Source organism: Paracoccus sediminilitoris (assembly GCF_003259195.1).
GTDB lineage: Bacteria > Pseudomonadota > Alphaproteobacteria > Rhodobacterales > Rhodobacteraceae > Paracoccus > Paracoccus sediminilitoris.
Genome location: NZ_QJPK01000006.1, coordinates 114,338 through 169,873 on the forward strand (window position 1 = coordinate 114,338; position 55,536 = coordinate 169,873).

General features: G+C 65.8%; 57 protein-coding genes, 1 tRNA gene, 1 pseudogene and 1 riboswitch (2 of these 60 only partly in view). Of the genes and pseudogenes, 30 read left to right on the forward strand and 29 right to left on the reverse strand.

Features of this window, described 5'->3' with window-relative positions; all coding sequences use genetic code 11:
* On the reverse strand, positions 1–445 hold the beginning of the coding sequence (locus tag DKT70_RS08320; RefSeq protein WP_111558699.1) for an NCS2 family permease. Its footprint begins 857 nt before the window's first position; the window shows 445 of its 1,302 coding nt (coding positions 1–445); its start codon is at positions 443–445; its stop codon lies beyond the left edge, outside the window.
* Between the two features lie 220 nt (positions 446–665).
* Here DKT70_RS08320 and puuE point away from each other — a divergent pair, with 220 nt between their 5' ends.
* Together puuE and DKT70_RS08330 are read left to right on the forward strand one after the other, a co-directional pair.
* Positions 666–2,072 (forward strand): allantoinase PuuE, encoded by a 1,407-nt coding sequence (puuE, locus tag DKT70_RS08325; protein WP_111558814.1) that lies wholly within the window; start codon positions 666–668, stop codon positions 2,070–2,072.
* Positions 2,069–2,962: a bifunctional allantoicase/(S)-ureidoglycine aminohydrolase gene (locus DKT70_RS08330; RefSeq protein WP_111558700.1), complete on the forward strand. Its 894-nt coding sequence runs from the start codon at positions 2,069–2,071 to the stop codon at positions 2,960–2,962. Before puuE ends, DKT70_RS08330 begins: the two co-directional genes overlap by 4 nt.
* 57 nt (positions 2,963–3,019) lie before the next feature.
* Here DKT70_RS08330 and DKT70_RS08335 read toward each other — a convergent pair whose 3' ends face one another.
* The 3 genes from DKT70_RS08335 to DKT70_RS08345 all read right to left on the reverse strand — a co-directional run bounded on the left by DKT70_RS08335 (position 3,020) and on the right by DKT70_RS08345 (position 5,391).
* On the reverse strand, positions 3,020–3,928 hold the full coding sequence (locus tag DKT70_RS08335; protein WP_233490486.1) for a DMT family transporter: 909 nt from the start codon (positions 3,926–3,928) through the stop codon (positions 3,020–3,022).
* 47 nt (positions 3,929–3,975) lie between these two features.
* Positions 3,976–4,569, reverse strand: coding sequence for a LysE/ArgO family amino acid transporter (locus tag DKT70_RS08340; protein ID WP_111558816.1), 594 nt, complete (start codon positions 4,567–4,569; stop codon positions 3,976–3,978).
* A gap of 78 nt (positions 4,570–4,647) precedes the next feature.
* Positions 4,648–5,391, reverse strand: a complete 744-nt coding sequence (locus tag DKT70_RS08345; protein ID WP_111558701.1) for a YebC/PmpR family DNA-binding transcriptional regulator — start codon at positions 5,389–5,391, stop codon at positions 4,648–4,650.
* Positions 5,392–5,529: 138 nt separating this feature from the next.
* On the opposite strand from DKT70_RS08345, the gene DKT70_RS08350 reads away from it, so the two are divergent.
* The gene (locus tag DKT70_RS08350; RefSeq protein WP_111558817.1) at positions 5,530–7,308 is read left to right on the forward strand and encodes an SLC13 family permease; all 1,779 of its coding nucleotides are present in this window, start codon (positions 5,530–5,532) and stop codon (positions 7,306–7,308) included.
* Between the two features lie 69 nt (positions 7,309–7,377).
* On the opposite strand, the gene DKT70_RS08355 is transcribed toward DKT70_RS08350, so the two are convergent.
* The 6 genes from DKT70_RS08355 to DKT70_RS08380 all read right to left on the reverse strand — a co-directional run bounded on the left by DKT70_RS08355 (position 7,378) and on the right by DKT70_RS08380 (position 12,675).
* The gene (locus tag DKT70_RS08355; protein WP_111558702.1) at positions 7,378–7,605 is read right to left on the reverse strand and encodes a DUF1127 domain-containing protein; all 228 of its coding nucleotides are present in this window, start codon (positions 7,603–7,605) and stop codon (positions 7,378–7,380) included.
* Between the two features lie 125 nt (positions 7,606–7,730).
* A complete protein-coding gene (locus DKT70_RS08360) occupies positions 7,731–9,509 on the reverse strand; it encodes an SLC13 family permease (RefSeq protein ID WP_111558703.1) in 1,779 nt (592 codons plus the stop codon).
* A 135-nt stretch (positions 9,510–9,644) separates the two neighbouring features.
* Entirely contained in the window at positions 9,645–10,460 is an 816-nt protein-coding gene (locus DKT70_RS08365; RefSeq protein ID WP_111558704.1) for a TIGR00282 family metallophosphoesterase, read from the reverse strand.
* Positions 10,461–10,567: 107 nt separating this feature from the next.
* Entirely contained in the window at positions 10,568–10,774 is a 207-nt protein-coding gene (locus DKT70_RS08370; RefSeq protein WP_072297281.1) for a cold-shock protein, read from the reverse strand.
* Between the two features lie 166 nt (positions 10,775–10,940).
* A tRNA-Thr gene (locus DKT70_RS08375) sits at positions 10,941–11,015 on the reverse strand.
* A gap of 25 nt (positions 11,016–11,040) precedes the next feature.
* The gene (locus DKT70_RS08380) at positions 11,041–12,675 is read right to left on the reverse strand and encodes an ABC transporter permease (RefSeq protein WP_233490502.1); all 1,635 of its coding nucleotides are present in this window, start codon (positions 12,673–12,675) and stop codon (positions 11,041–11,043) included.
* 179 nt (positions 12,676–12,854) lie between these two features.
* On the opposite strand from DKT70_RS08380, the gene DKT70_RS08385 reads away from it, so the two are divergent.
* Positions 12,855–13,730, forward strand: a complete 876-nt coding sequence (locus tag DKT70_RS08385) for an RlmE family RNA methyltransferase (RefSeq protein WP_111558706.1) — start codon at positions 12,855–12,857, stop codon at positions 13,728–13,730.
* A gap of 39 nt (positions 13,731–13,769) precedes the next feature.
* Here the strand turns inward: DKT70_RS08385 and DKT70_RS08390 are convergent, their stop codons facing one another.
* A complete protein-coding gene (locus tag DKT70_RS08390) occupies positions 13,770–14,021 on the reverse strand; it encodes a DUF2312 domain-containing protein (protein ID WP_072297284.1) in 252 nt (83 codons plus the stop codon).
* Between the two features lie 108 nt (positions 14,022–14,129).
* Between DKT70_RS08390 and DKT70_RS08395 the strand changes: the two genes are divergently transcribed.
* The 3 genes from DKT70_RS08395 to DKT70_RS08405 all read left to right on the forward strand — a co-directional run bounded on the left by DKT70_RS08395 (position 14,130) and on the right by DKT70_RS08405 (position 16,419).
* Complete coding sequence (locus tag DKT70_RS08395; RefSeq protein WP_111558707.1) at positions 14,130–14,357, forward strand: hypothetical protein; 228 nt, start codon at positions 14,130–14,132, stop codon at positions 14,355–14,357.
* 17 nt (positions 14,358–14,374) lie between these two features.
* Complete coding sequence (gene dtd / locus DKT70_RS08400) at positions 14,375–14,824, forward strand: D-aminoacyl-tRNA deacylase (RefSeq protein WP_111558708.1); 450 nt, start codon at positions 14,375–14,377, stop codon at positions 14,822–14,824.
* Between the two features lie 230 nt (positions 14,825–15,054).
* Positions 15,055–16,419: a DEAD/DEAH box helicase gene (locus tag DKT70_RS08405; protein WP_111558709.1), complete on the forward strand. Its 1,365-nt coding sequence runs from the start codon at positions 15,055–15,057 to the stop codon at positions 16,417–16,419.
* 78 nt (positions 16,420–16,497) lie between these two features.
* On the opposite strand, the gene DKT70_RS08410 is transcribed toward DKT70_RS08405, so the two are convergent.
* Positions 16,498–17,694: a multidrug effflux MFS transporter gene (locus DKT70_RS08410; RefSeq protein ID WP_111558710.1), complete on the reverse strand. Its 1,197-nt coding sequence runs from the start codon at positions 17,692–17,694 to the stop codon at positions 16,498–16,500.
* Between the two features lie 130 nt (positions 17,695–17,824).
* Here DKT70_RS08410 and DKT70_RS08415 point away from each other — a divergent pair, with 130 nt between their 5' ends.
* From DKT70_RS08415 to DKT70_RS08445, 7 genes are all read left to right on the forward strand, one after another.
* Positions 17,825–18,397 (forward strand): thymidine kinase, encoded by a 573-nt coding sequence (locus tag DKT70_RS08415; RefSeq protein ID WP_111558711.1) that lies wholly within the window; start codon positions 17,825–17,827, stop codon positions 18,395–18,397.
* A gap of 105 nt (positions 18,398–18,502) precedes the next feature.
* On the forward strand, positions 18,503–19,648 hold the full coding sequence (locus DKT70_RS08420) for a D-alanyl-D-alanine carboxypeptidase family protein (protein WP_111558712.1): 1,146 nt from the start codon (positions 18,503–18,505) through the stop codon (positions 19,646–19,648).
* A complete protein-coding gene (gene tmk, locus DKT70_RS08425; RefSeq protein ID WP_111558713.1) occupies positions 19,648–20,244 on the forward strand; it encodes a dTMP kinase in 597 nt (198 codons plus the stop codon). The genes DKT70_RS08420 and tmk overlap by 1 nt, the downstream gene beginning before the upstream one ends.
* Positions 20,241–21,353, forward strand: coding sequence for a DNA polymerase III subunit delta' (locus tag DKT70_RS08430; RefSeq protein ID WP_111558714.1), 1,113 nt, complete (start codon positions 20,241–20,243; stop codon positions 21,351–21,353). Before tmk ends, DKT70_RS08430 begins: the two co-directional genes overlap by 4 nt.
* A gap of 3 nt (positions 21,354–21,356) precedes the next feature.
* A complete protein-coding gene (locus tag DKT70_RS08435) occupies positions 21,357–22,154 on the forward strand; it encodes a TatD family hydrolase (protein ID WP_111558715.1) in 798 nt (265 codons plus the stop codon).
* Positions 22,151–22,981, forward strand: coding sequence for an MBL fold metallo-hydrolase (locus tag DKT70_RS08440; protein WP_111558716.1), 831 nt, complete (start codon positions 22,151–22,153; stop codon positions 22,979–22,981). Before DKT70_RS08435 ends, DKT70_RS08440 begins: the two co-directional genes overlap by 4 nt.
* Complete coding sequence (locus tag DKT70_RS08445) at positions 22,978–23,922, forward strand: AEC family transporter (RefSeq protein ID WP_111558717.1); 945 nt, start codon at positions 22,978–22,980, stop codon at positions 23,920–23,922. Before DKT70_RS08440 ends, DKT70_RS08445 begins: the two co-directional genes overlap by 4 nt.
* 15 nt (positions 23,923–23,937) lie before the next feature.
* On the opposite strand, the gene DKT70_RS08450 is transcribed toward DKT70_RS08445, so the two are convergent.
* From DKT70_RS08450 to DKT70_RS08470, 5 genes are all read right to left on the reverse strand, one after another.
* Positions 23,938–24,891 carry an ABC transporter permease gene (locus tag DKT70_RS08450; RefSeq protein WP_111558718.1) on the reverse strand — a complete coding sequence of 318 codons (954 nt, stop codon included), beginning with the start codon at positions 24,889–24,891 and terminating at the stop codon, positions 23,938–23,940.
* 5 nt (positions 24,892–24,896) lie between these two features.
* Positions 24,897–26,198, reverse strand: coding sequence for an ABC transporter permease (locus DKT70_RS08455; RefSeq protein WP_111558719.1), 1,302 nt, complete (start codon positions 26,196–26,198; stop codon positions 24,897–24,899).
* A gap of 54 nt (positions 26,199–26,252) precedes the next feature.
* Positions 26,253–27,329, reverse strand: a complete 1,077-nt coding sequence (locus tag DKT70_RS08460; protein WP_233490487.1) for an ABC transporter substrate-binding protein — start codon at positions 27,327–27,329, stop codon at positions 26,253–26,255.
* Between the two features lie 113 nt (positions 27,330–27,442).
* Positions 27,443–28,546 (reverse strand): ABC transporter ATP-binding protein, encoded by a 1,104-nt coding sequence (locus tag DKT70_RS08465; protein ID WP_111558721.1) that lies wholly within the window; start codon positions 28,544–28,546, stop codon positions 27,443–27,445.
* 222 nt (positions 28,547–28,768) lie between these two features.
* A complete protein-coding gene (locus DKT70_RS08470) occupies positions 28,769–30,700 on the reverse strand; it encodes a DEAD/DEAH box helicase (protein WP_111558722.1) in 1,932 nt (643 codons plus the stop codon).
* Positions 30,701–30,928: 228 nt separating this feature from the next.
* Between DKT70_RS08470 and chrA the strand changes: the two genes are divergently transcribed.
* From chrA to DKT70_RS08505, 7 genes are all read left to right on the forward strand, one after another.
* Positions 30,929–32,221 carry a chromate efflux transporter gene (gene chrA, locus DKT70_RS08475; RefSeq protein WP_111558818.1) on the forward strand — a complete coding sequence of 431 codons (1,293 nt, stop codon included), beginning with the start codon at positions 30,929–30,931 and terminating at the stop codon, positions 32,219–32,221.
* A 40-nt stretch (positions 32,222–32,261) separates the two neighbouring features.
* Positions 32,262–32,364, forward strand: a riboswitch (TPP riboswitch).
* A 65-nt stretch (positions 32,365–32,429) separates the two neighbouring features.
* On the forward strand, positions 32,430–33,236 hold the full coding sequence (gene thiD, locus DKT70_RS08480; RefSeq protein ID WP_111558723.1) for a bifunctional hydroxymethylpyrimidine kinase/phosphomethylpyrimidine kinase: 807 nt from the start codon (positions 32,430–32,432) through the stop codon (positions 33,234–33,236).
* Complete coding sequence (locus tag DKT70_RS08485; protein WP_111558724.1) at positions 33,229–34,200, forward strand: FAD-dependent oxidoreductase; 972 nt, start codon at positions 33,229–33,231, stop codon at positions 34,198–34,200. The genes thiD and DKT70_RS08485 overlap by 8 nt, the downstream gene beginning before the upstream one ends.
* Complete coding sequence (gene thiS / locus DKT70_RS08490; RefSeq protein WP_111558725.1) at positions 34,190–34,387, forward strand: sulfur carrier protein ThiS; 198 nt, start codon at positions 34,190–34,192, stop codon at positions 34,385–34,387. The genes DKT70_RS08485 and thiS overlap by 11 nt, the downstream gene beginning before the upstream one ends.
* A 3-nt stretch (positions 34,388–34,390) precedes the next feature.
* A complete protein-coding gene (locus DKT70_RS08495) occupies positions 34,391–35,152 on the forward strand; it encodes a thiazole synthase (RefSeq protein WP_111558726.1) in 762 nt (253 codons plus the stop codon).
* On the forward strand, positions 35,149–35,739 hold the full coding sequence (locus DKT70_RS08500) for a thiamine phosphate synthase (protein WP_111558727.1): 591 nt from the start codon (positions 35,149–35,151) through the stop codon (positions 35,737–35,739). The genes DKT70_RS08495 and DKT70_RS08500 overlap by 4 nt, the downstream gene beginning before the upstream one ends.
* On the forward strand, positions 35,724–36,692 hold the full coding sequence (locus DKT70_RS08505; protein ID WP_233490488.1) for a HesA/MoeB/ThiF family protein: 969 nt from the start codon (positions 35,724–35,726) through the stop codon (positions 36,690–36,692). Before DKT70_RS08500 ends, DKT70_RS08505 begins: the two co-directional genes overlap by 16 nt.
* Positions 36,693–36,728: 36 nt before the next feature.
* On the opposite strand, the gene DKT70_RS08510 is transcribed toward DKT70_RS08505, so the two are convergent.
* The 7 genes from DKT70_RS08510 to DKT70_RS08540 all read right to left on the reverse strand — a co-directional run bounded on the left by DKT70_RS08510 (position 36,729) and on the right by DKT70_RS08540 (position 45,965).
* Positions 36,729–37,502 (reverse strand): MetQ/NlpA family ABC transporter substrate-binding protein, encoded by a 774-nt coding sequence (locus DKT70_RS08510; protein ID WP_111558729.1) that lies wholly within the window; start codon positions 37,500–37,502, stop codon positions 36,729–36,731.
* A gap of 31 nt (positions 37,503–37,533) precedes the next feature.
* Positions 37,534–38,208 carry a methionine ABC transporter permease gene (locus tag DKT70_RS08515; RefSeq protein ID WP_072297307.1) on the reverse strand — a complete coding sequence of 225 codons (675 nt, stop codon included), beginning with the start codon at positions 38,206–38,208 and terminating at the stop codon, positions 37,534–37,536.
* Positions 38,198–39,259 carry a methionine ABC transporter ATP-binding protein gene (locus DKT70_RS08520; protein WP_111558730.1) on the reverse strand — a complete coding sequence of 354 codons (1,062 nt, stop codon included), beginning with the start codon at positions 39,257–39,259 and terminating at the stop codon, positions 38,198–38,200. The genes DKT70_RS08515 and DKT70_RS08520 overlap by 11 nt, the downstream gene beginning before the upstream one ends.
* Positions 39,260–39,459: 200 nt before the next feature.
* Positions 39,460–41,289: a response regulator gene (locus tag DKT70_RS08525; RefSeq protein ID WP_111558731.1), complete on the reverse strand. Its 1,830-nt coding sequence runs from the start codon at positions 41,287–41,289 to the stop codon at positions 39,460–39,462.
* Entirely contained in the window at positions 41,279–42,142 is an 864-nt protein-coding gene (locus DKT70_RS08530; RefSeq protein WP_111558732.1) for a CheR family methyltransferase, read from the reverse strand. Before DKT70_RS08530 ends, DKT70_RS08525 begins: the two co-directional genes overlap by 11 nt.
* Positions 42,139–45,210, reverse strand: a complete 3,072-nt coding sequence (locus DKT70_RS08535; RefSeq protein WP_233490489.1) for a response regulator — start codon at positions 45,208–45,210, stop codon at positions 42,139–42,141. Before DKT70_RS08535 ends, DKT70_RS08530 begins: the two co-directional genes overlap by 4 nt.
* A 203-nt stretch (positions 45,211–45,413) precedes the next feature.
* The gene (locus DKT70_RS08540; RefSeq protein WP_111558733.1) at positions 45,414–45,965 is read right to left on the reverse strand and encodes a cytochrome b; all 552 of its coding nucleotides are present in this window, start codon (positions 45,963–45,965) and stop codon (positions 45,414–45,416) included.
* Between the two features lie 118 nt (positions 45,966–46,083).
* Between DKT70_RS08540 and DKT70_RS08545 the strand changes: the two genes are divergently transcribed.
* Genes DKT70_RS08545 through DKT70_RS08570 form a run of 6 tightly spaced genes read left to right on the forward strand, consistent with a single transcriptional unit; the run spans position 46,084 to position 51,451 of the window.
* On the forward strand, positions 46,084–46,791 hold the full coding sequence (locus DKT70_RS08545) for a CDP-alcohol phosphatidyltransferase family protein (protein WP_233490490.1): 708 nt from the start codon (positions 46,084–46,086) through the stop codon (positions 46,789–46,791).
* Positions 46,788–48,329: a sulfatase-like hydrolase/transferase gene (locus DKT70_RS08550; protein WP_233490491.1), complete on the forward strand. Its 1,542-nt coding sequence runs from the start codon at positions 46,788–46,790 to the stop codon at positions 48,327–48,329. Before DKT70_RS08545 ends, DKT70_RS08550 begins: the two co-directional genes overlap by 4 nt.
* Entirely contained in the window at positions 48,326–49,249 is a 924-nt protein-coding gene (locus DKT70_RS08555) for a lysylphosphatidylglycerol synthase transmembrane domain-containing protein (RefSeq protein ID WP_111558734.1), read from the forward strand. Before DKT70_RS08550 ends, DKT70_RS08555 begins: the two co-directional genes overlap by 4 nt.
* On the forward strand, positions 49,246–50,304 hold the full coding sequence (locus DKT70_RS08560; RefSeq protein WP_111558735.1) for a glycosyltransferase family 4 protein: 1,059 nt from the start codon (positions 49,246–49,248) through the stop codon (positions 50,302–50,304). The genes DKT70_RS08555 and DKT70_RS08560 overlap by 4 nt, the downstream gene beginning before the upstream one ends.
* A 56-nt stretch (positions 50,305–50,360) precedes the next feature.
* The gene (locus DKT70_RS08565; RefSeq protein WP_111558736.1) at positions 50,361–50,774 is read left to right on the forward strand and encodes a VOC family protein; all 414 of its coding nucleotides are present in this window, start codon (positions 50,361–50,363) and stop codon (positions 50,772–50,774) included.
* Positions 50,771–51,451, forward strand: coding sequence for a fumarylacetoacetate hydrolase family protein (locus DKT70_RS08570; RefSeq protein WP_111558737.1), 681 nt, complete (start codon positions 50,771–50,773; stop codon positions 51,449–51,451). The genes DKT70_RS08565 and DKT70_RS08570 overlap by 4 nt, the downstream gene beginning before the upstream one ends.
* On the opposite strand, the pseudogene DKT70_RS08575 reads toward DKT70_RS08570, so the two are convergent.
* A pseudogene (locus tag DKT70_RS08575) lies at positions 51,451–51,654 on the reverse strand (phosphate ABC transporter ATP-binding protein); the annotation flags it as partial. The gene DKT70_RS08570 and the pseudogene DKT70_RS08575 overlap by 1 nt on opposite strands.
* On the opposite strand from DKT70_RS08575, the gene DKT70_RS18010 reads away from it, so the two are divergent.
* Positions 51,631–51,912 (forward strand): hypothetical protein, encoded by a 282-nt coding sequence (locus DKT70_RS18010; protein WP_158529978.1) that lies wholly within the window; start codon positions 51,631–51,633, stop codon positions 51,910–51,912. The pseudogene DKT70_RS08575 and the gene DKT70_RS18010 overlap by 24 nt on opposite strands.
* A gap of 119 nt (positions 51,913–52,031) precedes the next feature.
* Here the strand turns inward: DKT70_RS18010 and thyX are convergent, their stop codons facing one another.
* Positions 52,032–52,937 carry an FAD-dependent thymidylate synthase gene (thyX, locus tag DKT70_RS08585; RefSeq protein ID WP_072297318.1) on the reverse strand — a complete coding sequence of 302 codons (906 nt, stop codon included), beginning with the start codon at positions 52,935–52,937 and terminating at the stop codon, positions 52,032–52,034.
* A 128-nt stretch (positions 52,938–53,065) separates the two neighbouring features.
* On the opposite strand from thyX, the gene DKT70_RS08590 reads away from it, so the two are divergent.
* The gene (locus DKT70_RS08590) at positions 53,066–53,494 is read left to right on the forward strand and encodes a VOC family protein (protein ID WP_111558738.1); all 429 of its coding nucleotides are present in this window, start codon (positions 53,066–53,068) and stop codon (positions 53,492–53,494) included.
* Positions 53,495–53,533: 39 nt separating this feature from the next.
* On the opposite strand, the gene DKT70_RS08595 is transcribed toward DKT70_RS08590, so the two are convergent.
* The 3 genes from DKT70_RS08595 to DKT70_RS08605 all read right to left on the reverse strand — a co-directional run bounded on the left by DKT70_RS08595 (position 53,534) and on the right by DKT70_RS08605 (position 54,895).
* Entirely contained in the window at positions 53,534–53,998 is a 465-nt protein-coding gene (locus DKT70_RS08595; RefSeq protein ID WP_111558822.1) for a MarR family winged helix-turn-helix transcriptional regulator, read from the reverse strand.
* 167 nt (positions 53,999–54,165) lie between these two features.
* The gene (locus DKT70_RS08600; RefSeq protein WP_233490492.1) at positions 54,166–54,477 is read right to left on the reverse strand and encodes an FAD assembly factor SdhE; all 312 of its coding nucleotides are present in this window, start codon (positions 54,475–54,477) and stop codon (positions 54,166–54,168) included.
* Positions 54,470–54,895, reverse strand: a complete 426-nt coding sequence (locus DKT70_RS08605; RefSeq protein ID WP_233490493.1) for a helix-turn-helix domain-containing protein — start codon at positions 54,893–54,895, stop codon at positions 54,470–54,472. Before DKT70_RS08605 ends, DKT70_RS08600 begins: the two co-directional genes overlap by 8 nt.
* A gap of 1 nt (position 54,896) precedes the next feature.
* Between DKT70_RS08605 and DKT70_RS08610 the strand changes: the two genes are divergently transcribed.
* Positions 54,897–55,536, forward strand: partial view of a pyridoxal phosphate-dependent aminotransferase gene (locus DKT70_RS08610; protein WP_111558739.1) — the 5' portion only. 569 nt of this gene lie beyond the right edge of the window; 640 of the gene's 1,209 nt are visible here — the first part of the coding sequence; its start codon is at positions 54,897–54,899; its stop codon lies beyond the right edge, outside the window.

Below are 55,536 nucleotides of genomic sequence, written 5' to 3' on the forward strand. Positions count from 1 at the left end.
ATTTCATCGCGATGATCGCCAGGAACAGCCCGATCCCTGCGGCGATGGCGCTGCGCATGGATGCCGGGATGCCCGCGATCAGCCAGCTGCGGATGCCGGTGATGGTCAGGAACAGGAAGATGATCCCGCTGATGAAGACCGCGCCCAGCGCCTGCTGCCAAGAAAAGCCCATGGCGCCCACGACGGTGAAGGCGAAGAACGCGTTCAGCCCCATGCCGGGCGCCATGCCGATGGGCCAGTTCGCCCACAGCCCCATGACCAGCGACCCGACAGCCGCCGCAAGGCAGGTCGCCACGAAGACGGCGTCGCGGTCCATGCCGGTCGTGGACAGGATGTCGGGATTGACGAAGATGATATAGGCCATGGTCAGGAATGTGGTGATCCCTGCGATCACCTCGGTCCTGACGGTGCTGCCCTTGTGCGACAGCTTGAAAAAGCGTTCCATGTTTCCCCCTGGCGCGGCTCTGACGGCCGCCATTGGGGCGCAGCTTGGTGGCTGCGTCAGGCGGTCGCAATTGTCCCATGCCCGTAAGTCTTTCAACGCGATTTTGAAAGACCCCGGCGATCTTTGCCTTTTCCTTGATACAGAATTCTGCATCCGGCGCTTGTTCCCGCGCGCGCAACGGGCTTTGGTGACGCTGCGACACCAAAGCCCGGAGGACTACATGCGCTACAGCCGCGATCTGTCAGGATATGGCGAAACCACGCCGGACCCCCAATGGCCCGGCGGCGCGAGGATCGCCGTCCAGTTCGTCGTCAATTACGAAGAGGGCGGCGAGAACAGCATCGAACACGGCGATGCCGCATCCGAGGCCTTCCTGTCGGAAATCATCGGCGCACAGCCCTGGCCCGGCAAGCGGCATTGGAACATGGAATCCATCTATGATTACGGCGCGCGTTCGGGCTTCTGGCGTTTGCACCGGCTGCTGAAGGACATTCCCGTCACCGTCTATGGCGTCGCCACCGCGCTGGAACGCAGCCCCGAACAGGTCGCCGCCATGAAATCCGCCGGATGGGAGATCGCGACCCACGGGTTGAAGTGGATCGACTATCGCGACATCCCACCCGAGGTCGAGGCCGATCACATCGCCCGCGCGATCGAGTTGCATCGCCAGGTGACCGGCGAACGGCCCTATGGTTTCTACCAGGGGCGGACGTCGATGAACACGGTGGCGCTTGGCTGTCAGGAAGGCGGTTTCGCCTATCTGGCCGACACCATCGCAGACGATCTGCCCTATTGGCATGTCCATGACGGCAAGCCGCAGCTGATGGTGCCCTATACGATGGACGCCAACGACATGCGCTTTTCCAGCGGCCAAGGCTTCGGCACGGGCCAAGAATTCTTCGACTATCTGCGTGACAGCTTCGACATGCTTTACGCCGAAGGCGAAGCCGGTGCGCCCAAGATGATGTCCATCGGCCTGCATTGCCGTCTTGCCGGTCGTCCGGGCCGCGCCAAGGCCATCCAGCAGTTCCTGGACCACTGCCGCGCGCATGACGGCGTCTGGTTCGCCAGCCGCCTGGACATCGCCCGTCACTGGGCGGAAATGCATCCCTGGCAGCCCCGCATCCGCCCATCCGAAATGTCCCGCGACGATTTCGTGGTCCGTTTCGGTGGCATCTACGAACATTCGCCCTTCATCGCCGAACGGGTCTGGGATTCGGAAATGGGGGCGGTCCACGACACGCCCACTGGCCTTTCCGGCCGCATGGCGCAGTTCTTTCGCGCCGCCAGCGACGCCGAACGCCTTGGCGTGCTGACCGCCCACCCCGACCTGGCTGGCAAGCTGGCGCAGGCCAAACGTCTGACTGCCGACAGCAGCGCAGAACAGGCCAGCGCGGGTCTGGATGCCCTGACCGATGCCGAACGCACCCAGTTCACCCGGCTGAACGACGCCTATTTCGCCAAGCACGGCTTCCCCTTCATCATCGCGGTGCGCGACCATGACAAGGCGGGCATCCTGTCGGCCATGCAGACCCGCGTCCAGAACGACACCCGGACCGAACGCGCAACCGCCGAGGCCCAGGTCATTCGCATCGCAGAACTTCGCCTGAAAGAGGCCTTGAAATGACCGACCACCCCCCCAAGGGCGCACCGACCGGCGATGTCGCCCAACTGCCCCCCGAACCCGCGCAGCGCATTCCCTATGCCGGTCCCGTCGCGGGCCTGCCGCCCCAGACCGGGATGACGACCGATACGGCCATCTTCACCGATGCCTATGCCGTCATCCCCCGCACCGTCATGCGCGACATCGTCACCAGCTATCTGCCCGGCTGGCGTGGCATGCGCATGTGGATGCTGGCCCGCCCCCTGACGGGTTTCGCGGAAACCTTCAGCCAGTATATCGTCGAACTGGCCGAAGATGGCGGCAGCGACACCCCCGATGACGACCCGCAGGTCCAGCACGCGATCTTCGTCACCGGCGGCGATCTGCAGATCACCATCGACGGCACCGACCATCCGCTGACGCCGGGCGCCTTCGCCTATGTCCCGCCCGGAACGCCATGGAAGATCTGGAACTGCACCGCCGGTCCGGCAGGCTTCCACTGGTGGCGCAAGCGTTGGCAGCCCGCCGCGGGCGTGTCCAAACCCGATCCGATCGTGGTCCAGGAACAGGATCTGGCGCCCTCGATGATGCCCGACACCGACGGCGCATGGGGCACGACGCGCTTCATGGACCCCGCCGATCTGCGCCACGACATGCATATCACGGTCGTGACCTTCAAACCGGGCGGATCGATCCCCTTCGCCGAAACCCATGTCATGGAACACGGGCTCTATGTGCTTGAAGGCAAGGCCGTCTATCGCCTGAACCGGGACTGGGTCGAGGTCGGCCCCGGCGACTACATGTGGCTGCGCGCCTTCTGCCCCCAAGCCTGCTATGCGGGTGGGCCTGGGCCGTTCCGCTATCTGCTTTACAAGGACGTCAACCGTCACGCACCGCTCTGGGGTCATCGCTGACGCCCACAGCAGGGGGTCCGGGGGGCGCGCAGCACCCCCGGACGTCGCGGGACGCAATCAGACCTTGGTGGCGCCCACCACCGGCGTCTTCATCCGCGCCCGCAGACGGGCCTCGCGCCAGGTGATATAGCTGATCGCCCCGATCATCAGCCCGCCGCCCAAAATCACCCATGCGTCCAGCGGTTCGGCAAAGACTAGAACCCCGATCAGGCTGGCCCAAACCAGCTGCAAAAAGGTCACAGGCTGCGTGACCGTCAGGGGTGCGGCCGCAAAGGCCCGCGTCATCGTGTAATGCCCCGCCGTCGCAAACAGCGCGACCAGACCCAGCCAGCCCACCTGCCCCCAGGTCGGCGGCACCCATTGCGCCCAAGCCAGCGGGGCCAGACCGACGGCGACCGTCACCGACATCATGGCCACCACCACCGACGCAGGCACCCGTTCCGACAGCCGCTTTGCCACCAGATAGGAAGACCCGAATGCCACCGAGGCCATGACCTGCGACATGTGCCCCGCATCCAGCTCCCTCAGTCCCGGACGCAGCACGATCAGCGCCCCCAGCAACGCCACTCCGATGGCGGCGATGCGACGGGCGGCCAGTTTCTCGCCCATGAACAATGCCGCGCCGATGGTGACGATGATGGGGTTCAGAAAGCCGATGGCCGTCACCTCGGCGATGGTGATGCGCGACATGGCAAAGAACCACGCCACCACCGCCACGACATGCAGCCCCCCGCGCAGCGCGAACATGCCCCAGACCGGGGCCGGAAAACCACGTCTCAGCGCGGGCCAGACGATGGGGATCAGAAAGACCACGCCGATCACAAAGCGGATGAAGGCCGCCTGCGCCGCAGGCAGCGCACCGTCCAGCCCGCGCACGATGGTGTTGACCGCGACGAAGCACAGTCCCGTGACCAGCATCCAGCCGATCCCGACCAAGTCCCGCGATGTGGTGTTCGATGATTGCATGATCTGCACCTGCCGCCTTTCCCGCGACAAGGCAAGTCCGTTCGGTGTCAGTCCAGCGCCAGCCGCATCGCGATGGCCCACATGACACAGCCGATGCCGAATTCCAGCCAACGCCAGGCGGCGGGTCTTCGAAACAGCGGCTCCAGCAGGCGCGCGCCATAGCCCAGGGAAAAGAAGAACAGGAACGATCCGGTCACCGCCCCCGCCCCGAAAACCCCGGGCATCGGCCACTGCGCCGAGATCGCCCCCAGCAGAACGACCGTGTCCAGCCAGACATGCGGGTTCAGCCATGTCAGCGCGGCAATGGTCGCCAAGGCGGCGCCCAGGCTCTGGGCCTGGCCTTCGGGGCGCAGCGCTTCGCCCCCGCGCCAAGCGGCCCGGAAGGCGCGCAGCCCATAGATCGCCAGAAAGGCCACCCCGCCCCAGCGCATCGCTTCAAACAACCAGGGCCAGCGCAGTCCGGCGCGGGCCATGCCCGCAACCCCCAGGATGATCAGCACCGCGTCCGAAATCGCGCAAAACAGGCAGATGGCGAAGACATGACGGCGCAGGATGCCCTGTTTCAGCACGAAAGCGTTCTGCGCCCCGATCGCCAGGATCAGCGACAGCCCGGTCCCCAGACCCGCCAGATATGACAGCATCGGCCCTCCATCGAAAAAATCGCCGGGCAACAGCCCTGCTGCCCGACGACCCGTTGCCCTGCAGGAATGCGTCCGGCCTTAAAGGCTGGCCGCGACATCCTCGGACAGGTCGAAATTGCCGATGACGTTCTGCACGTCGTCGTCATCTTCCAGCGTGTCGATCAGCTTCATCAGCTTCTGGGCGGTTTCCACGTCGGTGATCTCGGTCGGGGCCTGCGGCTTCCAGATCAGCTTGGCGGTCTCGGATTCGCCCAAGGATGCCTCCAGCGCGGTGGCGACCTCGTTCAGCGCGGTGTCGGCGCAATAGATCCAGTGGCCTTCATCGTCGCTTTGCACGTCATCCGCACCGGCTTCGATGGCGGCCATCATGACCGTATCGGCGTCGCCCGCACTGGCGGGATAGACGATCTCACCCACGCGGTCGAACATGAACGCGACCGAACCCGTCTGACCCATGTCGCCGCCCGACTTGGTAAAATAGCTGCGGACATTGGATGCGGTGCGGTTGCGGTTGTCGGTCATCGCCTCGACCAGCAGGGCGATGCCGTTCGGGCCGTAACCTTCGTAACGGATCTCGTCGTAATTGTCGCCCTCACCGGCCTGCGACTTCTTGATGGCGCGGTCGATCACGTCCTTGGGGACCGATTTCGACTTGGCTTCCTTGACGGCCATGCGCAGGCGGGGGTTCTTGTCGGGATCAGGGTCGCCCATCTTGGCGGCCACGGTGATTTCCTTGGCCAGCTTCGAAAACAGTTTCGAACGCTGAGCGTCCTGCCGGCCCTTGCGATGCTGGATGTTGGCCCACTTTGAATGACCTGCCATGTCGGGTCGCCCTTCACAATTCAATTGAAAACCTTGCGCGCTTTTAGTCCACCAGACGGGTGCATCGCAAGGCGAACCGGAATGGGTCTGCCTGCGTTCGGTGCGACGGCCGGGATGACGGCCCAGACGAGGATATCCATGACCCCCCAACAGATCCTGCTTTTCGCCCTTCTGGGCCTGATGATTGCGCTGATGCTCTGGGGGCGGTGGCGATACGACCTCGTGGCCTTCGGGGGCCTGATGGCGGCCGTCCTGACGGGGATCGTTCCGTCCGAGGACGCGTTCTCGGGGTTCGGCAACCCGACCACCCTGATCGTGGCGCTGGTGCTGATCGCGACGGCCGGTCTGAACCGGTCGGGGGCGGTCGCGCGCATGGCCCGGCTGATCGCCTCGCGCCAACGGGGGACCACAACCCATGTGCTGGTCTTCGGCACGGTGGGGGGACTGCTTTCCGGGTTCATGAACAATATCGCGGCGCTGGCCATGCTGATGCCCGTCGATCTGCAGGCCGCGCGCAAGGCCAACCGGCAGGCGGGCCTGACGCTGATGCCGCTGGCCTTCGCAACGATCCTCGGCGGCATGCTGACGCTGATCGGCACGCCCCCCAACCTGATCGTGTCGGGATTTCGGGCCGATGTGCTGGGAGAGCCCTACCGGATGTTCGATTTCCTTCCCGTGGGGGGTGCGGTCGCCGTGGCGGGGATCGCCTTCATCGGTCTTGTGGGCTGGCGCCTGATCCCCGGCGCACGCGAAGATGCGCCCAGTGAAGGCGACGGACCCCAGCGCCGCTATGTCTCGTCGCTGGTGGTGACCGAAGCCGGCCTCGCCGCCGCCCGCCTGATCGCCGATGCGCGCGCCGAAGCCGCCAAGGCCAATGTCCGCATCATCGGTTTGCGCCGCCACGGCCAGGACATCGCGGGCAACCTGGATGACGTGACGATCGAGGATGGTGACGTCATCGTCCTGCGCGCCGACCCGCAGGCCTTGGACGAATTCAGATCGACCAACGATCTCTCGTTCCCCGATGGCCGGATGGAGCCCCGCGCCCGCAAGGACGCCGAAGGCCAGCAGCTGATCGAATGCCTGGTGCCGCGTGCCTCGGGAATTGCGGGCCGGTCGGTGCAATCCTTCGGGCTGACGAACCGCCATGACAGCGTCCTGATCGGGATGCGCCGTCAGGGGCTGGCGCAGCGCCGCGACCTGTCGCGCCAGACGTTGCAATCGGGGGACATGCTGCTGTTGCTGGTTCCCGAAAGCCGCATCGAGGACATGCTGGCCGCCACCGGCCTGCTGCGCATCGATGGCGGCAGCCTGTCGGTCCAGCGCGAACGCCACATGCGTTCGGCGGTCGGACTGTTCGCGCTGGCGGTGTTGGCCGCATCCCTTGGCGTGACGACGATGCCGATCGCGCTTGGCTGTGTCATCATCGCCTATGTGCTGTTCGGGGTGCTGTCGGTGCATGAGCTTTACGACCATGTCGATTGGCCGATCATCGTGCTGTTGGGCAGCATGATCCCCCTGGGGCTGGCTCTGGACCAGACGGGCGGCTCGGCGCTGATCGCGCGGGGACTGGCCAGCCTGACGCAAGGCTATCCGGCCTGGATTGCGCTGGTGCTGCTAATGGCGGCCACGATGATGCTGTCGGATGTCCTGAACAACAACGCCACGACCATCATCGCGGCCCCGGTCAGCATCCGTCTGGCCGAACAGCTGGGCGTTCAGCCGGACGCCTTCCTGATGGGGGTAGCGGTCGCGGCCTCCTGCGCCTTCCTGACGCCGATCGGACACCAGAACAACACGCTGATCCTGGGACCGGGCAATTACCGCTTTGGCGATTACTGGCGGATGGGACTGCCGTTGGAGATCATCGTCATGGCCGTGTCCGTGCCGCTGCTGCTGATCGTCTGGCCGCTGTGACATGTCCCTTGAAACGCGAAACGCGGCCCAAGGGGCCGCGCATGGCGTCTGCGGTCGGACCGCAAAAGGTTAGAGCGCGGCTGCGCCACCCAGGATGCGGCGGATTTCGCCTTCGCGGGTCAGACCCTTGGCGGCAAGTTCCGCGTCGCTGTGCTGGCTCAGGCGGTTCAGCGCGCGCATCTGCGGGCTTGCCTCGGCTAGGGTGATCATGAAGCGGCCGATGGCCCGGAACGGAGCCAGCAGAGCGCTGGTCGGAAATGCTGCGGTCTTGTGGCCGGCAGTTGCGATGGTCGCCATTTGGAAACTCCTTGCGAATAGGTCGTTTCCTCCCTTGCCGTCATAGATCGGCCTTTTGGGCGCGGATCACAACCGCCGATGCTGCATGGCAGCATTGCGATCTGCGAAAGGTTCTCCAGAGGCCGCTACAGCGGCCAGATCAGCGGGATCAGCAGGGAGGCCACCAGCGCCATCAACAGGTTCAACGGCAGGCCGACCTTGATGAAATCGGCAAAGCGATAGCCGCCCGGACCATAGACCAGCGTGTTCGTCTGATAGCCGATCGGCGTTGCAAAACTGGCTGATGCCCCCATCATCACCGCCACCACCAGCGGGCGCGGATCGACGCCAAGCGAATTGCCAAGGCTGATCGCCAAGGGCGTCACGATGACGGCCACGGCATTGTTAGTCACCGTTTCCGTCAAAGATGTCGCCAGCATATAGACCGCCAGCACCAGCGCCCAATGCGGCAGCGTCGCCAGCCAGGGCGCGACCTTGTCCACGACCAGCTGCACCGCGCCACTGTTTTCCAGGCCCGCGCCGACCGCCAGCATGGCAAAGATCAGCGCCATCAGGCGACCATCCACAAAGGACAGAGCCTCGTCGGCGTCGATGCAGCGCGTTCCCAGCACCACGGCCACTCCGATAAAGGACAACAGCAGGATCGGTGCCACCTCGAAGGCGGACAGCACGACGACGCCGGCCAGCGTGGCGACCACGATGGGCGCGTGGCGGCGGCGATAGGCACGGTCCGAGGGCGCGTTGACCTCGACCATGTCCATATCGCTGGCCAAGCGCTGGATGTCGGTCGATGCCCCCTCCAGCAGCAGCGTGTCGCCCACGCGCACGACCAGATCGTCCAGCTGACGACCGATATTCTGATTCTTGCGATGCGCAGCCAGGACATAGACGCCATAGCGACGGCGCAGGCGCATCGACCCCAGCGATCGGCCGACCATGTGGCAACCCGGCGTGATCAGCACCTCGACCGTCGAGGTCTGGACCGAACTCAGCTTGTCCACCATGCGCAGGTCCTTGTGGGACTGCAGGCCCAGCACCTCGGACATGGGGGTGCGCAGGACAACGCGGTCGCCCTCCTCCAGCTGGACGGCGGACAGATCGCGGCGCAGGGACGCATCGCCGCGCAACACGTCGATGACGCGGGCGCTGTCGCGGGCAAAGATGTCGACCTCGTCCAGCGTCTTGCCGATCAGGGCCGATCCTTCGGGAATGGCGACCTCGGTAAAGAACTTCATCTTGCTGCGCCCCGACAGCAATTGCGACATGGAATCGCGGTCGGGCAGCAGGCGGGGGGCGAAGATCAGCAGATAGGTGACCCCCACGACCGCCATCGGCAGGCCGACCCAGGTGATCTCGAAGATGGTGAAATGCTCCATCCCCGCGGACCGCGCGACCCCGTCCACCAGCAGGTTGGTCGATGTGCCGATCAGCGTCATCGTGCCACCCAGGATCGACAGATAGGACAGCGGGATCAACAGCTTGGAGGGCGATTTGCCCATTTCCTTGGCCAGCTGCATGAAGATCGGCATCATCACGACGACCAGCGGCGTGTTGTTGACGAATGCCGACATGGTACAGACCAGGATCGACACGGATGCCAGGGTCAGCATCGGATGCGCCCCGGCATGACGCGCCGCACGCTGCCCGATCCAATCCAGCGCCCCGGTCCGCACCAGGCCGCCCACGATGATGAACATGAAGGCGATGGTCCAGGGCGCCGCATTCGACAGCACCCCGGAAATATGGCTGACATCCAGAATGCCAAGCCCAAGCAGGGTGACGGCACCAAGGATCGCGGTGACTTCCGGGGGATAGGTCTCTCGGATGAACAAGGTCAGCATGGCAATGATGATGAAGATGGTCACCACCGCTCCGGTCATCCCGGTCAATTCAAATCCGAACATTCAAAACTCATTCCTGGCGCGGGCGCTGCGCCCCGCATTCGCGGCATATTGCGCCGGAAGACCAAGGCCCCGCAAGCGGTCTTCAGCGTGGCAGGCCCGGCCCGCGACGCAAGGTCGGAGGGCCGGGCAAAGGGGTCACGCAGGGTGGGTCTGGGCCAGCCGCCCACCATCGCGAACCGGCTGGATGGCCTTGGCCATGCCGGTCCGGTCATCCGTTTCGACCAGCACGCCCGACAGCGTCGCCTCGCCATCGGCGGGGGTAAAGCGGTCGCGGGGCATGCCGGTGATGAAACGGCGCATCGGCTCGGTTTTGTCCATGCCGATGACGCTGTCGTAATCGCCGCACATCCCGGCATCCGACAGATAGGCCGTCCCGCGGGGCAGGATCTGCGCATCGGCGGTCGGTACATGGGTATGTGTACCGACGACCAAACTGGCGCGCCCATCGCAGTAATGGCCCATGGCCATCTTCTCGCTGGTGGCTTCGGCGTGGATATCGACCAAGATCGCCTGCACCATCCCGCCGGGCGGATGGGCGCGCAGCACCGCATCAAGCGCCGAGAACGGATCGTCATAGGGCCGCGACATGAACACCTGCCCCAATGCCTGCGTGATCAGCGCCTTGCGCCCGCGTGCGTCACTGATAATCGCGGCACCCCTGCCCGGCGCTTCGCGCGCGAAATTCAGGGGGCGGACGATCCGGGGTTCCTTTTCGATGAAGGACATCATGTCCTTCTGGTCGAAGGCATGATCGCCCAAGGTCAGGCAATCGGCGCCCGAATCAAGAAGCAGCTGCGCGTGACCGGCGGTCGCCCCGCGCCCTCCGCTGGAATTTTCGGCGTTGACCACAACAAGGTCGGCCTTCAACCGTGCCCGCAGCCCGGCCAGGCGTTCGGAAATCGCCCGACGGCCCGCGCGGCCCATCACATCGCCTAGAAACAGAATTCGCATATGGTCGTGCTATGCCAAACTTGCCCGACCCTCAAGCCGGGACGCCAGAACGGAAAAAGGGCCGCCCATACGGGCAGCCCTTCGAAACATCGCATCCAAAGGATGGATCAGGCGAACTGGACGTTCGTTGCCGATTCGCGACCGTCGCGGCCACGCTCCAGCTCATAGGTCACCTTCTGGCCATCGGCGGGAGCCGACAGACCAGCGCGCTCAAGAGCGGAGATGTGCAGGAACACGTCCTGGCGGCCGCCTTCCGGTTGAATGAAGCCGAAGCCTTTGGTGCTGTTGAACCATTTCACGGTGCCGTTGGCCATCGTGAGATCTCCTGTCAGTTATGCCACCCGCAGTATGCAGTGGCTTGGCCGGTCAGATTAACAAAGCAGACTGAAGCCGGAAGCAGACAGGATGCAGAGAATTTAACGTAGCAAGGCACCATATAGCGCATCGGTGCCGTCCTGACAAGCCTTCATAGGAAATTCGTGGTGCCGGCTGAGGGATTTGAACCCCCGACCCCCTGATTACAAATCAGACGCTCTACCACTGAGCTAAGCCGGCAATACCAGACGCAAATATCGCGCGTTCACGGCTTGCGCAAGTCATCCTTGCGCCCGCCCAGATTGGTACGCGCCAGCAGCGCGACCGCCAGGATGCCCACGGCCATCACGACCAGGGCGGCGGGGGCGGCATTGCCCAGGTCTTCTAGGCTGGCCCGTTCATGGGTGCGGGTGGCCAGTGTTTCGTAATTGAAGGGCCGCAGCAGCAGCGTGGCGGGCAGCTCCTTGACGCAATCGACAAAGACCAGCAGCAGCGCCGCCCCGACCGACCCGCGCATCAGCGGCAGGAAGACATCGCGCAACACCCCCGCATTGTCGCGCCCCAGCGACCGCGCCGCCATCGGCAGCGACGGCGACACGCGGGTGAAGGCCCCGTCGATGGCGCCCTGCCCGATGGCGAAGAAGCGCACGGTATAGGCAAAGACGATCGCCGCCCCGGTGCCGGTCAGCATCAGCCCCGGATCGGTGCCGGTCAGCGCCAGCCAGGCATCCGCCAGCCGATGGTCCAGCGCCGCAAGCGGGATCAGGATGCCAACCGCCAGCACCGCCCCCGGCGCGGCATAGCCGACCGTCGTCACCGGCTGCAGCAGGCGCGGCAGCGCGCGTCCCGACAGCCGCGTACCATAGACCATGATCAGCGCCATCCCCACCGTCAGCAGCGCCGCCATCGCGCCCAGGCTGACCGTGTGCCAGGCGGCCTTGCCAAGACCCGGCGACACCCACCCCTCGGGATAGGCCACCGCATAGGACAGGATCACGCCCACTGGCAGCAGGAAACCCATGGCAAAAGGCAGGATGCAGGCCAGCATCGCCCCCAGCCCCGCCACCCATGACAACCGCTGGCGTTGGATCGGGCGCGGCTGGCGGGCGCTTTGGTGATAGCGCGCATTGCGCCGCCCGAACCGTTCCCACAGCGCCAGGATGACCACGATCAGCAGGATGACGCAGGCGATCTGGGCGGCCCCGCCCGCGTTGCGGCGCTCCAGCCAGGTGGTGAAGATGCCGGTGTTCAGCGTCTGGACCCCGAAATAGCTGACGACGCCATAATCGGCCACGGCCTCCATCATGGCGATGGCCGAACCCGCGACAATGGCCGGGCGCGCCAGCGGCAGCCCCACACGGCGGAACAGCCCCCAGGGGCCGGTGCCCAAGGCGCGCGCGACCTCATAGGCGCTGCCGGATTGTTCATGCAGCGCGGCGCGGGTCAGCAGATAGACGTAAGGCGCCAGCGCCGATGCAAGCACCACGATCGCCGCCTCCAGCGACCGGATGCGCGGGAACCAGTAATCGCGGGCCGTTTCCCATCCGAACCAGCCGCGCAGCGCGATCTGCACCGGACCGGAATAATCCAGAAAATCCGCCAGCGCATAGGCCCCGATATAGGCCGGCACCGCCAAGGGCAGCAGCAGCAGCCATTGCAGCCAGCGCCGCCCGGGAAAGTCGTACATGCTGACCAGCCAAGCCGAACCGGTGCCCATCGCCGCCGCCAGCGCCCCGGTCCCCACCGCCAGGATGACCGTATTGCCGAAATAGCGCGGCATGACCGTCGACAGCAAATGCGGCCAGATGTTGTCGGTGGGGTTGGCGGCGATCCAGACCACTGCCATGACCGGCATCAGGACCAGCGCCGCGACCATGACTGCGGCCAAGGACCAGCCCATGCCGCCCCCCTGCCGCAGGGCGGTGTCGTGACGGCGCCGGGATCTGGGTTCTGGAACGGTGCTGGTCATGGGAGACGCGATATGCCAAAGCGGTTTGACTGTCCACGGCAGAGCGGTAATCTGCGGTCAAACGCGGATCGCGCCCGAAGGTGCGGCGAAAACAAGACGGGACAGTCACAATGCAGATGGTTTTTCACATGGGCGTTCACGCCACTGACGGGGACCGGCTGCTCAAGACCCTGCTGAACAACCGATCCGCCCTGCAGAAGGCGGGAACCGAGGTCGTGACCCCGAACCGCCACCGCGGCATGTTCGACGAGGCGCTGAAATCGCTGGACGGCGGCACCGCCACTGTCGAGATGGAACAGATCATGCTGGACGCCATGCTGGACAGCGACCACACGTCGCGGGTGGTGATGTCCACGCCGACCTTCATAGGCGCGCCGGGACGCGCGGTGGGTCCGGACGGCCTTTATCCGCAGATGGGTGCGCGGGCGGCGGCGCTGGCGCGGCTGTTCCCCTCGGCCGAGGCCGAATTCCACCTGGCGCTGCGCAACCCCGCGACCCTGCTGACCGATATCCTGCCGCAGGTGGCGGGGGGCGATTACACGGGCCTGATGCAGGGCTGCCATCCGCTGCAGCTGCGCTGGCGCACGGCCATCCAGAACCTGGTGCGTGCCGCAAGGGGACGGCGCATGGTCATCTGGTGCCACGAGGACGTGCCCCTGATCTGGCCCGAGATCGTGCGCATCGTCGGCGGCCTTCCCAACAACGTGCCGCTGTCGGGCGGTCTGCTCTATATGCACGAGATTCTTGGCGATATCGGCATCGCGCGGCTGCGCGACGCGATGGGCATCCAGGACCAGGTTTCCGTCACGCAGCGCCGCCAGATCTATGGCGACGTGCTGCAGAAGCATGCCCTGCCCGGAACGCTGGACCAGGTGATCGACCTGCCCGGCTGGACGCAGCAGGTCGTCGACCAGGTGACCGACAACTATCGCGCGGATGTCGCGGAAATCGCCGTGCTGCCCGGCGTCGAATTCATCATGCCCTAAGGCGGGCATCGGCCGGGGACCACGCCCCGGCCCGTCGCGTCAGGCCATGCCCAGGGCGGTCTTGTACATCTCCAGGATGGCTTCTTCCTCGGCGATGTCGTCCCGGTCGCGTTTGCGCAGGGCAATGATCTTCTTCATCACCTTGGTGTCGTATCCGCGGGCCTTCGCCTCGGACATGATTTCCTTCTGCTGTTCGGCGATATCCTTCTTTTCGGCTTCCAGCTGTTCGAACTGTTCGATGAACTGGCGCAGTTCGTCCGCGGCCACGCCATAGGCTTGATCGTCCGACATGTCATTCTTCCTTCCTGAGCTTTTGGACGATGTGTTAGGCGGTCTTGTTGCGGGGTGCAATCGCCGCTAGGGCGGCGCGACGCTGCTGTGAACGCAAGGGGACGCGACATGACGATTTTCGACTGGCTGATCTGGACCGGTGCCGCATTGACGGTGGTGGGCCTTGCGGCGCTGGTCTGGTGCATCTGGACGGTCGCGCGGGCCAAGGCGCGGGGCCTTGACGACGAAACCCTGCGCATCCGCATGCGCAAGGTGCTGGCGGTGAACATGGGCGCCCTGGCGGCATCCTGCATCGGGCTGATGATGGTCGTCGTGGGCATCTTCCTGGCCCCCTGACCCGGAGGGAAACCGACATGAGAGTTCTTGCCCAACGCGTCTCCGAGGCTTCGGTCCGGGTCGATGGCGACATCATCGGCCAGATCGGCGAGGGATTGCTGCTGCTGGTCTGCGCCATGCAGGGCGATGACGAGGCCGCCGTCGACAAGATGGCCGCCCGCGTCGCGAAACTGCGCATCTTCTGCGATGATCAGGGCCGGATGAACCGCGCCCTGGCCGATACCGGCGGTACGGCGCTGGTCGTATCGCAGTTCACGCTGGCCGCCGATCTGCGCAGTGGCAACCGCCCCGGCTTTTCGCAGGCCGCGGCCCCCGATCTGGGCAAGGCCCTGTACCTGCGCTTTGCCGAAAGCCTGCGTGCACTGGGGATCGCGGTCGAAACCGGGCGCTTTGGTGCCGACATGAAGGTGTCGCTGCTGAATGACGGCCCGGTCACCATCTGGATGGACAGCGCAGACCGCGCTTGACTTTCGGGGCAACTTGCCCCATTTGCACCCCATCGCCAACCGCTGCCGCGTGAGCAGTCGCAAGCATCGCTTGTCATGGCGGCGATACCCATTCCAGTTTCCCATTCACGCGGGGAGGCATGCAGGCACCCTCGTATCTCGCCTGCACCCCTGCAATACGCCGCGCCATAGGTTGCGTGGCCCATGCCTTTGCGTCCGATACGAGGGATGCTGGGCACGAAAGTCTTTTGATGGAACAGACCACCACCCGTCGCCGCCCCAACCGTGGCGGCAAGTCGGCCCCGCGCCTTTCGCCCCAAGCCATGGCCAATGAAGGCCGCCGCGCCCCGGCACGCGATCCGCTGGCCACCGGTCCCTTTGCGGATATGGGCATCGACCATCGCATCAATTCGAACATCGACGCGATGGGCCTGAAATCGCCCACCCCGATCCAGGAACAGGGCATCCCCGCCATCGTCGAAGGCCGTGACGTCCTGGGCCTGGCGCAGACCGGCACCGGCAAGACGGCAGCCTTCGGCCTGCCGATGCTGACCCGCCTGATCAAATACGGCAAGAAGCCCGAACCGCGCACCTGCCGCGCACTGATCCTGGCGCCGACCCGCGAACTGGCCACCCAGATCGCCACGAACATCGACGCCTATGCCGAAGGCACGCCGATCCGGTCGTTCCGCGTCGTTGGCGGTGCCTCGATCAACGTCCAGACCGAGCGCCTGTCGCGCGGCGTCGACGTGCTGATCGCCACGCCCGGCCGCCTGATGGACCTGATCGAGCGTCGCGCCATCAGCCTAGAAGCCACCACCTATCTGGTGCTGGACGAGGCCGACCAGATGCTGGACATCGGCTTCATCCACACTCTGCGCAAGATCGCGCGGATGCTGCCCCGCGAACGCCAGACGCTGATGTTCTCGGCCACGATGCCCAAGCTGATGTCGGAACTGTCGGACACCTACCTGACGAACCCGGTCAAGGTCGCCGTGAACCCTCCGGGTCAGGCCGCCAAGCAGATCGAACAGGGCGTCCATTTCGTCGGTCAGGGCGACAAGGCGACGCTTCTGGCCGAATACATGTCCAAGCACACCGGCGAATTGTCGATGGTCTTCGGTCGCACCAAGCATGGCTGCGAAAAGCTGTCCAAGCTGTTGGAGAAGTGGGGCTTTGCCGTCGCCGCGATCCACGGCAACAAAAGCCAAGGCCAGCGTGAACGCGCGCTGGAGGCCTTCCGCAAGGGAGAGATCAAGGTTTTGGTCGCCACCGACGTGGCAGCCCGCGGCCTGGACATCCCCGAGGTCGCGCATGTCTATAACTATGACCTGCCGAACGTGCCGGAAAACTATGTCCACCGCATCGGCCGCACCGCGCGTGCCGGTCGCGACGGTCGCGCCGTGGCCTTCTGCGCCCCGGCCGAGGTCGGCGAGCTGCGCGCCATCGAAAAGGCGATGAAGAACGCGATCCCCGTCATCGGCGGAGAAGTTCCCTTCGGGGCGCCCCCCGCAGGCAGCCTTCAGCGCGGCCGCAAGTTCGGTGGCCCCGACAATGGCGGCAACAAGCGTCCGGCACGCCGCCCGTCGCGCGCGCCGAAAAGCCGTCAGGCCTGAAGCGCCTCAAGACCAAAAGGAAAAGGCCGCAGGATCAACATCCTGCGGCCCTTTCTTATTGCAGCGATCGGGTGCCTGTCAGGCTGCCGGACACAGCCTCAGGCGCGGCAACGACAAGGCCGCCGTCGCCCATGCCAGCGCCGCGCAAAGGGCGATGGCCGGCACCATGGTCGATGCTGTGTTGTTCATGAACGGACCCGTCAGGGCGATCATCAGCCCGCCCGTCAGCATCTGGAACGTCCCGCCGATGGACGAGGCCAACCCCGCGATATCGGGATGGGGGTCCAGCGACATGACCATGGCCGTCGGCATCACCAGCCCCAGGAAGGCATAGGACAGGAACAGCCCCGCCATCACCACCGGCAGGGCATCAAATCCCGACCAGACGACCAGGACCGTCAGCGCGGCCATGCCCGCAAAGCCGGTGATGGCGATCGAGATCACCCGCTCCATCCCATAGCGTTCGGCCAGGCGTCCGGCGAATTGCGAGGCGCTGAAGAAGCCCACCGCATTGGCCGCGAAGGCCAGCGAAAAGCCCGTCGGGCTGAGGCCGTATTGGCGGGTATAGACGAAGCTGGCACTGGACAGGAACACGAAGAAGCTGGCCATGCCAAAGCCGCCGATCATGGTCAGCCCCATGAAGCGGCGATCCATCAGCAGCCGTTTCGCGCCCGCCCACATGACGCCGATGCGCACGGGCTGACGGCGATCGACTGGCAGCGTCTCGGGCAAAACGAAGACGATCAGGCCAAAGCTGGCGATGGCCGCCACGGCCAGCACGGCAAAAATCTCGCGCCAGCCGCCCCAGGCCAGGACCAGCGATCCGGTTAGCGGCGCCAGCATGGGCGAGATCGAGATTACGATCATGATCGCCGCCATCATCCGCGCCGCCGTAGGCCCGGTCGCCATGTCGCGGATCACCGCGCGGGGCACGGCCATCAGGGCCGCGGCCCCCAGCCCCTGCACCGCCCGCGCGGCGATCAGCCAACCCAGGGTCGGGGCCAGCGATGCGGCGATGGTGGCGACGCTGAAGATCCCGACGCCGATCATCAGGGGACGCTTGCGGCCCAACGCGTCGGCCATCGGGCCATAGATCATCTGCGCCAGCCCGAAGACCAGGAAATAGGCCGTCAGCGTCAGCGCGGCCCCGGCCTCGGAGGTGTCCAGATCGCGAGCCACTTCGGGCAGCGCGGGCAAATACATGTCGATGGCAAAGGGACCGACGGCTGACAGAAGGCCCAGCACCAGGGCCATGCGGAACAGCGGATCACGCATCTTGGCTGACCTTTCAGGAGTGACTGTCGAAGGAATAGGGCCGGACGGGACCGGCCTTGCGCGTTCTGCCACGCGGGCCATGATCGCGCAACCTTGATGGCCGCACGGGACGGCGCTATGGGCTGGGTGCATGGCCAAGCTGTATTTCAACTACTCCACCATGAACGCGGGCAAAAGCACGATGTTGCTGCAGGCGTCCTACAATTACCGCGAACGCGGGATGCAGACGCTGTTGCTGACGGCGGCGCTGGACAGCCGTGCGGGCACCGCGCGCATCGCCAGCCGCATCGGCATCGCCGACGAGGCGCAGGTCTTTGACGAGACGACGGATCTGTTCGCCGTGGCGTCCGACCTGATCCCCGGCATCGCCTGCGTCTTCATCGACGAGGCCCAGTTCCTGACCCGCGATCAGGTCTGGCAGCTGGCGCGCGTGGCCGACGACCTGGGCGTGCCCGTCATGTGCTATGGCCTGCGCGTCGATTTCCAGGGCGAGCTGTTTCCCGGATCGGCAGCCCTTCTGGCCCTTGCCGACGACATGCGCGAGGTGCGCACCATCTGCCATTGCGGCAAGAAGGCCACCATGGTCATCCGCCGCGACGGTGAAGGACGCGCGATCACCGAAGGCCAGCAGGTGCAGGTGGGCGGAAACGAGACCTATGTCTCGCTCTGCCGCAGGCATTGGCGGCAGGCCGTGGGTCGCTGACGGACTGCCCAGGGTCAGATCAATTTTTTCCCATCGCGGGCGGCGCGCGTTGCGGGTCGAGGGACCATGATGTAACCATCGGCCCAAACAGGCAGAGGACTTAACATGCGCGCTTTTCTTCTTAAGGTTGCAGCCCTGATCGCGCTGGCCGCACCCGCGCAGGCCTTCGACACCAATGCCACCTCGGCATGGGTCTATGACGTCCAGACCGGCACGGTGCTGATGGAAAAGGACGCCGACAAGCCGATCCCCCCTGCCTCGATGTCCAAGCTGATGACGCTTTACATGCTGTTCGAGGCACTGGACGAAGGGCGCGTGCAGATGGACACGCAGCTGCCCGTCAGCAGCCGCGCGCGGGCGATGGGCGGGTCGACCATGTTCCTGAACGAACTGGACCGCCCGACCGTCGAGCAGCTGATCAAGGGCATCATCGTCTTGTCGGGCAACGATGCCTGCGTGGTCGTCGCCGAAGGTCTGGCCGGGACCGAGGATGCCTTTGCCCGCCAGATGACCGAACGCGGCAAGCAGATCGGGCTGGAAAATTCGACCTTCAAGAACTCGAACGGCTGGCCCGCTCCCGAACATCGTATGACGACGCATGACCTGGGCACGGTCGCCCGCCTGCTGATCGAGAAATTCCCCGAATATTACAAATTCTTCGGCCTGACCGAGTTTCAGTACGAGGATCGTGCCCCCTCGAACCGCTACAACCGCAACCCGCTGCTGAAGCTGAACATCGGGGCGGACGGCCTGAAGACGGGCCATACGCAAGAGGCCGGCTATGGTCTGGTCGGATCGGCCGTCCAAGACGGTCGCCGCGTGATCTTTGTCATCAGCGGTCTTGAGACCGAACGCGACCGTGCCGAGGAATCGGAACGCATCGTCAACTGGGCGTTTCGACAGTTCACCATGCAAAGCCTTGTTCCGGCGGGCGAAACCGTCGTCGATGCTCCGGTCTGGCTGGGCACCAGGGGCAGCGTCGGCCTGACAACCGAAAAAGGCGTCAACGTGCTGGTCCCCGCCGGTGCCCAGGATCAGGTCAAGGTCGAGGTGGTCTATGACAGCCCCCTTCCCGCCCCCATCACCAAGGGCCAGCAGGTCGGCCAGCTGGTCGTCACCATCCCCGGCACGCGCGACACCGTCACCCCGCTGGTCGCGACCGAGGACGTTCCCGAGGCGGGCTTTCTGGGCCGCATGAAGGGCGCCGTGATGCAGCTGGGTCAACGCGCCATCAGCGCCGTCGACAGCTGATGCTGATCAGCTTCGAAGGCATCGACGGTTGCGGCAAGTCCACGCAGGCCCGGCTTCTGGCCGATAACCTGCGCGCGCAGGGACGCAATGTCCTGTTGACGCGCGAACCCGGCGGCAGTCCCGGCGCCGAGGAGATCCGTCGCCTGCTGGTCGAAGGCGCGGGCGAACGCTGGTCGCCGGAAACCGAATGCCTGCTGTTTACCGCGGCCCGCCGCGACCATCTGGAACGCAGCATCCGGCCCGCCCTGGCCGCCGGTCAGGTGGTCGTCACCGACCGTTTCGCCGACAGCACCCGCGTCTATCAGGGCGCGGCGCGGGGCGATCTGCGGCCGATGGTCGACCGGCTGCACGACATGATGATCGGCACCGAGCCTGACCGGACCTTCGTCATCGACATCGCCCCCGAGACCGGGCTTGCCCGTGGCGTGGCCCGCGGCGGCGCGGAAGACCGCTTCGAGAGCCTGGGGCTGGGGTTCCAGGAACGGCTGGCCGCTGGATTTCGCGCCTTGGCCGCCGAATACCCCGACCGCGTGCGCTTGATCGACGGCAGCGGCAGCCCTGACCAGGTCGCCGACCGCGTGATGGCGGCGCTGTGAAGACAGATCCGGACGATATCCCCGAACCGGACCGCGTTCCCGGTGCGCCGCATCCGCGCCATACGCAGCGCCTTGTCGGCCAGGATCACGCCATCGCGGAATTCGTTCAGGCCGCGCGCAGCGACCGCCTGCACCATGCCTGGATGCTGACCGGCCCGCGCGGCGTCGGCAAGGCCACCCTGGCCTGGGCCATCGCGCGCTGGCTGTTGTCGGGCGCGCAGTCCCCCGACATGCGCATCGATCCCGACACCCCCGAGGCGCGCCGCGTCAGCGCGCTGTCCGAACCGCGCCTGCAACTGATCCGCCGCCCATGGGACGACAAGACCGGCCGCCTTCGCGCCGAGATCACCGTCGATGAAATCCGCAAGCTGCTGTCCTTCTATCACCTCTCATCGGCCGAGGGCGGACGCCGCATCGCGATCATTGACGCGGCCGACGACATGAATATTCCCGCCGCCAATGCCCTGCTGAAGGTGCTGGAAGAGCCGCCCAAGGACGCGCTGATCCTGCTGATCGCGCATCAGCCAGCCCGTCTGCTGCCCACCATCCGGTCGCGCTGCCGCACGCTGCGCCTGATGCCGATGAAGCCCGCGCAGATGGGCGGCATCCTGGCCGACCAGGGTATCGACGAAGACGCCGAAGCGCTGGCCGCGCTGTCCGACGGATCGGTGGGCGAGGCGCTGCGGCTGGCCGGTCAGGGCGGGCTGGAACGCTATCAGGATCTGGTGGACCTCTTTGCCACCCTGCCGCGCATGGACCGGCTGGCGGCGGCGAAATTCGCCGATGGCGCGGCGGGGCGGGCCGGGGCCGATGGGGACCCCTTCGATCTGACCATCACCCTTCTGGACCGCTTTCTGGTCAGGCTGGCGCGGGCGGGCCTGATGGGGGCGCCCCTGCCGCAGGCCGCCAAGGGCGAAGGCGCGCTGATGGCCCGCCTGTCGCCCGACGATCTGGCCGCCCGCACATGGGCAGAGGCGCAGGCCCGCCTGTCGGCCCGCGCCCGCAGCGGTCGGGCGGTCAACCTTGACCCTGCGGCGCTGGTGATGGATATGGTTCTGGAACTGGCGCAATTGCCGCCTGCGCAATCCGCCCCGACAGACAAAGGATGACCTATGCAAGACGCGGCCCCTCCGCCGATCGTGGACAGTCATTGCCATCTGGATTTCCCCGATTTCGACGGCGAACATGACGACTTGATTTCCCGAGCAGAGGCGGCTGGCGTCTCGCGCATGGTCACCATCTGCACCCGCCTGCGCCTGGAACCGCAGGTCCGCGCCCTGGCCGAGGCGCATGACGGCGTCTTCTACGCCGCCGGCACCCACCCGATGAGCGTGGCCGACGAACCCATGGCACAGGTCGACGACCTGGTCGCCCTGGCGCAACACCCGAAATTCGTGGGCATCGGTGAAACCGGACTGGATTACCACTACACCGCCGAAAGCGCCGCCGCCCAGCGGGAAAGCCTGCTGATCCATATCGAGGCCGCGCGCCAGACCCGCCTGCCCCTGATCATCCATTCCCGCGACGCCGATGACGACATGGCCCGCATCCTGACGCGCGAACACAAGGCGGGCGCATTCAGCTGCGTCATGCATTGCTTCAGCAGCAGCGCCGAGCTGGGCCGTGCGGCGCTGGACCTGGGCTTCTACCTGTCGATGTCGGGGATCGCGACCTTCCCGCGGTCGCAGGACCTGCGCGACATCTTTGCCGCGGCCCCCATCGACCGCATCCTGGTGGAAACCGACAGCCCCTATCTGGCCCCGAAACCCCATCGCGGCCGCCGGAACGAACCGGCCTATGTCGCGAAGACCGCCCAGGTGGGGGCCGAGGTGTTCGGCATGGATTACGCCGATTTCGCCGCGCAGACGACCGCGAATTTCGACCGCCTGTTCTGGAAGGCTGCACGATGATCCGCCCGACGATCCGCGCAACGATCTTGGGTTGCGGGTCGTCAGGCGGCGTGCCGCGCCTTGGCGGTCGGTGGGGGGCCTGCGATCCGCAGAACCCTAAGAACCGCCGCCGCCGCTGTTCGCTGCTGGTGGAACGCGACGGGCCGGACGGCACCACGCAGGTCCTGATCGACACCGGACCCGACTTGGTGCCGCAGCTACTGGATGCGGGGGTCGGCACGCTGGACGGGGTCGTCTATACCCATGCCCATGCCGATCATGTCCACGGCATCGACGACCTGCGCCAGCTGGTCTTCAACGCCCGCCGCATGCTGCCCGTCTGGGCCGACGAACCCACCGCCGAGGCGCTGCTGACGCGCTTTGGCTATGTCTTCGAAACGCCCGAGGGCAGCTTTTATCCCCCCATCTGCCAGCTGAACCCGATCGCGGGCCGCATCGCCGTCGACGGCCCCGGTGGCGTGATCGAGATGATCCCCTTCCGCGTCCAGCACGGCGAAATCACCGCCCTTGGCTTCCGCATTGGTGGTCTGGTCTATCTGCCCGACGTGTCGGACATCCCGCAGGCCGCCTGGCACCTGATCGAGGACGCGCCCATCTTCGTCATCGATGCCCTGCGATACGAACCCCATCCCAGCCACGCCCATCTTCAGCAGGCGCTGGACTGGATCGTGATGGCGCGCAGCCCGCATGCCGTCCTGACCAACATGCATATCGACATCGACCATGACACGGTCGCGCTTGAAACCCCCGACCATGTGATCCCCGCCTTTGATGGGATGACGATCACCACCACCGCCGACACCCCCGACCTGCCCCCCGCGGCATGAGCGCGCTTTTCACCATCATCCTGCCGGTCTTCCTGATCGTGGGCTTCGGCTATCTGGTGTCATGGCGCGGCTGGTTCCGCCCCGAGGCCGTGGATGGGCTGATGTCCTTCGCCCAGAACTTTGCCGTGCCGACGCTGCTTTTCGCCTCGATGGCGCGGCTGGATCTGGGAACCGAGTTTCGCGTCCATCTGCTGATCCCCTTCTATGCGGGCGCCTTCTGCAGCTTCCTTGCGGGATGGGCGGGGGCGCGGTTCATCTTCCATCGCCCGCCCATGGATTGCGTGGTGATCGGCTTTGTCTGCCTGTTTTCCAACACGCTGCTGCTGGGGGTGCCGATCACGGAACGCGCCTATGGCCCCGATGCACTGGCCGGAAACTGGGCGATCATCGCGATGCATTCGCCGCTGCTCTATACCTTCGGCATCACGGTGATGGAATTCACCCGTGCGCGCGGCAGCGATCTGTCGGTGGGCCGCGTCGCACTCAGGGCGCTGTCGGGGGTGCTGCGGACCTCGCTGGTCATCGGCATCCTGCTGGGGCTGGCCACGAACCTGCTGATGCAGGCGGGGCTGGTTTTGCCAACGGGGTTCTGGGACGGGGTGGACATGATCGGACGGGCCGCGTTGCCGGCTGCGCTGTTCGGGTTGGGCGGCGTTCTTTACCGGTATCGCCCGGAAGGCGACATGGCGACCATCGCGATGTGCTGCGCCTGTTCGCTGATCCTGCATCCGGCCATCACCTTTGGCATGGCGCATCTGTTCGAACTGGACGTGGCGGGGATGCGGTCGGCGGTGCTGACATCGGCCATGGCACCGGGGATCAACGCCTATCTGTTCGCCAACATCTATGGCGCCGCCAAGCGCGTGGCAGCGTCGACCGTCCTGGTCGCGACCGCCATTTCGACGCTCAGCATCTGGATGTGGCTGGCGATCCTTCCCTGACCGCCAGCCGACAACTCATTGCGGGGACAGCCCGCGGATGCGTTCGGACCGACGGCGCAGCAGTTCCACCGTCGTCAGCAGCGCGATCGAGAAGATCACCAGCAGCGTCGCCACCGCCAGGATCGCCGGGCTGATCTGTTCGCGGATCCCGTTCCACATCTGGCGCGGGATGGTCTGCTGTTCGGGGCCTGCGATGAACAGCACGGCCACGACCTCGTCGAACGAGGTGACGAAGGCGAACAGCGCCCCCGAGATCACGCCCGGCAGGATCAGCGGCATGGTGACCCGGAAGAAGGTCACCCGCGGGTTCGCCCCCAAAGATGCCGCCGCGCGGTTCAGCGACTGGTCGAAGCCCACCAGCGTCGCCGTCACGGTGATGATGACGAAGGGAATGCCAAGCGTGGCATGGGCCAGGATCACCCCCAGATAGCTGCCCGCCAGCTTGCCGCATTGCGGGGTCAGCCCAAAGATCGTCAGCAGCTCGCAGGGGTTCGAATAGAAGAAGAACATCCCCGTCGCCGTGATGATCAGCGGCACGATCATGGGCGAGATCAGGATCGCCATGATCGTCCGGCGGAAGGGCATCTCGGGGCGCGACAGGCCAAGGGCGGCCAGCGTGCCAAGCGATGTGGCAACGATGGTCGAGGAGACGCCGATGATGATCGAGTTCTTCGCCGCCTTGACCCATTTCGCATTCGCCCAGGCATCCGCCCACCACGACATGTCGCGGGGCGCGTCGGGCGCCTGCATCCCGAAGGTCAGCAGGCTTTCGTACCAGCGGGTGCTGTAGCCCTCGGGGTCGAAGGACAGCATCTTCTCGGTGAAGGTGAAATAGGGCTCGGCGTTGAAGGACAGGGGCATGATGACGATGATCGGGGCGATCAGGAAGAAGAAGATCGCCACGCAGATCGCCAGATAGGCGTAATGCCAGACACGCTCCAGCGGGGTTGCATAGGATGGTACGGCCATATCGGTTACCCCAGCTTCAGGTTGTCGACGCCCACCAACCGGTCATAGAGCCAGTAGAGGACAAGAACCGCACCCAGCAGCAGGGCGGCAAGGGCGGCGGCCATCGACCAGTTCAGGGTCGAGGTCATGTGCTGCGCGATCATGTTGGAAATCAGCTGTCCCGACGATCCGCCGACCAAGGCGGGCGTGATGTAATATCCGACCGCAAGGATGAAGACCAACATCGCCCCTGCCCCAAGCCCCGGCAGCGTCTGCGGGAAATAGATGCGGCGGAAGGCCGTCCAGCTGGTCGCGCCAAGGCTGCGCGCGGCCCGGACATAGGACGGGTTGATCGTCCGCATCACGGAATAGAGCGGCAGGATCATGAAGGGCAGCAGGATATGCGTCATGGCGATGATCGTGCCCGTCTGGTTATAGATCATCTGCAGACGTTGGCTGCCGCCGATCACCCCCATCCAGACCAAGATGTCATTCACGACCCCCTGCTGCTGCAACAGCACCATCCAGCTGGTCGTGCGCACCAGAAGCGAGGTCCAGAAGGGCAGCAGCACCAGGATCATCAGCAGGTTCGATTTCCGCATCGGCAAGGTGGCCAGCAGATGTGCGATGGGAAAGCCCAGCACGAAGGTCAGCAGCGTGATCAGCCCCGACAGCCAGAAGGTCCGCCAGAACAGCATCACATAGACGCGCTGGTTTTCGTCGACTTGCTGGATGTCTCCGTTCACGTCGCGGGTGCGGTCCACGGATGCCAGATAGAAATTCGCGGTATAGGGCGAGGACACCTCGCGCATGGTCGCCCACAACTGCGGGTCGCCCCATTCCTCGTCGATGGCCAGCAGGGCATCGCGGTAAGGCGGCTCGATCCCGTCGCGGACCTTGCGTCCTGTCGATGTGAACAGCGACCGCGTCCCCGGCATGTCATAATTCACACGCGTGCCGACGACGCCGATATTGCGCGCCTCGGCCGATGCCTGAAGGTCGGTCGCCAGCGCCTGCCATGCGGCATCGTCGGGCTGGGTCCCACGCTCGGTCTGGGCGAACCAGGCCGAGACGTTCGGCATGTTCGCGGAAAACCCGTCATTATGAAAGGATCGCTGCAGCATCTGGCCGATCGGCACCACGAAGGTGATCAGGATGAAGGCCAGCAGCGGCAGGACCAGAAGAAATGCCTTGCGGCGGGCGCGGGACTGGCTGCGGGCCAGGGCCCGGACCAGCGGCTTGCCGTCTGCGGTGGTCAAGGGCTGCGCCACGACACCCGATGCGGTGGTCGTGATCGCAGCATGCGGATCAAGTGCGGTATTCGCCATGTCGTCCCCGATATTCGGATCCGTCACCCCAGATGCGGGGTGACGGCATTGGCATCAGGAGGAGGCGAGCCAGCTGTTGAAACGCTCGCTCAGTTCGGCGGCGTGGTCGGCCCAGAACTCGGGATCGTCCAGCACGGCGCTTTCAAGGTTTTCGGGCGCGGTGGGCATGTGGGGCGCCATCTCGGTCTTGCCGTCCTTGTACATCCCGACCAGCGCGGCCGATGATTTCCGTGCCGGGCCATAGCTGATATATTGCGCCTGATCGGCCAGCCGCTGCGTGTCGGTGGCGAATTTCAGGTATTCCATGGCGTTTTCGGGGTTCGGCGCGTCGACCGGAATAACGAACATGTCCAGGTCCATGTACTGGCCGTCCCAGATCACCTCGAAGGGCTGATTTTCGCCGACCATCGCGTCGAAGATGCGGCCGTTATAGGCGGTGGTCATGCTGACCTCGCCATCGGCCAGCAGCTGCACGGGCTGGGCGCCGGCTTCCCACCAGACGACCTCGTCCTTGATGGTGTCCAGCTTGTCGAAGGCGCGCTGGACGCCCTCATCGGTGCCCAGGACGTCATAGACCTCTGCGGCGGGCACGCCATCGGCGATCAGCGCCAGGTACAGCGTGCGCTTGGGGTTCTTGGGCAGGCCACGCTTGCCGGGGAAGGTCTCGGTATCGAAGAAATCGGCGGCGGTCGTGGGCGGGTTGTCGGTGAACTTGGTGGTGTTATAGGAAATCACCGTGCCCCAGACGATGTTCGCCACGGCGCAATCCAGCAGCGCGCCATCGACGAAATCATCGGCGGCGGGGGTGCCGTCGGGTGCTGCGGGCAGGTCGGCTGGGTCGATCTCCATCAGCGCGCCTTCGTCGCACAGGCGAATGGCATCAGAGACCTCGACGTCGAAGACGTCGCCGGTCACGTTGCCTGCCTCGACCTGCGCGCGCAGGGGCGTTGCCGGGTTGTCGGCGGCGATCATGTTGACCTTAATGCCGGATTCTTCGGCGAAGGGCTTGTTATAGGCCTCGACCTGGCTGGTCTCGTAGGCACCGCCCCAGGATACGACGTTCACCTCCTGGGCGGTGGCACCGAATGCGATGCCGGCCAGCGCGGTGGACATGATAAGCGTAGTTTTCACGGTAAGCTCCCTTGTGGATTCATGCCGGGCTTTCTGCCCGTTTCTTGTGTCCCTTGCGGGACTGGCAGCCGGGCGGATACCGCCGGGCCGCAGGTTCCGGGGTTGGCTGCGCCTCAGACGGGGTCCAGGGCGCGGGCATCCTCGGGGTGCCAGCCGATGCGCACGGCCTGTCCGGCATGCAGATGTGTCTGGCCGATGGTGTTGCGCATCTTCATGACGAAATTGTCCGATCCCGCCACCCGCAGCCGGGCCCGCAGGATGTCGCCCATATAGACCACCTCGATCACCTGCGCCTCGATGGTATGGGCGCCGGAGGGCATCATCTCGGGCTTGAACTCGACCCGTTCGGGCCGGATCGAGACCGTGGTCCGCTGACCCTTTTCGCGGATGTTGACGGCGGTCGCGTCGATCAGGCCGCCATCGTCCAGACGCACCAAGGCCTTTTCGCCGTCCAGCTTTTCGATCGTGCCGGGCAATGCATTGTTTTCGCCGATAAACCCGGCCACAAAGCTGTTCTGCGGTCGTTCATACAGGTCTGCCGGCGCCGCCAGCTGCTGGATGCGCCCGTCGTTGAAGACGGCGACGCGGTCCGACATGGTCAGCGCCTCGCCCTGATCATGGGTGACATAGACCACTGTGATGCCCAGCTGTTCGTGCAGATGCTTGATCTCGAACTGCATATGTTCGCGCAGCTGCTTGTCCAGCGCGCCAAGCGGTTCGTCCATCAGGACCAGCTGGGGATCGAAGACCAGCGCCCGGGCCAGCGCGATCCGCTGTTGCTGGCCGCCCGACAGCTGGGCGGGCCTGCGGTTGATGAACTTGCCCATCTGGACCATGTCCAGGGCCCGCTTGACGCGGGTTTCGCGTTCGCTGCGCGCCATGCCGCGCACTTCCAGAGGAAAGGACAGGTTTTCGCCCACGGTCATGTGGGGAAACAGCGCATAGTTCTGAAACACCATCCCGATGCCGCGCTTGTGGGGCGGCACCTGGTTGATCGGCCTGCCATCCAGGCGGATCTCGCCATGCGTGGCGGTTTCGAAGCCCGCCAGCATCATCAGGCAGGTGGTCTTGCCGGAACCGGACGGCCCCAACATCGTCACGAATTCACCCTTGGCGATGGAGAGGTTCAGGTCTTTGACGACAAGCACCTGTCCGTCATAGCTTTTTTGCACATGCTCAAATGCGACGAAAGCCTCGCCGTGTCGGTCGTCCAGCAAAAGGCGCTCTCCCTGTTGTCGGTTTCTTGTTCAGCGCTGATGCAGGTTAAGCGGGCATCCGCCATTCTTGCAACTGAATTGTATGCCTACATGCCGACATGAAAACGCGCCCGACAGGCCAATCAGGCCTGGGGCTCGTCGAATTCTTGCTGTGATCCCGCCCGGGCCGGCGCTGCCCTTCGAGGGGGCACGGCGCCAAGGAATCAGGCAGGGGACAATTGGTCAGTCGGGGCGCTTGCCACCCTTGCGGTGCGGCTTGCCGGCCGACTTTTCAAAGCGCGGCTTGCCCTTGGCAGCCCATGCGGGTTTTGCCGGACCACCGGGCTTGCGCGGACCCGCGCCATCGGCCGATGATTTCTTTTTCCACGCCTTCACCGCGGGCTTGGGGCCTTCGGTGCGCGGATCGGCCAATCCGGCGTCGTCGGGAATCCAGCCGCCCTTGGCCGCCTTGACGCGATCCTGGTGGGACCCGTCATCCTTGCGGCGCGGCGCGGGCTTGGCGCGGGAAGGGCGATCTTCGCGCGGGCCATCGTAACGAAGCGCGCGGGGCGCCCGTTCGATCGGGGCGTCCAGGTCGGGCGCGCCGTCCATGCGACGCATGGACACCTCGGGGGTGATCTCCATGAAATCGCCAAAGCGGTCGGCGACCTCCTGGGCGATCTGGACATAGCTCAGGTCCTGCTTGACGCGGATCGCGCCGATGCCGTCACGGGTGATCCCGCCCGCATCGCAGATCTTGGGCAGCAGCCAGCGCGCCTCGGCGCGGCCCGAATGGCCGACCGACAGGGTGAACCAGACCGAAGGCCCGAATTCGCGCGGCGCACGCGGCGCCATGGGTGCGGGCGGGGCCTGCGTCTCCATCAGCTCCTCGGCGGCGGGACGGCCCTCGCGCCACATGCGCAGGAAGGCGACGGCCACCTGTTCGGCGCCGAACTTCTCCAGCAGCTGGGCGGCCAGGGGCGCGTCTTCGCCCGGCGCGTCGCGCAGTGCTTCGTGCTCCAGCATGCGCTGGTCGTCGCGTTCGCGCACCTCGTCCGCGGAAGGCGCCTTGGCCCATTCGGCCACGACCTTGGCGTTCTGCATCAGGCGCTGCGCGCGCTTGTAATCCGACGACGGCACGATCAGCGCCGAAACGCCCTTGGACCCGGCACGACCCGTGCGGCCCGAACGGTGCAGCAGGGTTTCGGGGTTGGTCGGCAGATCGGCGTGGATCACCAGTTCCAGCCCCGGCAAGTCGATGCCGCGTGCGGCCACGTCGGTCGCGATGCAGACGCGGGCGCGTCCGTCGCGCAGCGCCTGCAGGGCGTGGGTGCGTTCCTGCTGGCTCAGCTCGCCCGACAGGGCAACGCATTTGAAGCCGCGGTTCGACATGCGCGCCAGCAGGTGGTTCACGTTGGCGCGGGTCTTGCAGAACACGATCGAGGTCTGGGCCTCGTGCATGCGCAGCAGGTTGAAGATGGCCGGTTCGCGGTCGCGCGGCGTGACGCTGTAGGCGCGATAGGCGATGTCGCCGTGCTGACGGGCCTCGCCCATGGCGGCGATGCGCAGGGCGTCACGCTGGAAATCGCGGGCCAGCTTTTCGATGGCGGGCGGCACCGTGGCCGAGAACATCAGCGTGCGGCGTTCCGCGGGCGCGGCGGCCAGAATGTATTCCAGGTCGTCGCGGAAACCCAGGTCCAGCATCTCGTCGGCCTCGTCCAAGACGGCGGCGCGCAGCGATGCCAGGTCTAGGCTGCCCCGGTCGATATGATCGCGCAGGCGGCCCGGCGTGCCGACGACGATCTGGGCGCCCTGCTGCAGGTTGCGGCGTTCCGTGCGGTAATCCATGCCGCCGACGCAGGTCGCGATCCGCGCGCCCGTTCCGGCATAGAGCCATTCCAGTTCGCGCGCCACCTGCAGGGCCAGTTCGCGGGTGGGCGCGATGGCCAGGGCCAGCGGACGATCACCGTCCAGCCGCTGTCCGTCCAGCAGCAGGTCGGCGCCGATAGCCAGGCCGAAGGCCACGGTCTTGCCCGATCCGGTCTGCGCCGAAACCAGCAGGTCGCGGCCCTGGGCTTCGTCGGCCAGAACGGCGGATTGCACGGAGGTCAGGCTTTCATAGCCCTTGGAAGCCAGCGCCGCCTGAAGCGGTGCGGGGAAGTTCAATTCGGTCATTTGATTCGCCAAATGGGGGGTGTCGTTCACCCGATGAGCGGCACCCCGTCGCTGCGACCGGCCCACCCTGCACCCGCCGCCCCGGACATGCGGAGCCAAAGATGGGTTCCTAGTGCAGGCGCGCCGTAAAGTCCACCGAAGATCTGAACTGATTTCCTGTCCGCCTTTTCCTTGACTTGGCCCCTGCCGGCAGCCCTGATGCGCGCGACCCCGATCACAGGTTTCCAGATGACCCGGACAGCACATCCCCCGATCAAGGATGCCATCAGAACATGGGCGCGGATCGCCGCGCTCAGCTTTGGCGGGCCCGCCGGCCAGATCGCCGTCATGCACCGCATCCTGGTCGAGGAACGCCGCTGGATCGACGAGGATCGTTTCCTGCACGCGCTGAATTTCTGCATGCTGCTACCCGGCCCCGAGGCGCAGCAGCTGGCCACCTATATCGGCTGGCTGATGCATGGCGTGCGCGGCGCACTGATCGCGGGGGTGCTGTTCATCCTGCCGGGGGTGGTGGCGATCATGGCGCTCAGCGTGGTCTATGTCACGCTTGGCGATGTGGGCATCGTGGCGGGGATTTTCTTCGGGCTGAAGGCGGCGGTGCTGGCGATCGTGGTGCAGGCGGTTATCCGGCTTGCCGGGCGGGCGCTGAAGGGATGGGCGTTGCGCATCATCGCGGGGGCGGCCTTCGTGGCGCTCTTCGCGCTGGACGCGCCCTTTCCGCTGGTCATCGCGCTGGCCGCCCTGACCGGCGCGATGATGGGGGGAACCCCGACCCCGGACGGCACCGGCACCGCCCTGCCTGTTCAGGACGCGCGCGCCGCCCGCCGCGCGGCCTTCTGGGCGCTGGTGTTGTGGCTGGTCCCGGTCCTGGCGCTGGTGCTGCTGGCGCCGGGCAGCGTCTTTGCCGATATCGCCACCTTCTTTTCGCGGCTGGCCGTACTGTCCTTCGGGGGTGCCTATGCCGTTCTGGCCTGGGTCGGCCAAGAGGCCGTGGGCCATTACGGCTGGCTGCAGCCCACCCAAATGCTGGACGGTCTGGGCATGGCCGAAACCACGCCCGGACCTCTAATCATGGTGCTGCAGTTCGTGGGGTTCATGGCGGCCTATGGCGCGGACCATGCCCATCCGCTGCTGGCCGCCATGCTGGCCGGGCTGCTGGCGACCTGGGTCACCTTCGCGCCCTGCTTCGCCTTCATCTTCATCGGCGCCCCCTTCATGGAGGGTTTGCGCCGCAGCGCCCGCCTGTCGGCCGCCCTGCGCGCCGTCACCGCCGCCGTCGTGGGCGTCATCCTGAATCTGGCCGTCTGGTTCGCCATCCACCTGATCTGGCAGCAGACCGTCGCATGGGACGCAGGCCCGATCCATCTGCGGCTGCCGGTCATGGTCTCGCTGGACCCGGTGGCGGCGCTGCTGTGCGCGGCGACGCTGGTCGTTGCGCTGTGGCTGCGGCCGGGCATGGCCATCCTGTTGGGTGGGGCGGCTTTGGCGGGGATCGCGCTGCAGATGGCGGGATTGACCTGATCCCCCTTGCGGGCCTTTCCGCATCCCGCTAGCCTTTGCCTGCAAACCGTTGGGGTGTCCCGTCACAGGGGCTGAGAGGCGTCAGCCAACCCATCGAACCTGATCCGGGTCATACCGGCGGAGGGAACGGTGCAGATGATCGCGGGGCCAGTCCCGTCCTTTGTTCCCCCTTGCGCCGTCCTGTCCCCGACCGCACAAGGAGCGCAACGTGACCGCCATCGCCCTGACCATCGCCGGTTCCGATTCCGGCGGAGGCGCCGGCATCCAGGCCGACCTCAAGACATTTTCCGCGCTTGGCGTCTATGGGGCCAGCGTCATCACCGCCCTGACCGCCCAGAACACCCGCACCGTGGCCCGCGTCCAGCCCGCAGGCCCCGCCATGATCGCGGCGCAGATCGCGACCGTCTTCGACGATCTCGACATCCGCGCGGTCAAGCTGGGGATGCTCGGCGACGGCCCCGCCATCCGCGCCGTGGCCGAGGGGCTGGCGGGGCGCGACCTGCCCATCGTGCTGGACCCGGTGATGGTGGCGAAATCAGGCGACGCGCTGCTGGCCGACGATGCCATCGACGGGTTGCGCGCCCTCCTGCTGCCCCGCGCCACCCTGCTGACCCCGAACCTGCCCGAAGCCGCCCGCCTGACGGGCACGCCCCCGGCCCGGTCCCGCGACCAGATGCACGGCCAGGCGTTGGCGCTGATGCAGATGGGCGCGCAGGCCGTGCTGTTGAAGGGCGGACATGGGCAAGGGCCGCAATGCCATGACCTGCTGATGACGCCCGATGATGGCCCACGCTGGCTCTCGGCCCCCCGCCATGCCACCCGCAACACGCATGGCACCGGCTGCACCCTGTCGGCGGCCATTGCGGCGGAACTGGCCAAGGGGTGGCCTTTACAGGACGCCGTCGCTGCGGCGCACTGCTATCTGCAGGGGGCCATCGCGGCGGCGGACAGCCTGACGGTCGGACAGGGCCATGGGCCGGTGCATCACTTTCACGCGGTCTGGCCCCATGCGTGACATCACCATCATCGGCGCGGGCGTGGCAGGGCTGTTTGCGGCGTGGCACCTGTCGCAGCAGGGCTGGCACCCCCGCATCATCGACCGGAACGGCGCGCCGGGCCCGCATGGCTGTTCCTGGTGGGCGGGCGGCATGCTGGCGCCCATCTGCGAAGGCGTCACCGCCGATCCGCTGATCGCCCGTCTTGGTGGGCAGGCGGCCGATGACTGGGCGCAGGTCACCACCGTCACGCGCCGCGGCACGCTGGTCCTGGCGCTGGACCGCGACCGGGCCGAGCTGTCGCGCTTTGCCCGCCTCGCACCGGGGCACCGGATGCTGGACGGGGCTGCGCTGGCGGCGCTGGAGCCCGATCTGGCCGACCACCGCCACGCCCTGCATGTCCCGTCCGAGGCGCATCTGAAACCCCGGCAGGCGCTGACCGATCTGGTTACGGCCCTGCACAACCGGGACATCACCATCGAAACCGACCAGGCGCAGCCGCAGGATGTGACAGGTCCGGTGATCGACGCACGCGGCATGGCCGCCGCCCTGCCCGACCTGCGCGGCGTCCGGGGCGAGATGGTCGTTCTTCACGCCCCCGACATCACCCTGTCGCGCCCCGTCCGGCTGCTGCATCCGCGCCACCCGCTTTATGTCGTGCCGCGCGGCGATGGCATCGTCATGCTGGGCGCGACCCAGATCGAGACCGAGGCGCGCCGCCCCATCACCGCCCGCGCCCTGCTGGAGCTGCTGTCGGCGGCCTATGCGCTGGATGCGCGCTTTGCCGAGAGCACGGTCCTGGAAACCGGCACCGACCTGCGGCCCGCCTTTCCTGACAACATTCCGCGGGTGACGGTGCGCGGGCGCGTGCTGCACCTGAACGGCCTGTTCCGCCACGGCTATCTGATGGCCCCCGCCCTGGCGCGACAGGCCGCCGATTACCTGACCCGTGGCACCCGAGGAGAGCTGATCCATGAAGATTGAACTGAACGGCACCCCCCACGACATCGCCGCCGCCACCGTCGCCGATGCGCTGGCCGAACTGGGCTGGGCCGATGCCCGCGTCGCCACCGCCCTGAACGGCGATTTCCTGCCCGCCGCCGCCCGCGCCACGCAGCCTCTGCAGGACGGCGACCGGCTGGAGGTTCTGGCCCCCATGCAGGGAGGATGAGCCATGCGTGATTTCTATGGCGTGACGCTGGACAGCCCGCTGATGCTGGGGACGGCGCAATACCCTTCACCGCAGGTGATGCAGCAGGCTTTCGCGGCATCCGGGGCCAGCGTGGCGACGGTGTCGCTGCGGCGCGAAAGCGGTCAGGGGCAGGCCTTCGGGCAGATGGTGCGCGACCTTGGGGTCCGGATCCTGCCCAACACCGCCGGCTGTTACAACGCCCGAGAGGCGATCACCACCGCCCGCATGGCGCGCGAAATCTTCCAGACCAATTGGATCAAGCTGGAAGTGATCGGCCATGCCGACACGCTGCAGCCCGACCCCTTCGGCCTGCTGGAGGCCGCCGAGACGCTGGCCGCAGATGGTTTCGACGTCTTCCCCTACACGACCGAGGATCAGGTGCTGGCCCGCCGCCTGGTCGATGCGGGATGTCGCGTGCTGATGCCCTGGGGTGCGCCCATCGGATCGGGCATGGGGCTGAACAACCGCCACGGGCTGCGCAGCCTGCGCGCGGCCTTTCCCGACATTCCCATGGTCATCGACGCCGGTCTGGGTCTGCCCAGCCATGCCGCCGATGCGCTGGAAATGGGGTTCGACGCCGTGTTGTTGAACAGCGCCGTGGCGCAGGCGGGCGATCCGGTCGCCATGGCACGGGCCTTTGGGCTGGCCGTGCAGGCAGGGGCCATGGCGGCGGGCGCCGATCCGATGGGGGTGCGCGACATGGGCGTGCCCTCGACCCCGCTGATCGGAAAGGCGTGGTTGTGATGCTGCCAAAATTTTATCCCATCTTCGACGATGCGGCCTGGCTGGACCGCGCCCTGCCGCTTGGGGTCCGGCTGGTGCAACTGCGTATCAAGGACCGGCCGGTCGATCAGCTGCGCGACCAGATCCGCCGCGCGCTGATGCTGTCCCGGCGGCACGGGGCTGCGCTGGTCGTGAACGACCACTGGCAGATCGCCATCGACCAAGGCGCCGAGTGGCTGCATCTGGGGCAGGAGGATCTGGCGGATGCCGACCTGCCCGCCATCCGGCGCGCGGGGCTGCGGTTGGGGCTCTCCACCCATGATCATGCCGAACTGGATCGCGCGCTGGCCTGCGCGCCCAATTATATCGCGCTTGGGCCGGTCTATCCGACCATTTTGAAGCAGATGGCATGGGGACCGCAGGGCTTGGCGCGGGTCACCGAATGGAAGCGCCTGATCGGCCCCATTCCCCTGGTCGCCATTGGCGGCTTCACCGTCGAACGCGCCAAGGGGGCCTTTGACGCGGGCGCCGACGTCGTTTCTGCCGTGACCGACATCACGCTGAATGCCGACCCCGAGGCACGGATCCGCGAATGGCTGGCGATATGAGCCGCTATGCCCGCCAGATGATCCTGCCCCGGATCGGGGCTGCGGGGCAGGACCGGCTGTCGCAGGCGCATGTGCTGATCGTCGGTGCGGGGGGCCTGGGCGTGCCCGCGCTGCAATATCTGGCCGGGGCCGGTGTCGGGCGGATCACCTTGGTGGATGGCGACCGGATCGAGGAAACGAACCTGCACCGCCAGCCGATCTATCCCATGGATGCCATCGGCCAGCCCAAGGCCACGGTTGCCGCCCGGATCATGGCCGCGATGAACCCCGAGATCCGCATCGAAGCGCGGACCGACTGGCTGGACCCCGCCAATGCGCGCGATCTGACCGCGCAGGCCGACCTGGTCCTGGATTGCGCCGACAGCTTTGCGGTGGCCCTGACCCTGTCGGATGCCTGCAGAACAGCGCGCGTGCCGCTGATCGCCGCGTCTGCGCTGGCGATGTCGGGCTATGTCGCGGGATGCTGCGGATCGGCGCCCAGCCTGCGGGCGATCTTTCCTGACCTGCCGACGGGCGGCGGCACCTGTGCCACCAATGGGGTGATGGGGCCGGTGGTGGGCATGATCGGCGCGCTGCAGGCACAGATGGCGATGGGGGTGCTGCTGGACCTCTCTGATCGGCCGCTTGGGCGGCTGGTCAGCCTAGATGCCGCGACCTGGCGAATGGGCGGCTTCCGCTTTGATGGCGCGCCCGAACCTGCGCGGCCCCTGCCCTTCATCGGACAAACGCAGATCACCGCAGCCGACCTGCTGATCGACCTGCGATCCGAGGCACCGCCATTCCGCGCCGATGCCCGCCACGTTCCCCCGGACGACATCGCCCAGCTGACCCCGCCCGCGGGCTGCCGCGTGGTGCTGGCCTGCCGGACCGGCCTGCGGGCGCATCATGCGGGCCAGACCCTGCGCCGCCATTGGGACGGAGAGATCGCGCTGCTGGCACTGCCGGACGCATAGGAAAAGGGCCGCCCCATCGGGACGGCCCAGCCTGCCTCACCAGGAGGTGAGGACAGCACCTTCGTACTTGTCGTCGATGAATGTCTTAATCTCATCGCTCTGATAAGCCTCGACCAGGGTCTTGACCCACGGCTCGTCCTGGCGGCCCTCTTGAACCACGATGATGTTCACATAGGGGCTGTCGGCCTTTTCCATCGCGATGCTGTCATTGCGCGGCGACAGGCCCGAGGCCAGAGCATAGTTCGTGTTGATGATGGCGATATCGGCATCGGCCAGCGCGCGGGGCAGCTGGGCGGCGTCCAGTTCCAGGAAGTTCAGGTTCTTGGGGTTGTCCTGGATGTCCAGCGGGCTGGGGACCAGGCCCGTGCCTTCGGCCAGGGTAATGACGCCCAGATCCTGCAGCAGCAGCAGCGCGCGGCCGCCATTGGTCGGGTCGTTCGGGATGGCGACCTGTGCGCCGTCCTCCAGATCGTCGACCGATTTCAGCTGGTCGGAATAGATGCCCATGGGCGTGGTGATGGTGGTGCCCACCTCGACCAGCGCGAAGCCGCGATCCTTCATCTGGTTTTCCAGATAGGGGCGGTGCTGGAAGCTGTTGGCCTCCAGATCGCCATCGGCCAAGGCTTGGTTCGGGACGACGTAATCGGAAAACTCGATCACGTCGATGTTCAGGCCCATGGGTTCGGCGACCTTGGCGACCTCTTCCATGATTTCGGCATGTTCGCCGGGCGAGACACCAACCTTGATGTCCTCGGCCATGGCGGCGGTGCTCAGGGCCAGGGCGGATACGAATGTGGTCAGACGCAACATAAAGGTGTTCCTTTCTTCTTGTGCGAAAATCTCAGTTGCCGCGATTGCGGGCGGCGCGGCGGTCCACGCGGGCGGCGATCCATTCGCCAAGCGACTGGACCAGCTGCACCATAACAATCAAGATGATGACGACGGCCAGCATCACGTCGGGCATGAAGCGCTGATAGCCATAGCGGATGCCCAGATCCCCAAGCCCCTGCCCGCCCACGGCCCCGACCATGGCCGAATAGCCGATCAGGCTGACGGCGGCCAAGGTCAGGCCCAAGGTGATGCCGGGCAGCGCCTCGGGGATCAGGACCTTGCGGATGATCTGCATCGGCGTCGCACCCATCGCGCGGGCGGCCTCGATCAACCCGGCCTCGACCTCGCGGATGGCGTTTTCGACCAGGCGGGCGATGAAGGGCACGGCCGCCAGCGTCAGCGGCACGATGGCCGCGTTGGTGCCGATGGATGTGCCGACGATCATCCGCGTGAAGGGGATGATCGCCACGACCAGGATGATGAAGGGCACGGAGCGCGCCGCGTTCACAACCAGCCCCAGCACCTTGTTGATCCAGGGCGCCGACAGCAGCTCACCCCGCTGCGAGGTCGCAAGGAAAACCCCCAGAGGCAGTCCACCAAGCGTGCCCAGCACCGCCGAGATGGCGACCATGTACATCGTCTGCAGCGTGGCTTCCCACAGGATCGGGATCAGGTTAGCGGACATATCCCAGCACCTCCGTCGTCAGGCCGTGGCGTTCAAGAAAGGCGCGGGCCTCGGGGGCACGCGGGGCGTCGATGGACAAAAGCAGGTTGCCGAAGGGATGAGGGCCGATCTCTTCGATGGCACCGGCCAGGATGTTGGCGGCGATGCCCAGCTCGGTCGCCAGCATGGCCAGCATCGGGTCGGTCGCGTGTTGACCCGCAAAGGTCACGCGGATCACCTCCTGGGCGGAGCCTTCGGGGCGGTCCAGCGTCATGCGGGACGCGACGAAGGCCGGCAGGGTCGCGCCGGTGACGCCCGACAGGAAGGACCGCGTGGTGCCGTGGTTCGGCTTGGCAAAGACGTCATAGGTCGGGCCGGATTCGACGATGCGGCCCCCTTCGATGACCGCCATGTGGCTGGCGATGTCGCGCAGGACGGCCATTTCATGGGTGATCAGCAGGATGGTCAGACCCAGATCGCGGTTGATCTGGGACAGCAGTTCCAGAACGGTCTGCGTGGTTTCAGGGTCCAGCGCGCTGGTTGCCTCGTCCGACAGCAGGACCTTGGGGCTGGTGGCCAACGCGCGGGCGATGCCGACGCGTTGTTTCTGCCCGCCCGACAATTCCGCCGGATAGCGGTCGCGCAGCGCCGACAGGCCCACCTGATCGACCAGCTGATCGACCCGCGTTTTGATCTGGGCCGAGGGCGTTCCCGCGATCTCCAGCGGAAGGGCGACATTGCCCCAGACCGTGCGCGAGGCCAACAGGTTGAAATGCTGGAAGATCATCCCGACATCGCGGCGGATCGCGCGCAGATCGCCGCCACGCGCCTTGCCGACATCGCGGCCATCGACCCGGACGCTGCCCTCGGTCGGGCGCTCCAGCCCGTTCACCATGCGCAGCAGCGTCGATTTGCCTGCACCCGATCGGCCTATGATGCCGGTGATGCTGCCCGTCGGAACCGTCAGCGACACGTCCTGCAAGGCCATCACCCGATCGCCGCCAGATTTGGGGAAGGATTTGCCAAGCCTGTCAAAGATGATCGCCGCGTTGTCTGGGGGCGTGCCGCTCATACTGTCCTGCTTTTCACCGATGCGAAGGGCGACGGGATGCCCGAAAGCGCGATCATGTGCAAGCGCGCCGGGGGCATTCGGTTTTCAGGCAGGGGAACGTCGCGTTTGGTCGAACCGTTCCGGTCCGAACATGCCGCTTGGGGCAAGACCGTCGCGTGGAACAGTCTTGCCCCGTCCGGGGCTGTGCCGGAACGGCGTTCTTATTGCGCGGCCTGCACGAAATCACGCGACAGAAGGCCGGTCAGGATTGATCGCAGCATGTCGGGCCGGAAGGGCTTTTCGATCAGCGGCGCCTGGTCATAGCCTTCGGGCAGATGTTCGCGCCCATAGCCCGACACAAAGCAGAACCTGACCCCGCGCCGCGTCAGAAGCGCGGCCACGTCATCCACCGCCTCGCCCTTCAGGTTGCCGTCCAGCAGCGCGATGTCGACATGGTTGGTCCGGATCTTCTCCAATGCTTCGGCGACGGTGCGGGCGATGGCCACGACGGTTGCGCCGGCATCTTCCAGCTCGTATCGCAGGTCCAGCGCCACCAAGGGTTCGTCCTCGACCAGCAGGACACGGCAGTCCGACAGGCTGACCGGCCCTTCGGCGGCGGGCACCGTCGTGGCTTCGGACGCGGGATGGCCGATTTTCAGCGGTGTCACGCCATCGCTCAGCCGGATGGTCCAGATGACGCCGTCGGGATGCCATTCGGCGTTGGCCGAAGCATTGTCGCCCCCGCCCGCCGCCATGATCAGCGTGGTGCCGAAACCGTCGCGCGCAGGCGCCGTCACCTTGGGCCCGCCGGTTTCACGCCAGGTCAGTTCCAGCTGCCCATGGGCCAAGGTCCAATTCAGATGCACCATGCCCCCGGGCACCGACAGCGCGCCATATTTGGCGGCATTGGTACCCAATTCATGCAGGGTCAGCGCCAAGCGCAGCATAGTGTCCGGCGCCAGATCCACCAACGGTCCGTTGCGTTGCAGACGGTCGCCGTCCAGTGTGCCGGAACTGATCTGATCGTCGATCAGCTGATCCAAGGGCGCACTGGCCCATGTCGCATCCGACAGGATCGAATGCGCACGGGCCAAGGCCTGCAAGCGGCCGCCGAAGCTGGTTTCGAACTGGTCCAGGCTTTCCGACTGGCGCAGGCTTTGGCGGGCGATGGCCTGGACGTTGGCCAGCGTGTTCTTGATGCGGTGGTTCAGCTCTCCGATCAGCAGGGACCGCACCTCTTCGGCCTGACGGCGTTCGGTGATGTCTAGGATCTGCAATGACAGCGACTGCTGGCCCGCCCCATCCGACAGGACCGAGCCATAGACCTCGCAGCTGATGGCGCCGATATCGGCATGGTCCAGCTGCATTTCCCCCGAAAAGCGCGGCGCGCTGTCGGACGGGGTCTGCAACCAGCCGGCCAGCAGCTTTTCGGCATCCTCGTCCAGCCAACCGCATTCGGTGCCCTTGGTGTGCATCAGTTCGCTTTTCGAACGACCGAACATCCGTTCCGCCCCCTGTGACCAGTCGCGAATGCACCCCTTGCTGTCCAGCGTTACGAAGGCCAGTGGCGAATTGTCGGCATGGGCGCGCAGCTGCGCCATGGCACGGTCGCGATGCATGGCGATCTCGCGCAATTCGTCGCGCTGGCGGGCCAGTTCCTTGGCCTGCCTGCCGATGCGGAAAAACACCTCGGCCTTGGATTTCAGGACGACCGGGTCGATGGGCTTGAAGATATAGTCGACGGCCCCGGCCTCGTAACCGCGAAAGCGGCGGGAATCGTCCATCTCGGCGGCGGTGACGAAGATGATCGGCACGCCGCGCGTGCGTTCGGTCGATCGCATCAGCTCGGCCAGCTCATAGCCGTCGGTGCCGGGCATCTGCACGTCCAGAAAGGCCAAGGCATAATCATGCATCAGCAACAGTTCCAGCGCCTCACTGGCGGACCGCGCACGGTCCACGATCAGTCCGTCGCGACGCAACAGCGCCTCAAGCGCCATGATGTTTTCGGGCACATCGTCAACGATCAGGAATCTGATGGGGTTATGGGGCATTCAGCATCTCCTGGTCGGCATTGCGGCGCCAGATCCGGTCGGGTTCGTCAAAGGTTGAAAAGGCCGCCGCATGGGCGGAAAAGCGCAGCGTTTCATGGGAACCCAGTCCCAGGAAGCCGCCACGGGTCAGCGCCTCGGCGAACAGACCAAGGGTGCGATCCTGCAGCGTATTGTCGAAATAGATCAACACGTTGCGACACGATATCAGGTGCACTTCTGAAAAAACCTGGTCGGTGGCCAGATTGTGTTCGGTAAAGACCGTGCGCGACCGCAGTTCGCGGTGGAAAGCCGCGCGGCCATAGGCGGCGGTGTAATGATCCGAGAGCGATCCACGCCCGCCCGCCTTCTGGTAGTTCTGCGAAAAGATCGGCAGGCGGTCGATATCATACACCCCGGCCTCGGCCCGGGCCAGTGCGCGGCGGTTGATCTCGGTCGCGTAAAAGAGGGTGCGGTCGAACAGCCCCTCCTCCTTGAACATGATGGCCATGGAGTAGAGCTCCTCGCCATCCGCGCATCCCGCCACCCAGACCTTCAGCGACGGAAAGGTCTGCAGATGCGGCAGCACGTCGCGCCGCAGCGCCAGGTAATAGCCCGGATCGCGAAAGATCTCGCTGACCTGCACGGTCATGGCGTCGATCACGTCAGGCAGCACTGCGGGTTCATGCAGCAGACGGCCCTGCGCCTCGGACAGGGTCGCGCATCCCAGCCTTTGGCGCGCCAGATCGGCCCGCCGCGCCAAGGACGCCCGCGAATAGGACCGGAAGTCATAGTGGAACCGCCGGTTCAGCGCCTCCAAGAACAGGTCCAGTTCGATATCGTCGCCGGGCCCGGCCGGAACGGGGGCGACGCTCATCGGGGCATCCAGACGCGGGTCAGGGACAGCAGCTTGTCCACGTCAAGCGGCTTTGGCAGGTAATCGTTGGCCCCCGCCGCAAGACATTGGTTCTGATCCTCGGCCATGGCCTTGGCGGTCAGCATGATGATCGGCAGCGTCTTCCAGCGGTCGATCTTGCGGATTTCGCGCGTGGCGGTCAGGCCGTCCATTTCTGGCATCATCACGTCCATCAGCACCAGGTCCACCTTGGGCGCCGCACCGTCGTTGATCCGGCCCAGGGCGTCCAGCGCCTCGCGGCCGTTGCGGGCGATCTGGACCGTCGCGCCATGCGGTTCGAAGACGCCGGTCAGGGCATAGACGTTGCGGATGTCATCCTCGACCACCAGGATGCGGCGACCCTCCAGCTGGGCATCGCGGTTCAGGGATGCGGCCAGCATCTCGCGCTGCTTTTCGGGCAGGTCGCTGACCACCTGATGCAGGAACAGCGTGACCTCGTTGATCAGACGCTCGGGGGATTTCGCGCCCTTGATGATGATCGACTTGGAATAGCGGCGCAGGCGCTGTTCCTCGGCCTCCGACAGGGCGCGGGCGGTATAGACGATGACCGGCGGGAAGGATGCCGTCCCGTCACCGTCCAGCTGTTCCAGCAGCTCGAAGCCCGACGCGTCGGGCAGCGTCATGTCCAGCACGATGCAATCGACCGTCTGGGTGCGACACAATTGCAGCGCGGCGGCTGCGGTGCCCGCGCCGATCGTCTCGACCTCGTCGCTGGCCAGCAGCGCCTTCAGACCCTCCATCTGGGCGGGATCGTCCTCGACGATCAGCACGCGGCGCAGACGCTGCTCCATGCGGCTTTCCAGATTGCGGATGGCGGTGGCCAGTGTGTCGCGCTGGACCGGTTTCATCATATAGCTGATGGCCCCCTGCGCCAGCGCCTGCTTGGTGTAGTCCTCGGCCGAGACCATGTGCACGGGAATGTGCCGCGTGCTGGTGTCGCGCTTCAGACGGTCCAGCGCCGACAGGCCCGAATGGTCGGGCAGCCCCACATCCATCACGATCGCATGCGGCAGGAAGTGGCGCGCGGCGCGCACGGCGTCATCAGCCCGACCCACGCAGATGCAGCGGAACTGCAGTTCCTGCGCCAGATCATAAAGCAGCTGTGCGAAGGCGGGATCATCCTCGACCACCAGCATCACGCGGTCGCCGGGCTGTGTGATGTCGCGGTCATCTTCGACCCCCTCCAGCGCGTCCAGAACGATGTCCTCCTCGACGATCTCGGCCTTGGACGGCGCGCTTGGCAGGGTGCGTGTCGCGACGGGTTTGCGCGTCGCGGGGGTGTTGGGCAGGATCAGCGTGAAGACGCTGCCCTTGCCGGCCTCGCTGCTCAGCGTCACGCGCCCACCCAGCAGATCCGCCAATTCGCGAGAGATCGACAGACCAAGCCCCGTTCCCCCGAACCGGCGCGAGATCGTGCCATCAGCCTGCCGGAAAGCCTCGAAGACCGCCTCCTGCTGATCGGGCGCGATGCCGATGCCGGTGTCATGGACGGCAAAGGCGATGCCCTGAGGAACCGCGCTGACCTTCAACGTCACGCGCCCGCGTTCGGTGAATTTCAGCGCGTTCGAGATGAAGTTCCGCAGCACCTGTTCCAGCCGCTGCGCATCGGTTTCCAGGGTGGCGGTGCCCGAGGCGACCTCGGCGGTCAGTTCCAGCCCCTTGGACTGGGCTTGCACCTCGAAGGCCCGGACCAGCTTCTTGGCGATGTCCTGCGGTTCGATCGCATCGCGCGACATTTCCAGCTTGCCGGATTCGATCTTGGACAGGTCCAGGATGTCATTGATCAGCAGCAGCAGATCCTTGCCCGAACTTTCGATGGTTTCGGCCCAACGGACCTGTTCGGCGGTCAATGTCTTGCCACGGTTTTCGGCCAGCAGCCGCGACATTATCAGCAGCGCATTCAGTGGCGTGCGCAGTTCATGCGACATGTTGGCCACGAATTCGGACTTGTAGCGGCTTTCACGCGCCAGTTCGGCGGCCTGATCCTCCAGCATCCGGCGCGAACGGGCCAAGGTATCGCGTTGTTCCTCCAGTTCCTGGGTCTGGCTTTCCAGCTGGGCGTTCTGCTGTTCCAGCTCCACCTGCTGCGCCTCCAGCCGTCGCTGGCTGTCCTGCAGGGCGCGCGTCTGCTCCTCCAATTCCTCGTTCGAGGAGGCCAGCTCTTCGGAATGGCTGCGCAGCTCCTCCGCTTGGCGGCGGGTTTCTTCAAGCAATTCATGCATCTGCGCACGGTATTGAACGGAACGCAGCGCTATGCCCAGCCGATCGCCCAGGCGGTCGAACAGGTCGCGAACCCGGGCGGGCACCGTGTTGTCGAAACCCAGTTCCAACACCGCGTTCACATGGCCATTGTCCAGCAGCGGCACCAGAACCACCCGACCCACCCGAGCCTTGGCCAGACCGCTGGACCATCCCAATGCCGCCTCGGGGGGAAGATCCATGTCCAGGATCGCAGCTTCGCTGATGCAGCGGCCCAGATGTCCTTCAGCGAGAGGCATGCGGTTGGCCAGGGCAGCCTCGTCGACGCCCCAGCTGGCCAGCCGTTGCAGGCCGTCGCCTTCGCGCGCATAGATGACGGCGGCGCGGGCATCGGCGCGCTGCGCCAAGCTGCGCAGGACCTGCTGGCCGAAACGCTCGGCCGACAGCTCTCCTTGGATGGCTCGACCGACGGCAACCTGTCCCTGCTGGACCCATTCCTTGTGCAACAGCCTTTCGCGGTTGCGCACCATGCCCCGCCCAGCGATCCCTAAAACAATGAAGAGCACCCCTGCCATCGTCCGGTTGGCGATCGCCACGGCCGTGCCGAAGACGGCCTCGTCAAAGAAGAACCCGATGCCCATGCCCAGACAGGCCGCCAAGGCGACCAGCACGGGCGCGATGGGCCACGGGCACAAAAACGACAGCATCAGCGGGAACAGATAGATCATCCAGACCGCCGTCCCCAAGGGAAAGGCCAGGTCCAAGGCAAAAACACCCACGAGGGCAAGCACGACCGTTGCAAGGATCGTCAGGTTCTTGTTATCGGTCACGAGGGCTCCTGCAGGGATCGGCGCGGTCTGTCGGATCGACGGTTCCCGTCGAACGCGGAAAGGCGCCGTTTCGTTCGATCCATGTTGATAAATAAATGATAATCCGACACGGAATGCGGAACCCAGCCGACGTTATCAGTGGCCGCATTCTAATCTTGCCCTGCATCGAAGTCGACTGGAAAGCGGTCCCGACTGCCGCCGCGTCAGTGCCGCCGGGCAATCGGCCACATACGCGACCAGACCCCGTCGCGGCGGATCAGGGCATGACGCAGCGCCGCACCGACATGCAGGGCCAGCAGCCCGATCAGCAGGAAGGCCGCGACCTGGTGGATGTCGCTGGCGGTTTCGGCCAGGGGTTTGCTGCGGGGAATGATCGACCCGATGCCCATCGCGTCCAAGCCCTCGATCGGAAAGCCTCCGGCCCGGACGCGGACATAACCCGTCACCGGCATCACGACCAGCAGCACATAGAGCCCCAGATGCGACAGGGCGGCGACGCGGCGCTGCCATGACGGGATCTGCGGCGGCAGGGGCGGCGCGGGATGGGTTGCCCGCCACAGAACACGGAACGCGACGATCAGCATCACGATGACGCCGGCATTCTTGTGGAACAGGAACAACCCGTCCTGCAGCGCCCGCGGCAAACCGTCGCGCACCATGATCAACCCCGCGGGGATCATCAGCAACACGATCACGGCGACCGACCAGTGCAGAAGCCGTGCAGTGACGCCATATCCGGGTTCCCTGTCAGCCATCCAGCACCTGCAACCTTGTGATTTCCCGATGCTATCACGAGATCGCCATAGGGCAAGCCTTCGCTTGACGCGGCTCGGGCCGGACATATCCTTGCGTGATGCATTCAAGGCCGCTCCCATGACCGCTCCGCCCGAAGTCGCCCCTGCCGCCTGTCTGCCATCGGGTACGGTTCCCGCTGGTCTTGCAGCTATCGTCCTGACATGGCTGACGGGTCTGATGATGGACCAGGACCCGGTTCTTCTGGCCCCGGCCCTGTTCCTGCCGGGATTGCTGGTCGTGATGCGGCTGGTGCAGCGCCATTACCCGCATGGGCGCTTTGGCGCTGCGAACACCATCACCCTGATGCGGATGTCGCTGGCCGCGGCGCTGCTGGCCGCGGTGGTGACGGGGCCTGTGACCGGCTGGACGGTGGCGGGCATCGCGGCGGTGTCGCTGGCGCTGGACGGCGTCGACGGATTTCTGGCGCGGCGTCAGGGCCTGTGTTCCGATTTCGGGGCGCGCTTCGACATGGAGGTCGATGCCGCGCTGGCGCTGATCCTGGCGCTGCACGCCCTGCGCGGCGGTCCCGTGGGCGCCGAGATCCTGGTCCTGGGGATCATGCGCTATCTGTTCGTCGGCGCATCGCATCTGTTGCCTTGGCTGGCCGAACCGCTTTATCCCAGCTGGCGGCGCAAGGCGATCTGCGTCCTGCAGATCGCAACCCTGATCGCGCTGCAACCCCCGGTCCTGTCCGAGGATATGGGCATCATCCTGGCCCGCATCGCCGCGGCGGCGCTGATCTGGTCCTTCCTGCGCGACATTCTGTGGCTGAGGGCGCACCGGTGACCCGCCCCGCCCCGGTCATCCGCCTGCTGGTCGCCCTGCTGTTCCTGCATGCCGTGACGGTCCTGCCCGATCTGCGCGCGCTGCCGGGATTGGACGTGGTGGCCTTGGCATCGGTCATGATCCTGTGTGGCAGAAGCGCCTTGGGGCGGCTGCTGCAGGGGCTGGCGACGGCGGCGCTGACACTGATTGCGGTGCTGCGATTGGCCGATCTGACCATGGGCGAAAGCCTTGGTCGCACCTTCAATCCTATCGCCGACCTGCCGCTGATCGACGCGCTGATCCGGCTGCTGGCATCGACGATCGGGGTGGCGGGGGCGATCGCGGCCTGCATCGCGGCATTGCTGGGCATGGCCGTGATGATGCTGGGCCTGTGGTGGTCGCTTGGCACCCTTCGCCGGGCCGGGACCGGGGCTATCCTGCCGGTGCTGGGCCTTGCCGGTTTGGCGGCGATCAACCCGGCCCTGCCGAACCTGGGTTTCGCGCGGGACCGCATCCAGCTGGCTGCCAGAACCGTGACGCAGCTTGCCGATTTCCGGCGCCAAAGCGCAGAGGACCCGATGCGACAGCTGTCCTCGCCCCTGTCGCTGATCGACCGGGACGTGCTGGTCGTCTTTCTGGAAAGCTATGGCCGGACCAGCTTCGACACGCCCTTCTATGCCGATCTGCACATGGCGACGCTGCGACAGGCCCAGACGCGGTTGTCGGATGCGGGGTTGGCGATGCGGTCGGGCTTCCTGACCTCGCCCACGCATGGCGGGCAAAGCTGGCTGGCCCATGCCACCTTCATGAACGGCCTCGATATCAGCGACCAGACGCGCTATCAGGCCTCGGTCGCCAGCGATCGCTGGACGCTGTTCGATCATGCGCGCCATGCGGGGTTCCGGACCGCCGCCGTCATGCCCGCCATCACGCGCCCTTGGCCCGAAGGCACACGCATGGGGTTCGACGACGTGCTGGCGGCCGATGACCTGGGCTATCGCGGCGAACCCTATAACTGGGTGACCATGCCCGATCAGTTCACGCTGACGGCCACTGACCGCATCCGCGCGGCAGGCGATGATCCCCGTCCGCTTTTCACGCAAGTGGCGCTGATTTCGTCCCACGCCCCCTGGACGCCCATCGCCCGGATGATCCCCTGGGACCAGGTCGGTGACGGCAGCGTCTTCGACGCCCGCGCCACCGCCGGCCCCACCCCGCGCGAGGTCTGGGCCGACCGCGAGACCGTCCGCCAGCATTACCGCGACTCCATCGACTATACCCTGCAGGCCGTCACCGAATACGCCGGACGCCAGGCCCAGGATCCACCGTTGATGATCCTCCTGGGCGACCATCAGGCCGCAAGCTCGATCGGACTGGATGAACGACGGCAGGTCCCGATCCATGTCATCGGCCCGGCCGACCTTGTCACCCGCACGGCCGAATGGGGGTTGGTGCCGGGGCTGATCCCGCCCGCCGACATGGCCCCCATCCCGATGGAGGCCATGCGCGACAATGTGCTGCGGAGCTTTTCCGCCCCCGATCACGTTCCCCCGGCATGATCCGCCGCGTGCACCTGTCCAAAGCGTTGAAATTGCTGACTGCCCTGCTGCTGCTTGGCCTGCTTTTCGCGGGGTTCGATGGCGGTCAGGCCTGGTCGCTGCTGCGCGCGGCCGATCCCGTCTGGCTGGCGGCCAGTCTTGTGGCGCTGACCCTGCAGACGCTTCTGTCGGCCTGGCGCTGGCAGTTCACCGCCAACCGCCTTGGCCAGCGCCTGACCCTGGGGCGGGCGATCCGCGAATATTACCTGGGCCAGGTCGTGAACCAGTCCCTTCCGGGCGGTGTCCTGGGCGATGCGGGTCGCGCCTACCGCGCGCGCCACGACGGAGGGCTGCGCCGCGCGGGCGCCGCTGTCGTGGTCGAACGCGCCCTGGGCCAGATGGCCCTGCTGGCGATCATGGTGACGGCATTCCTGCTCTATCGCGGGCCGCAGCTGCCATCGGCCATCACGGGCCTGATCGGCGCGATCTGCCTTGGCGCGGCGGTGATCGGCGCGGCCTTGCTGATCCCGGGTCGCTGGCGCGTTTGGATGCGCATCACCCGCCCGGCCTTGGTGGGACGCGGCGCCCTGCCGCTGCAGGTCTGCCTGAACCTTGCGATCGCCGGGACGAACATAGCGGCCTTCGCCTTTTGCGCCGATGCCACGGGCACCCCACTGGCCGCGACAGAGGCGGCCCTGTTCGTGCCGCTGATATTACTGACGATGATCATTCCCGTCACAATCAGCGGCTGGGGCCTGCGCGAAGGTGCCGCGGCCACGCTGTTTCCGGTCATCGGCGCCAGCGCCTCGGCCGGGTTGGCGGCCAGCACGGCCTTCGGCCTTCTGTTCCTCGCCAGCACCTTGCCCGGCTTGCTGGTGCTGGCACTGCGGCGCAAAAGCGGCGACACCTTTCCTGAACGCAGCCTGACGGTGGACCCATGACCCGACCCGCGACATTCGCCCTGCCCGGCGACATCACCACCCTGACCGGCGGATATTTCTATGATCACCAACTGGTGCAGGGATTGCGCGGTCAGGGACGTCAGGTCCAGGTGCTGGAACTGCCCGACAGCTTTCCCACCCCCGATGCCACCGATATGGCGCAGGCCATCGACCAGCTGCGTGCATTGCCTGCCGATCAACCCGTGATCATCGACGGGCTGGCCTTCGGTGCGTTGGATCCGGTCGCCCTGACATCGGTTCGCGCGCCGATCGTCGCCATGATCCACCATCCCCTGGCCCAGGAAAGCGCCCTGCCCGAACCCCTGGCGGACCATCTGCTGCGGACCGAGCGCGCCAACCTGGCGCAGGCCCGGCACGTCCTTGTCCCCAGCCCCCATACCCGCGACATGCTGATCCAGCGCTATGACGTGCCCGCCGATCGCATCACCATCGCAAGACCCGGCACGAAGGCGGCCCGGGCCGCCCAGACCGCAAAAGCCGATCCCCCCTTGATCCTGTCTGTGGGCATCCTGCATCCCCGTAAGGGGCATGACGTGCTGGTGCGGGCGCTGGACATGATGACCGATCTGGACTGGCAGGCGCAGATCGTCGGCAACCCGTGGGACGATGCCCATGTGGCGCAGCTTGGCGACCAGATCGGACGCAGCGCGGCCGCGGATCGGATCACGCTGGCTGGCCGGGTCGATGACGACAGGCTGCAAAGTCTTTATCGCCAGGCATCGGTCTTTGCGCTGGCGACACGCTACGAAGGCTATGGCATCGTCTTCGACGAGGCGCTGTCCCACGGCCTGCCCATCGTCAGCACGACGGCGGGGGCCGTGCCCGGGACCGTGCCTGCCGATGCCGGTCTGCTGGTTCCGCCCGGTGACGCCGACGCCCTGTCGGCCGCCCTGCGGCGCATGCTGGAAGACACCAATCTGCGCGAAGCCAAGGCGCATGCCGCGCAGCAGGCCGGCCTGGCCCTGCCCAGCTGGAACGACACGGCCCGGATCGCGGCGCAGGTGCTGGATACGATCATGGATCACTCCGCCTAGTGGACAGTTTGCACGTCCTGCATCACGATGCGCCAGATCACAGCCCGGAGAGCGCGATGAAGTCCCTGTTCCACCTTGCCATCCACGTCACCGATCTGGACCAGGCGCGTCAATTCTATGGCGGCGTGCTGGGCTGCGCCGAGGGGCGGTCCACAGACACATGGGTCGATTTCGACTTCTTCGGCCACCAGCTGTCGCTGCATCTGGGCCAGCCCTTCGCCACGACGCGGACGGGCAAGGTGGGCGACCACATGGTGATGATGCCGCATATGGGCGTGGTGCTGCGGCTGGACGACTGGCTGGCGCTGGCCGACCGGCTGGAATCGCATGGGGTGGCGTTCGACATTCCGCCGGTCATCCGTTTTCAGGGGGAACCGGGCGAACAGCGGACGATGTTCTTCTTCGACCCCGCCGGCAACCCGATCGAGATCAAGGGTTTCGCCGATTTCGACGGGCTGTTCGCATCATGAAGCTGCCTGTCGTCACCCAAGCCACCCTGCCCATCCATGACAGTGCGAATCGGTTTCCGGTCCGCCGCATCTTTTGCGTCGGGCGCAACTATGCCGACCACGCCCGAGAGATGGGCCATGACCCCGACCGCGAACCGCCCTTCTTCTTTACCAAGCCTGCCGATGCCGTGCTGACCGATGGGGCCGACCTGCCCTACCCACCCGCCACGTCGGACCTGCATTACGAAGCCGAGCTGGTCGTCACACTTGGGGCAGGCGGTGCGGACATCGCGCCCGATGACGCAACCGCGCTGATCTGGGGCTATGCGGCGGGCAATGACTTCACCCGCCGCGATCTGCAGGCGCAGGCCAAGAAGGCCGGGCGTCCGTGGGACATGGCCAAGGGGTTCGACCTGTCGGCGGCCTGCGGCCCGCTTCACCGGGCCGACCTGACCGGACCGATGGACAGGGGGCGGATGCAGCTGCTGGTCAATGGCGACATCCGCCAGGACACCGACCTGTCGCAGATGATCTGGCCCGTGGCCGTCATCATCAGCCATCTGTCGGGACTGGTGCGCCTGGCGCCGGGCGACGTGATCTTCACGGGGACACCGGCGGGCGTTGGGGCCGTCTTGCGGGGCGATGTGGTCGAGGTTCGGATCGAGGGGCTTTCGGCGCTGTCGACCCGAATTGCCTAGCCGAGTGCGTAGCCTGTGCCCGGGTCGCGCAGGCGGTCCTTGACCTCGGTCCACAGGGCCGCGACGCGCAGGCTGCCTTCGACGATCTCCTCCGGCCTGGCCTCGTTGCGGGCCAGGCCGGGGATGTGCGGGCCATAGGCCACATTGTCGAAGAACAACTTGGGGAAGGGGTTGGGCTTTTGAACGACCATCCCCACCTCAGCGCCTTCCGTCCGGGTCGTGCCTTACATGGTCATGTCTTCGGGCGGCCCGGTTACGAGCGGCGCTCGAACCTGTTTCGCAAAAAGATGGCGATGGGATTCATCAGCACCAGAAAGCCCAGCAACACCAAGGATAGCCGCCGATGTCCGCACCATAAAACCCCGTTCGGGGCTGTCGGCCCAGATGAAATCTGGGTCGGTAGGAGCAAGCACCATTGCGCAACCAGTGATCCGGATCACGACGACGCCCCGGATGCCTGATCTTGTGCGCATGAAAACCGCCAGGCATGTTTTTCGTGCTGATCATGCCGCGAAACGCAGCGAAAAAAGCACCCGGCGTCAGAGGACGCCGGGGGCAGTCATCAACGTGTCTTGGTGCTTCAGCCCCAGACGTCCTGGAATTCGCGCCACTCCCGCGCGCCCATGCCGCTGTCTTCCTGGGTCACGGTATCACCCGCCAGGCGTCGCTTCAGAACGGCTGCGGCCTGTGCAGACAGACTGACGGCATCCATGCGGTAATCGCGGAAGGCGCCGAAGGCTGCCGGCACCCAATCCTTGACGATGTCGCAGATGACGTCGGCATAGGCGCGGATCTCGTACTGGGCGTGGCTGTCGGCGCGCAGGCGCAGGAAATGCAGCAGGTTGTGCAGATCGACCTTCCAGTACCACTGGGTATAGATGTTGGTGGGCAGGTTCATCCGCGCCAGTTCCCGCGCCAGTCCTTGCTGACCATCCTGCGACAGCATCGATTCGTAATTGTCATAGCTGCGCATCGCATCCTCGCGCAGCAGGTTCAGCACGCGCTGCGCCTCCTCGCCCTGCAGGACCTCGCCACGTCCCTGATGGTTCTGGCTAGACTGCGCGGCCAGCTTGTCTTCGGCCGGGATATAGAATTCGCGGTCCATGACCGAATAGCGGCCCGAATATTCGTTGATATTCGCAGTGCGGTGGCGGATCCACTGGCGCGCGACGAAGACCGGCAGCTTGACGTGCAGCTTGACCTCGCACATCTCGAACGGGGTCGAGTGCCAGTGGCGCATCAGGTAGCGGATCAGCCCCTCGTCGTTCTGTACCGACTTGGTGCCCCGGCCATAGCTGACGCGGGCCGCCTGACAGATCGCGGCATCGTCGCCCATATAGTCGATGACCCGCACGAAGCCATGATCCAGCACCGGATAGGCGGTAAAGAGATGCTGCTCCATCCCGTCGGCAACGGTTCGCAGGGTCTGGCGGGGGGATTGGCGCTGTTCGTCGATCTGGGCCTGCTGTTCGGGCGTCAGGGGCATTGGGGACCTCTTGGATGGCAAGCCTTCCTTTGCCATGCTGTCGCCTTGGCTGCAACCGCGCTGCGCCGGGCGACGTTGCATAGCCCGAAGGTGCGTGCCACCCTGCGCGCGACAAGACAGGAGATCCCATGAAAGTCCGCTATCTGCATACGATGGTCCGCGTGAAGGACTTGGAGAAGACGATGGAATTCTTCGGCCTGCTGGGCCTGAAGGAAACCCGCCGCATCGACAATGACAAGGGTCGCTTCTCGCTCGTCTTCATGGCGCCCGAAGGTCAGCCGGAATGCCCGGTCGAGCTGACCTACAACTGGGACGGCGACGACGGCCTGCCCTCGGACAGCCGTCATTTCGGCCATCTGGCCTACAGCGTCGGCAACATCTACGAGATGTGCCGGAAGCTGCAGGATGCCGGCGTGACGATCAACCGCCCCCCGCGCGACGGACACATGGCCTTCGTGCGCAGCCCCGACAACATCTCGATCGAGCTGTTGCAGGAAGGGGACGCCCTGCCCCCTCAGGAACCTTGGTCCAGCATGGAAAACACCGGCAGCTGGTAAGGCGGCCCCGCGCGCATTTGAAAGGATGCGCGCGACACCTCAGTAGATATAGCGGATCTGCTCGGTCCAGTACCGTTCGATGCGGCGGTTCTGAAGGTTGACCAGGTCCAGCATCGGATCCTCCAGAACGCCCGACATCGCCAGACCTTCGGCATGGCGGATGAACATGGCACGCACCATGTCGCGCACGCGCTGTCCTTCATGCGTCAGACGCACCCGGACCGAACGCCGGTCCGCATCGCAGCGTTCGTGATGGACATAGCCCATCGTCACCAGCTTCTTCAGGTTATAGCTGACATTCGAACCTTGATACATGCCGCGCGACCGCAATTCGCCGGCGGAAACCTCGGCCTCGCCCAGGTTATAGAGGATCATGGCCTGCACGGGCGTCAGATCGCCACGGTGCAGACGTTCGAATTCGTCCTTGATGGTGTCCAGCATCAGCCGGTGCATCCGCTCCAGCAATTGGAGCGATTCCAGATAGGCGACGGTCATGTCGGACATGTCGTCCGGGAATTGGCCGTGTTCCTTGGTCGGGCGCGGGTCGCGAGGGGCGTGTGCGAGCATGGCGGTAAGATGTCCTGTCCTGTTCGTCATGACCCGACAATCAAGGACAAAAGAAAATCTTCAGTTAATTTCGCCCCGCCATGCCTGTGAATTCAGGAACAATTTTAGCGATCTGCTGCGAATCTCTCACCGGCATGCCCGGCGATGCGGTCCAGCAAGGGCGCGAACATCGCGGATGCCGGATCGCGCACGCCCTGCGTATCCTGCCCGATTCTTGCCGTGACCCACAGGTAGAGGTCCTGGTCATTTTCGGCCAGCATGCGCTCGTACAGGTCCAGATCCGCGGGCGACAGGCTGGCCAGCTGGTCATCGGCGAAATGGCCCAGGATCAGGTCCATCTCCTTCATGCCGCGCCGCCAGCTGCGCATATGCAGGCGCTTCAGCCGGTTTTCGGGGGTTTCCATTGTCTCAGCCATGACCCAAAGCCTCTTCCATGCGTTCGATGCGGGCGCAGGCCTCTGCCAGCAGCTGGCGCAACTGGCGAAGCTCGGACCGCAGGGCCCGTCCCGCAGCGGTGTCTTGCGGCCCGGGCCCCTCTCCCGTCAACAGCCAAACGGGGGAAACGCCCGCGATCGCGGCGATCCGCCCCAGAATCGAGGGCGTGGGTTCGGCCTGATCGACCTCCCACCCTTCCAGCGTTTCGGGGCGAAGGCCCAGCTGTTCGGCCATCTGGTCAATGCCCAGGCCCACGCCTTCGCGCGCGGCCGTCAAGCGGTCGCCCATCGTCGCCACCGGTTCGGCATAGCTGTCCATCGTGATCAAACCCCTGCTTGTGGCATATATCGCCAAAGCGTATTCCAACACTGTCCCCAGTTCAAACAACGACAGGTCCATCATGGCATTCATTTCCGACCGGCTTGCCCGCATCAAGCCTTCGCCCACCATCGCCATGACCACCCGTGCGGCGGAACTGCGGGCCGAGGGACGCGACATCATCGGGCTGTCGGCGGGCGAACCCGATTTCGACACGCCCCTGCATGTGCGCGACGCCGCCAAGGCCGCCATCGACGCGGGCCAGACCCGCTATACCGCCGTGGACGGCACGCCGTCGCTGAAACGCGCCATCGCCGACAAGTTCGCGCGCGAGAACGGGCTGGATTACGCGCCTTCGCAGATCACCGTCGGCACGGGCGGCAAGCAGATCCTGTTCAACGCCCTGATGGCCACGCTGGATGCGGGCGACGAGGTGATCGTGCCGGCCCCCTATTGGGTCAGCTATCCCGACATGGTGCTGCTGGCGGGCGGCACGCCGGTCGTGGTCGAATGCGACATCACCAGCGGTTTCCGCCTGACGCCCGAGGCGCTGGAGGCCGCGATCACGCCCCGCACCAAGTGGCTGATCCTGAATTCGCCGTCCAATCCGTCAGGCGCGGGGTATGACCGCGCCCAGATGCAGGCGCTGTGCGATGTGCTTTTGCGCCATCCGCAAGTCTGGGTGCTGGCCGACGACATCTATGAGCACCTGGTCTTCGACG

Bases quoted from the DNA above. Each gene is read 5' to 3' on its own strand.
- DKT70_RS08510 (WP_111558729.1), bottom strand. From the start codon at position 37,502: ATGTTGCGTCTGACCACATTCGTATCCGCCCTGGCCCTGAGCACCGCC.
- chrA (WP_111558818.1), top strand. From the start codon at position 30,929: ATGACCCGGACAGCACATCCCCCGATCAAGGATGCCATCAGAACATGG.
- DKT70_RS08560 (WP_111558735.1), top strand. From the start codon at position 49,246: ATGACCCGACCCGCGACATTCGCCCTGCCCGGCGACATCACCACCCTG.
- DKT70_RS08380 (WP_233490502.1), bottom strand. From the start codon at position 12,675: ATGGGCTGGTCCTTGGCCGCAGTCATGGTCGCGGCGCTGGTCCTGATG.
- DKT70_RS08450 (WP_111558718.1), bottom strand. From the start codon at position 24,891: ATGGCCGTACCATCCTATGCAACCCCGCTGGAGCGTGTCTGGCATTAC.
- DKT70_RS08335 (WP_233490486.1), bottom strand. From the start codon at position 3,928: ATGCAATCATCGAACACCACATCGCGGGACTTGGTCGGGATCGGCTGG.
- thyX (WP_072297318.1), bottom strand. From the start codon at position 52,937: ATGCCCCTGACGCCCGAACAGCAGGCCCAGATCGACGAACAGCGCCAA.
- DKT70_RS08355 (WP_111558702.1), bottom strand. From the start codon at position 7,605: ATGGCGACCATCGCAACTGCCGGCCACAAGACCGCAGCATTTCCGACC.
- DKT70_RS08395 (WP_111558707.1), top strand. From the start codon at position 14,130: ATGACGATTTTCGACTGGCTGATCTGGACCGGTGCCGCATTGACGGTG.
- DKT70_RS08405 (WP_111558709.1), top strand. From the start codon at position 15,055: ATGGAACAGACCACCACCCGTCGCCGCCCCAACCGTGGCGGCAAGTCG.
- DKT70_RS08545 (WP_233490490.1), top strand. From the start codon at position 46,084: ATGACCGCTCCGCCCGAAGTCGCCCCTGCCGCCTGTCTGCCATCGGGT.
- DKT70_RS08570 (WP_111558737.1), top strand. From the start codon at position 50,771: ATGAAGCTGCCTGTCGTCACCCAAGCCACCCTGCCCATCCATGACAGT.
- DKT70_RS08330 (WP_111558700.1), top strand. From the start codon at position 2,069: ATGACCGACCACCCCCCCAAGGGCGCACCGACCGGCGATGTCGCCCAA.
- DKT70_RS08370 (WP_072297281.1), bottom strand. From the start codon at position 10,774: ATGGCCAACGGCACCGTGAAATGGTTCAACAGCACCAAAGGCTTCGGC.
- DKT70_RS08340 (WP_111558816.1), bottom strand. From the start codon at position 4,569: ATGCTGTCATATCTGGCGGGTCTGGGGACCGGGCTGTCGCTGATCCTG.
- DKT70_RS08435 (WP_111558715.1), top strand. From the start codon at position 21,357: ATGCAAGACGCGGCCCCTCCGCCGATCGTGGACAGTCATTGCCATCTG.
- DKT70_RS08440 (WP_111558716.1), top strand. From the start codon at position 22,151: ATGATCCGCCCGACGATCCGCGCAACGATCTTGGGTTGCGGGTCGTCA.
- DKT70_RS08600 (WP_233490492.1), bottom strand. From the start codon at position 54,477: ATGGCTGAGACAATGGAAACCCCCGAAAACCGGCTGAAGCGCCTGCAT.
- DKT70_RS08605 (WP_233490493.1), bottom strand. From the start codon at position 54,895: ATGGACCTGTCGTTGTTTGAACTGGGGACAGTGTTGGAATACGCTTTG.
- DKT70_RS08350 (WP_111558817.1), top strand. From the start codon at position 5,530: ATGACCCCCCAACAGATCCTGCTTTTCGCCCTTCTGGGCCTGATGATT.
- DKT70_RS08455 (WP_111558719.1), bottom strand. From the start codon at position 26,198: ATGGCGAATACCGCACTTGATCCGCATGCTGCGATCACGACCACCGCA.
- tmk (WP_111558713.1), top strand. From the start codon at position 19,648: ATGCTGATCAGCTTCGAAGGCATCGACGGTTGCGGCAAGTCCACGCAG.
- DKT70_RS08410 (WP_111558710.1), bottom strand. From the start codon at position 17,694: ATGCGTGATCCGCTGTTCCGCATGGCCCTGGTGCTGGGCCTTCTGTCA.
- DKT70_RS08415 (WP_111558711.1), top strand. From the start codon at position 17,825: ATGGCCAAGCTGTATTTCAACTACTCCACCATGAACGCGGGCAAAAGC.
- DKT70_RS08515 (WP_072297307.1), bottom strand. From the start codon at position 38,208: ATGTCCGCTAACCTGATCCCGATCCTGTGGGAAGCCACGCTGCAGACG.
- DKT70_RS08345 (WP_111558701.1), bottom strand. From the start codon at position 5,391: ATGGCAGGTCATTCAAAGTGGGCCAACATCCAGCATCGCAAGGGCCGG.
- DKT70_RS08565 (WP_111558736.1), top strand. From the start codon at position 50,361: ATGAAGTCCCTGTTCCACCTTGCCATCCACGTCACCGATCTGGACCAG.
- dtd (WP_111558708.1), top strand. From the start codon at position 14,375: ATGAGAGTTCTTGCCCAACGCGTCTCCGAGGCTTCGGTCCGGGTCGAT.
- DKT70_RS08555 (WP_111558734.1), top strand. From the start codon at position 48,326: ATGATCCGCCGCGTGCACCTGTCCAAAGCGTTGAAATTGCTGACTGCC.
- DKT70_RS08485 (WP_111558724.1), top strand. From the start codon at position 33,229: ATGCGTGACATCACCATCATCGGCGCGGGCGTGGCAGGGCTGTTTGCG.
- DKT70_RS08445 (WP_111558717.1), top strand. From the start codon at position 22,978: ATGAGCGCGCTTTTCACCATCATCCTGCCGGTCTTCCTGATCGTGGGC.
- DKT70_RS08530 (WP_111558732.1), bottom strand. From the start codon at position 42,142: ATGAGCGTCGCCCCCGTTCCGGCCGGGCCCGGCGACGATATCGAACTG.
- DKT70_RS08595 (WP_111558822.1), bottom strand. From the start codon at position 53,998: ATGTCCGACATGACCGTCGCCTATCTGGAATCGCTCCAATTGCTGGAG.
- DKT70_RS08360 (WP_111558703.1), bottom strand. From the start codon at position 9,509: ATGTTCGGATTTGAATTGACCGGGATGACCGGAGCGGTGGTGACCATC.
- DKT70_RS08390 (WP_072297284.1), bottom strand. From the start codon at position 14,021: ATGTCGGACGATCAAGCCTATGGCGTGGCCGCGGACGAACTGCGCCAG.
- DKT70_RS08540 (WP_111558733.1), bottom strand. From the start codon at position 45,965: ATGGCTGACAGGGAACCCGGATATGGCGTCACTGCACGGCTTCTGCAC.
- DKT70_RS08590 (WP_111558738.1), top strand. From the start codon at position 53,066: ATGAAAGTCCGCTATCTGCATACGATGGTCCGCGTGAAGGACTTGGAG.
- DKT70_RS08520 (WP_111558730.1), bottom strand. From the start codon at position 39,259: ATGAGCGGCACGCCCCCAGACAACGCGGCGATCATCTTTGACAGGCTT.
- puuE (WP_111558814.1), top strand. From the start codon at position 666: ATGCGCTACAGCCGCGATCTGTCAGGATATGGCGAAACCACGCCGGAC.
- DKT70_RS08525 (WP_111558731.1), bottom strand. From the start codon at position 41,289: ATGCCCCATAACCCCATCAGATTCCTGATCGTTGACGATGTGCCCGAA.
- DKT70_RS08420 (WP_111558712.1), top strand. From the start codon at position 18,503: ATGCGCGCTTTTCTTCTTAAGGTTGCAGCCCTGATCGCGCTGGCCGCA.
- DKT70_RS08365 (WP_111558704.1), bottom strand. From the start codon at position 10,460: ATGCGAATTCTGTTTCTAGGCGATGTGATGGGCCGCGCGGGCCGTCGG.
- DKT70_RS08470 (WP_111558722.1), bottom strand. From the start codon at position 30,700: ATGACCGAATTGAACTTCCCCGCACCGCTTCAGGCGGCGCTGGCTTCC.
- DKT70_RS08505 (WP_233490488.1), top strand. From the start codon at position 35,724: ATGGCTGGCGATATGAGCCGCTATGCCCGCCAGATGATCCTGCCCCGG.
- DKT70_RS08495 (WP_111558726.1), top strand. From the start codon at position 34,391: ATGCGTGATTTCTATGGCGTGACGCTGGACAGCCCGCTGATGCTGGGG.
- DKT70_RS08385 (WP_111558706.1), top strand. From the start codon at position 12,855: ATGCAGATGGTTTTTCACATGGGCGTTCACGCCACTGACGGGGACCGG.
- thiS (WP_111558725.1), top strand. From the start codon at position 34,190: ATGAAGATTGAACTGAACGGCACCCCCCACGACATCGCCGCCGCCACC.